We start from the raw sequence: 57,671 nt of genomic DNA on the forward strand, positions 1-57,671 counted from the left end.
GCAAGGCGCTACTTCCAACACGGTTGGCGATGCAATCGGCGCGGTCGACGGCAACCTGACTACGCTCAATAGCGGCATCTCCAGCGGCTCTGTCGGTGTTCTTCAGCGAAACGACACCACCGGCGAAACCGTGCTCACAGCACTCAATGCCACTGGCACCACGCCAGGCGATGCGCAGAAGTTGCGTAACCTGGCAAATGGTGAATTGTCGGCGACCTCGTTGGATGCAATCAACGGTTCGCAGTTGTTTGGCACCAATACTCTGCTGTCGCAAGTGGGCACCTCGATGGCCACCAACCTGGGCGGTGGTGCAATGTATGACGCAGCGACCGGTACGGTCAGCGCGCCTAGCTACAGCGTCCAGGGCAGCAATTACAGTAACGTCGGCAGTGCGTTTGGTGCTGTTGATTCGAATCTCACCACGCTCACTGGTGCAATTCGTAGCGGAACCGTGGGGCCTGCTCAGCGTGTGGGTACTTCCAATGCCCTAGTGCTGACCTCGCTCGCTGGCACGGCGGCTACACCAGGTGCTGCGCAGACCCTGAGCAATCTCGCGAATGGCACACTATCGACAACTTCGACCGATGCGGTGAATGGTTCACAGTTGTTTGCGGTGGACAACCGTGTCACCTCTATCGAAGGCAGCATCAGTTCTATTACCAGTGGAGGTGGGATCAAGTACTTCCGCACCCAATCATCGGCAATGGATTCTGTTGCATCGGGTAGCAACGCGGTAGCTATTGGCGGCGCGGCTGTGTCGTCGGGGGAGGGTGCGGTCGCCATCGGCGACAACGCCAGCGCCAGCGCAGCCAATAGTGTCGCGCTCGGTAATGGCTCCAGTGACAATGGTCGCAGTGCTGAAAACTACACCGGCAAATACTCCGGTGTAACCAATGCAACAACCGGTACGGTTTCCGTCGGCAACGCAGCGACAGGTGTTACACGGGTCGTGGCTAACGTAGCTGATGGCGAACAAGGCAATGATGTAGTCAACGTGCGTCAACTCGATGGCGCGGTAAGGCAGGCTAACGCCTATACCGACACGACAGTGAGCGTGCTGGAGAAGGGCCAGCAGACCCAGTCCGAGACGATCAGCAGGCTTCAAAATGGCCAGGGAGGCATGTTCCAGGTCAACAACGCTGAAGGCAGCGCCACTCCTCAGAGTACAGGCAATAATGCCATAGCTGCGGGCGCGGGCGCGTTGGCGTCGGGCAGTAACAGCGTGGCGATGGGTACCGGTGCTGAAACCACGGCTGCAGACACGGTAGCCCTTGGCAGCAACGCTAAAGCCAGTGAGGCCAACACGGTGGCGCTGGGTGCGAACTCCATTGCAGATCGACAGAATACGGTCTCGGTCGGGGCCGTGGGTAATGAGCGTCAAATCACCAATGTTGCGGCGGGCACATCGGGAACGGATGCTGTCAACTTCTCTCAATTGAACGATACCGTCAGTGCTGCGAGCAATGCCGCGAACGCTTATACCGACTCTCGATACACCTCGCTCAAACGCGACCTGCAAAAGCAAGATGACACGCTCAGTGCCGGTATTGCGGGTGCAATGGCCATGGCGAGTTTGCCGCAGCCTTACTCGGCGGGCGCTAGCATGACTGCTTTGGGTGTTAGCAATTATCGTGGTCAGTCGGCTTTGGCGTTCGGGGCTTCGCGTGTCTCCGATAATGGTCGCTGGGTCACTAAACTCCAAGGGAGCACTAACACGCAAGGTGACTTTGGTGTGGGTGCTGGTGTTGGTTATCAGTGGTAGCAGGTAAGTAAACGAGACCCGGCGCACGCCGGGTTTTTTGCTACACCTAATTCAGAATATGTGTGAGCTAATGATAGATATGAGATTGGCAGCCTGCTTCGTGTTGCTGCCGTTATTGAACGGCTGCGATGCTCCGTCAATCAGCGCGCAGGATTCAACGCCTGACAGCGCTCAACAGCGTTGGCTGGATGTACCGGCTCTTCCGATCATGCAGAAAGCGGTACTGGCAATAAAGCCTACGATCGAGCCACAGCGTGATGCATGGGCGATGCAAAACATATGCGGGTTGGCCCGAGGTGATCGTTCTGAGCATCAAGTTAATCAAGCCTTGACCCATGCCGGTGTCGATCTCTCCAAAACGCCGGAAAAGGACTCATTGTTGGATGTACTGGTCAGGGGGAATACGGCGCAGCGCAGTACGATTTGCGCGGTTTACCTGGTCAAAACTTTGTTGTCTCCACCACTTGCCAGTGACTTTATGAGTATGCCGGGAACTGCGGCTAAAAACGCATCAACAGGCAAACCGGAGCAGCCAACTGTTGATAAGCAGCAGTTGAATCAAACGTTGGCGGCAAAGCTTGCGGTTGCCAAGGCCAGCGCCGACGTCTTCGCATTGATCGCCAGCCAATTGCAGCAGGTTCCCGGGCTGACCGTGGAGCAATATCACAGCAGGACTCAATTGATGTTTTCTTCACTGGCACCCGCGTACTTAAAACGGGTGAGGGAACTTTACGCGGCTCAAGGAGTGGATTACCTGCTGACAGAATTTTCAGACGAACGTTTTGCCTTTCGTAGCAGTGATGGCAGTGCGTTCGAGTTTTCGCGTAGCGGCATGACCTTGAAGTTCAATAACATCACGTGGATCGGTGACAGCCAGCTCCTGGGTAAAGCTTACTATTGGAGGACAAATTATTTCGGTTCCACCGCATTGCGTGTCTCCCAGGTTGCCGATTCCAAGTAAGCGCCGCAGCCGGTCACTGTTGGGTTGAAGACAGCACCGCGTGTTTTGAGCGTCACGGTTTCACTGGCGTATCAAGTGTGCGCTTACCGGCTTGCGCTTCTATAAGGCTGGTCAGCTGGGGGTCAAAATACGCGACATCCAGCAAGTAGGTTTTACCCAGCAATTTCCCCTCTCCATACCAGGGGATCCGGTTTAGGCTGAAGTTCAAACCGTCATACCCATAGGCGAAGAGGTGGCCGCTACTGGTGCTGAATTTGAATTCACTGTCGGAGTACTCCAAGAGCTTGAAGGTGGTGTTTATTCCACTGGCGTAGAGTTCTTTGACCCGCTGTAGATAGGCAGGTGCGAGCGCGGTAAACAGGCTTTGTGCTCGTTGGTTGTAGTGTGCAAGGGTCAACCCCGGTGTTTTTTCCAGCTCTGTGGCCATCAGTGCAAAAAGATCAGCGTCGGCTTTGGCCACTGCGAGTTGCACGCCAAGAAAGCGATTGAGTTTTTGCAGGTCAATAACAAGCCCTTTGGTATTTTTTGACTCCGGTGTGTCAGTTTTTGCCTCCACCATGAATTCGCTGGTTTTCGGCAGTGTCATTGCGGACGTCGCTACAAAAGCGGCACATGCGGTGATGCGCAGAGACTGGTCGGTGTTTATCAGTAGCGACATAGGGTGGTCTTTATGGGCGATAGCAGTCAGGTCGATACCTTGTTCACGTAACGTCTGGCTGACCTGATCTTGTGACGCTTCACCGCGGGCCAATGCACACACTTGGCGCATCATCAGGTCGTTGCGTTGGCCATTGATGGTGGGCACCAGTGACACTACTGCGTTCTGAATAATGGTTAAGGCAGGCAGCGCTACTGCAAAAGCCTCATTTTTTTCTGCAGGTTCGTGGGGTGTTCCGTCGCAACCGATCACGAGAAGGAGTGGAACTATCCAGCCACTCGTTTTGAGTAATGACATCGTGTTCGCCTTTTGTTGATCCAGATTAGTCAGCAACTGCGCAGACGCGGTCGCGCGTTACGTGCCTTACCACTGATAACCAACCCCGACCCCAACGCCCGCATCACCTTGGGTGTTTGTCGAGGCCTGCAGCTTGGTTACCCAGCGCCCGTTATCAGAGATTCTTGAAACACCAAACGACAGTGAAGATTGCCCACGGTAATTGGCGGCACCGAGGGAGGTCATGCTCGCCCCGGGCGAGTAAGGCTGCGGCAAGCTTGCCATGGCCATGGCGCCGGCTATCCCGGCGCTCAAGGTGTCATCCTGCTGTTTCAAGTCGCGTTTGAGTTCGGAATAGCGTTGATCGGTATAGGCGTTGGTAGAGTTGGTGATATTGGCCACGCTCTTGTTGAGTTGATCAAAGTTCACGGCGTCAGTGCTCTGGGTCCCGGCGGAAACATTGGTGATCTGTCGTGTACTGCCGGCGGCGCCGACTGACATACTGTTGTCCCGATCAGCCACTGAGTTGGCACCCACCGCCGTGCTGTTTTTTCCACTGGCGCTGGCACCGTTGCCCACGGCTACCGAGTTTTCTCCAGTCGCCTTGGCGGTGGTGCCCACTGCCGCACTATTGTTGCCTGAAGCCACCGCACCGGCACCGGCCGCGAGTGCATTAGTGCCAGTGGCAGAAGGCTTGGCGGCGCCTGCGGTATTCTGTACCTGGAACATGCCGTCAGTCCCGTTCTGCACCTTGGCAACGCTGCCTTCCACCTGAGTGACGCGGTTGTCCACCGAAGCGATTGCACCGCCAAGGTTGCCAATGGAACTGGTGACGTTTTGCAGGGAGTCGTCGGTGTACTGTTTCGACTCAGCCACTGCTCCGTCGAGTTGTCGCACATTCACCCCATCGGTGGCTGCACGGCCATCGGCGACGTTACTCAGAGTGCGGGTTTCGCCGGTAGTGGCGTTGCCTACCGAAACAGTACCCACGCTGGCATTGGCAGCGTTGGAGTATTTGCCAGTGTAGGTTTCTGCGCCTCGGCCACTGTCGCTGGCGCCCTGGCCGAGTGCCACGCTGCCACCTGCAGTTGCAGAAGCTCCATTGCCCATCGCCACGGCCCCTGCGCCGGACGCTTGCGCGTTGCTCCCTGAGGCTACCGAGGCGCCGCCGGATGCTTGGGCGTTGCCGCCAATAGCCACCGAATCGGTACCGCTGGCGACGGAGTCTGGCTGGACCGTGTTGGCATGGAAATACTTCACGCCACCCCCGTTGGTGATGTTGTTGATATCACCTTCAATCGTCGACACGCGCCCACCCAAGTTCGTGATGCCAGCAGTGTTAAGCGCTACCTGATTACCGACAGAGGTCAGTTGCTCGACATTGACCGCATCGTTTGGCGCCGAACCCGCCGCGACACCGGTGAACTTGCGATTGCCCAGCGCTGTACCTATGCCCAATTCCCCTACAGATGTTTGCGAAGCGGTCAGGCCATAGGCGGCGTAGGCCGCCTGCGCGCCGACCGTAGTAATTGAACTCGAACCCAGGGCGATGCTTGTGGCGTGGTTTGCCACTGCGCCTGCGCCTAAAGCCAGGGACTGCTCGCCCTGAGCTTGTGCTTGAGAGCCTATGGCAATACCGGAAGCCAGAAGTACCTGGGTGTTGCGGCCAATGGCGATACCGCCCGCACCCGCCAGACTGACGGTGGCCTGGTTGCCAATGCCAATACCATTGTCGCCATTGACCACGGTTGCAGGCCCTACCGCAATCGCCTCTTGGCCCGCCGCCAACGAATCCTGAGGGTTGGCTGAGTTGGCATGGAAATACATCGTGCCGGTGGCGCTGATCGAACCCATGGCGCCGGTTAGCTGGCGTAGCGTCACAGCGTCTTGAGCGTCAGTGCCATCGGCAACGTTGGTGATTTGTCGGTATTCGCCGTTTTTTCCGACGGACACGGCGCCGACCAACGTGGCATCGGATGTGTCGTATCGAACGGTACCGTTGCCCGCTGCGATCAAGCCTGTAGCCGGCGCGATGGCGCGGTCCGAAATAGCACCTTGGCCCAATGCCACGCCGCCCAACACTTGAACGCTGCTTTGGTTGCCCAGTGCCACGCTGCCGTTAGTCGTCGCTGCAGCACCGGCGCCCGCGGCCAGGGACTGCCCACCACCCGCCACCGATTGCGCGCCAATGGCAACACTGTCGATGCCGGAGGCCTGGCTGTCGGCAAGTATTGAGTTCGCGTGGAAATACTTGATACCCGCGCCATTGTTCACGAGATTGTTTAGGCCAGTACCAATGTCGTTAACCGCTGTGTTGGTGGCGAACAGTTGGCTGCCGTTGACCGCGTCGGTGCTGGATGAGCTCACTCTTCCTGCGGCCACATGGGTAATCTGCCGCTCGTTGCCCAAGCTTCCTACCCCGAGTACCCCGCCTGGGCTAGCCCCTGCATAGGTATAAGCGGTTCCGTTGATTGTTTGGCCGGTAGTTGGATTGGCCGCTTCGGTGGTCGACCCGTTACCCAAAGCGATCGAGTTCGTCACGCTGGCCAATGCTCCATTACCAATGGCAATGCTGTTCGCTGCATTAGCATTGGCGGACGGGCCGATTGCAACGCTGTCGGCTCCGGTCGCGGTACTGTCGGTCTGTGCCGAGTTGCTGTGAAAATACTTGATGCCTGAACCGTTGTTCACAAGGTTATTTAGGCCGGTACCGATGCTGTTAACGGCCGTGTTGGTGGCGAACAGTTGGCTGCCATTGACCGCATCGGTGCTGGCGTTTGTGACCTGGCCGGCGGCAACGTTAGTGATTTGCCGTTCGTTGCCTGCCGTTCCAAGGCTCAGCACCCCAGTTGGCGTAGCGCCGGCGTACGCATAACCCGTGCCGTTGATCGTGCCTGATGAAGTAGGGGTCGCTGCAGCGGTGGCGGCATTGTTACCCAGTGCTACCGAGTTTGTTGTGCCTGCGGTTGCGCCGTTGCCCAAGGCTATCGCGTTCGCCGCTGTGGCGTTTGCGTTTGGGCCGACGGCGATGCTGTTGGTGCCTGTGGCGGTACTGTCGGTAAGGGTCGAGTTACTGTGGAAGTACTTGATACCTGCGCCATTGTTTACGAGATTGTTGAGGCCAGTGCCGATACCGTTGACGGCCGTATTCGTAGCAAACAACTGGCTGCCGTTCACGGCATCGGTACTGGTCCCTGTCACTCGACCCGCTGCCACATTGGTGATCTGACGTTCATTGCCTGCCGATCCGAGGCTGACAACGCCAAATGGTGATGCACCGGCGTAGGTGTAAGCAGCGCCGTTTATCGTGCCGTTCGCTGTCGCCACAGCGGCTGCCGTGGATGCACCGTTGCCCAAGGCGACAGAGTTAGTGACGGTGGCTGAAGCGTCACGACCCAAAGCCAGCGCATTTGAGGCGCTGGCGTTGGAATTCAAGCCCACGGCAATCGCCCCAATAGTGCCGGCGGCAACCGCCGAATTCTGACCTATGGCTACCGAGCTGTTGCCACTCGCTACGGCATTGACACCAAACGCGGAAGCACTGGCGCCCGAAGCATTCGCAGTTGAACCCACTGCGGTCGCGGTCAGGCTACTGGCTATCGCATTGCGCCCCAGTGCAGTAGAGCCAGTAGCGCTAGCGATGGCGCCGTTACCCAGAGCGATTGAGTTAGTAGCGCTGGCATTCGCGGTCGGGCCTATGGCTACACTGTCAGTACCGGTAGCCGTGCTATCCGCCAAAATCGAATTACTGTGAAAGTACTTGATACCCGCGCCGTTGGTGACGACGTTATTGAGTGTGGTGCCGAGGCCATTGACCGCAGTGTTCGTCGCGAACAACTGGCTACCATTGACGGCGTCCGTGCTGGCCGCCGTGACCCGGCCGGCGGCTACATTGTTGATTTGCCGTTCATTGCCTGCCGACCCCAAGCTGAGGACGCCAGTCGGTGTCGCGCCAGCGTAGGTGTAGGCAGTGCCGTTTATCGTGCCGTTCGCTGTCGCCACAGCGGCTGCCGTGGATGCACCGTTGCCCAAGGCGACAGAGTTAGTGACGGTGGCCGAAGCGTCACGGCCCAAAGCCAGCGAATTGTCGGCGCTGGCACTGGAGTTCAAACCCACTGCAATGGCACCAAGGGTACCGGCGGCAACCGCCGAATTCTGACCTATCGCTACCGAGCTGTTGCCACTCGCCACGGCATTGACACCAAACGCGGAAGCACTGGCGCCCGAAGCAACCGCAGTTGAACCCACTGCGGTCGCGGTGAGGTTACTGGCTATCGCATCGTTCCCCAGTGCTATAGCGTTGATAGCGCTAGCGGTGGCGCCGCTACCCAGAGCGATTGAGTTAGCAGCGTTGGCATTTGCGGTCGGGCCTATGGCTACACTGTCAGTACCGGTAGCCGTGCTATCCGCCAAAATCGAATTACTGTGAAAGTATTTGATACCCGCGCCGTTGGTGACGACATTATTGAGTGTGGTGCCGAGGCCATTGACCGCAGTGTTCGTCGCGAACAACTGGCTACCATTGACGGCATCCGTGCTGGCTGCGGTGACCCGGCCGGCGGCTACATTGTTGATTTGTCGTTCATTGCCTGCTGAGCCCAAGCTGAGGACGCCAATTGGCGCTGCGCCGGCGTAGCCATAGGCTGCGCCATTAATGGTGTCCCCCGTTGTCGCCACAGCGGTAGCGGTGATGGCATTGCTGCCCAAGGCGACGGAGCTGGCGACCGTCGCCGAAGCGTTATGACCTAACGCTAATGCATTGATGGCGGTGGTATTGGCCCCCAGTCCCAAAGCAACTGAATCTATAGCCCCAGCACTGGTACTTGCATTTTGTCCAAGGGCCATAGAACTGTTCCCTGCCGCCGCAGCATTGACTCCGAATGCTGACGCGCTGATGCCCGATGCTGTTGCGGACGAACCAACCGCCGTCGCTGTGAGCCCGGTGGCATTCGCATTGTGGCCGACGGCAACGGCGTTATCACCGCTCGCCGCAGCTCCTGCGCCAAACGCGGATGCACCTAACCCTGTCGCCGTAGCACCATCGCCAACGGCAGTGCCACTGATGACTGTGCTGGATCCAGAAACGCCCGCTATCGCATTTCGCCCGACTGCCACGCTGCCGGTGTTATAACCCCGACTGGCTGTCCCTACCGAAACTGCGCTCGTGCCGATTGCTTGTGCAGCATCCGCTGCAGTTGTTCCTCCACCCAATGCGACAGCACTTAACCCTGAGGCTAGAGCGTGGGAGCCCAGCGCTGCCGCGTTAGTGGCACTGCTATTGGCGCCCCAGCCCAGTGCCACGGTATTGGCTCCAGTGGCGTTGGCTATTCGCCCCATTGCGATTGAGTTTCCACCGGTTGCGACGGATGCATCACCAATTGCAACGCTGATGCCGGTGGCCGTTGCGCCGCTACCACCACCGATCGCGATGGAAAATGTATCGGCCGTCGCCGCAGCTGTAGAGCCGGCCCCAGTAGCAGAGCCGTTGCCTACCTGATCATGCTGAACAGCTGTACCTCCCAATGAAAGATCAGCGACGACAATCAAGCCAATCCCCCCAATTAACGCCACGCAACGGTGCATTTTCTTAGCTTGACCAGCTCTCGTCCGTTTACAGGCAAACTCCGAGGTAACAACCCAGCTTTGCGAGGCGCCATTCCAAATGACAGAAAAAATTCTATTCATATTATTTTTGGCGTACGCCAACCTCCGGTGATCGTTTTCCGGGATGGAAAACAATGATTTCAGATGCCGTATCTAGCGAGGGTAAACGAGGTCAGTCTGGAGGCTTGCAACGTGGGGAAAGTGATAGGGATAACGTACGGTTGAGGTAGGCGAAAAAGAGGACAATAGACATTTTATTTCGCACCTTTATAATTGTATTTGTCGGGCGATCAGTCAGTGGCAAGATTTGCGATAGGTCCAAAAATGGGTTGCCATTGCTACGATATTCTATCGAAAGCATAGCTTTAAGGGCCATAAAACACCTTGAGTCTATTCAATCGAATAGGCAATATCTAATTAGGTGTAATTATAAAGTAGGATTGGCAAGTGAAGATTTTGTGGTTTTTTCTGTGTTGCTGCTGCGATTGCGCATTTCCGTCGGTCACGCTGTTTTCGGGCAGGTAAGCTGTGACGCAAGGGTGTGAACACGCGAATTGGTATCGGCTGGCATCAGCGCTGAATCTTATCAGTGAGCTGGTTTTGGGACAATTCCTATATATTGTGCTTTCGGTTTCCAATATATTAAGCCATGTAAATCGAGCAATACTTATCTTTGATGCAATTCAATTGCTCCTTTGGCAAAGATAATTTTTACGCCCCTAATGGGGCGTTTTTTTTGCGTTTCTATTCACATACTTTTTTCTAGTCTGCCGTGATAAATCTATAAAGACGCCCCACTGTCTTTAAAGATTCCGTTAGATCATTTATTGAGTGCTGTGAACGCATATTCAGCGTGCGTGTGTTCGGACAGGATGTTGTGAAGTACAGACAATGATGTGTGGAACCAAACTGGCCATAAATTCTTCGAGGGCACGGTATTCCGGCAGTCCTGTTCTATAGCAAGTAGTGCCACTGACGCGCAGTGTCAGATCATGATCATGGGGGCCGCAGCTATAGACAAATAAATTGACGATCGAAAATTTTTCAATGAGTGGAGATTGATAGTTATGCAAGTCGAGTAAGTGTTCAGAGGCGATCAAAGCGTCGAATTTTCTCTGACCCGCCCAGCTCAGTGCCGCGCCCTCCTTAGCTGTTGTGGCGCAGGCGATACAGTAGTACCCCATCACATTAAGCATTTTTTCGATGAGAAGTGATTGTGCGTGACTGTCATCGAGGATCAGCACGCGAGTGTGTTTGTTGATCATAGCCTGTCTACCTTCCAGCGTTCGCTGAATACTCCCACCAGTCATTGGGTGGGGGCTTAGGCTATCCAATAAGGCTTCGTCCTCAATTAGGACTGTTCTGAAAATGCATTGGCTTACGCAATGTGCTCGGCCGTCAGGGTTCAAATCGTGATGTTTGTGCACATCGATATTGATCTCATTATCTGGCTGACAATCCATTAGTCATGCGCCTGAACCGGCTCTGCCGCCGCTCAGGCTTAGCATTCCTGTACCTCGGCAATTACCCGAGCATCAAAAGTAGTACCCAATATTGATATTCGTTCGGTAGTACCACTGATTACTTCCGACCGAGTTGGTATTGGTAAACCCCGTACCATTTTCCGCCCCGCCATAAGGGTTGGCGTTTTTCGCCCAGGTCAAGTCGACCCATGCCATGACCGGCATCGCCAGAAATTGTGCGCCGACGGTATACATCTGCGAGTCGTCCCAGCCGCGCTTGTCTTTCATCACGCGACTGTAATCGTTGTAGAGTTTGATTTTCTTCAGTTGACCCAGTCTTGGCGTAAGGACGTCATAGCTGACATTCAGCGCGGCAATGCTGGCCTTGGCTGCCATCAGGTAGGCGGGGGTCAATCCATTACCGCCCATCAGCAATGAGGCGTCGCTGACACCCGTCGGGTTTTTCGGATTGTATTCGTAGCGAATGCCTTGGGTGCTTACCGTCCACTGGCCGGCGTTGATGATCGCGTGGATGCCGGTGGCCCAATAGTCGCCGTCGTCTTTGGTGGTGGCGTTGTACAGTTGTGCGGTGGCCACAGAGGCGCCGACTTCGGCTTTCCAGCCGTCGTTGACGAAGGTTCGGGCGACGCGGGCGTTGAGCTGGTTGTGTTTTTCGTTGTCTTGGCGCGATTGAGTGAAGGGGATGGCATTGTCTTTAAGGTCGGCGTAGCGTCCGACCTCCGGCGAATAGCGGATGCCGGACGGCACCATGCGCGGGAAGTAACCCAGTTGCACGTCCCAGTCCTTATCCTTGTAGCTGTACTTCAACCCCGTGCCGGCGCTGACGCCATAGCCCATGAAGAAGGGCAGGTGAAAACTCCAGCCAAATTGCGGGTAGGGTTCAAGACCGAATGGTTTTAACGGCACCCCCAGTTGCAGGTTTGAGCTGCTGTTCAGGCGATAACCAACAAAGCCGCGATCAATGGAGCGTTTGCCGTCATCCTGGAACCAGTAGCCGGCATCACTGAACAGGTTTTTGTAGGTCGCCTGCACATCGATTCGAAACGTGTCGAATAAAAAACGGCCATTGTTTTCTGTACTGTCCCACTGTTCGTCGCGGTAGTTAGTGCGCAAGGCGCCACCTATGTCCAGGCTGCTGTCGCCATCATCGCTTTGCCAGGCGATATGCGGAAATGGCTTTTTGGTATTTGAGGAGGTCTCAGGTGCCGCAGGTTGACGCTCATTCGCCAGGCTGACGCAACTGCTCATTATCAACCCCAGGCATACCATGTAATTTTTCATGTTGGCTCCCCACACAATAGTTAGCGCGACAAGGTAATCGGCAACACTTCTGCGCTTCCCTTCTAAAGTGGCAATGGATGATGCACTGAAGTATTGCTGCCTTGGCGTACCGTTTGTTTTAGCTGTTCCGTGCTTGAAGCGACGATTGATCCCTGAACTTAGTGGGAGGAGAGCAGAAACTATGCCAACTGCAAAGTGAGAGGCATTGAAAAATAAAGTCAGAAAAAACAATTGTTTATATAGGAAACGTATTTATTTGTATTACCCGTGAAACGCAAGGTTAAGCGGGTAACGAAAGTGCACGTTATACGTGCGTCTTAACTTCGCGTGCAAAAAAAAAGGCCGACAAAACGCTCGACCTGTTTAGCAGATGAATCTGAAAAAGGGCTATAAATCCAATACTAGGCGCCGACTCTTGCAACCGGATACGCATACCATCATGGATTTATTGGCTGCACGTTCGGCTTTTGTCAGCACACCGTCGCGGTGATCAATGTCACCTTCCAACACTCGGGTTTCGCACGAACCACACACGCCTTCGCGACAGCTGTACTCGATAGCGCAACCTTGTTCTAGCAAGACGTCGAGCAAAATCATGCCCGGCTCAATAGACAGGGTTTTGCCGGACTTTTTCAGCTCAACGCTATAACTGCTCTGGGCTTCTTCGGACGGCGGCAGTTGCGCAGCGGTGAACCGCTCGATATGTGCGTGAGGATAGCCGAGGCCTTCACAGGTGCTTTCGAACGCATCGAGCATCGGCGTCGGGCCACAGCAATAGAAGTGTGTGTCGTCAGGCTGGCCTGCCAAGTAGGCACTCAGGTCCGGCGACACGCCTTTTTCGTCGTTGAAGTGATAAATCACATGGCTGCCAAGGCCGCTCAATTCGTCCACCATGGCCGCTTCCTGCCGCGAACGCGCGCAGTAGATCAGCTCGGCGGATTTTCCCAGTGCCAGCAGTTGCCGGAACATGCAGTAGATCGGCGTGATGCCTATACCACCCGCTACCAGCACGCTATGCCTGGCACTCAGGTCGAGCTTGAAGTTGTTGCGCGGTGCCGAGATCGGCAATTGCATGCCGACCCGCAACTGCCCGTGCACATATTCCGAACCGCCGCGGCTATTGCGATCACGGAGGATACCGACCATATAGCGGCTTTGGTCGCTCGGCGAATTAAGCAGTGAATAGCTGCGCACCAACCCGTTGGGCAGGTGCAAATCAATATGAGCGCCGGCTTCGAACGGGGCGAACACCGTATCGCCATGCGGCCGCAACTCGACACTGATGATACCTTCAGCTTCGTAACGCAAAGTGTGTACGAGCGCGGTGAGAGGAGGGGAGTGGGACATCGGTTACCTCTTTTCAACAGTTCGCAAATCGAAATTTAGACGCACGCACGCCCCACTCACCACCCGCAATTTGTGGAACGCCAAAGCGTTTAGTTCAACCAGCGTTGACGTTGGAAATAGCGCGCGATCGATGAACATCATGGCAACTGCTTCGCTTCGATCAGCTCCAATTGGGTCTTGGCAGCATTTTTCAGGTAGCGGCGCAGGCGTACCACCCCAAGGTCATGCTGATAGAGGTTTTCCCGCTGGTTGGCGTCCGGTTCCATGAATTCCAGCAGCACTCGATCCTGTTCCAGCACGGCCCAGTGCCGGGCTTCCAGTCGGTTCTTGTAGAGGAATCGCCAAGTATCACGCTGCCAGCCAGTCAGCGGCCGGCAACGCCAGTGGAACACGGCCGACAATGATCGACTGCTCGGGGTATAGCTGCCGATGATGGTGAAGTTGCCGCCGGGACCACCGGTTTTCGGATAGGGAATTTCCAGGCGCAACCAGTGGCAGCTGTCATCCATGAATTCGGTCCAGTCGAAGTTCACGCCACGCTGGCCTTCCTTCTCGAAAAAGAAACCTTTATCAGTGTCACGGGTGACGAACTTGGCGGTGGCTTCGCCTTCGCTCATGGAGTGCGACATTTTGTGCAGATAGGTGCCGTGCATCGGGTCCATGACATTGTCGATGACGTAGCGATAGTCACCTTTCCACTCGGTGTAGCACACGAAGCTGCTCCACAGCGGGGAGGTCAACTGTTCGGGCAACACTAACTCCGGCGGGGTCTCGACATGCGCTTCGGCGGCGTTGTAGAGGAATATTGCGCCGGCGGCTTCACGGGTATGGAACATACGGGTAGGGCGGCTGCCTTCTAGCTTGCACCCGGGGCTGCCCGGGACTTTGGTGACAGTGCCATCGCTACGCACTTCGACGCCGTGATAAGGGCACTGCAGTCGATCGCCCAATACCGGCCCCTGGGACAGCGGTGCGCCACGATGGGGGCAATGATCCTCGAGGGCATGCACGCTGCCGTCATTGTCGCGCCACAGGGCAATCTTGTACCCCAGTCGACGGATCGACACGGGTTTTTCACCCAATTGATCGGAAGGCAAGACCGGGAACCAGAGGTTCTTCAAGCCATTTGCCAGGTGGTTCTCTACAGGGTCAACGGTGTTGTTCATGTTCATTTCTTATTTACCTTCGGCGGGTCATTCGCCCAGTCGAACCATCAGGGTTTTATAGGCATCTGGTGTCCACTCTCCGGTGGTCAGCGGGCAGGGTGGCCCGGCCAGGTTCAGGTGTGCGAGCAGGTCTGGCAGTTCTGTCACACCATTGCCAAAAGCACGTTCGATGGAGTCGCCAAGCAGCTCTTCAAATTGAGTGTTGGGCCGTTTACGCGCCTGATGGGGTTGCAGATAGGGTTCGGTGTCGCTCATCTCATTGACCTCCATTGCTTACCCGTTCGCGGATCACTTCGCGTAAGGGGGTAAATTCATACGTAGGGAGCACTTCAGTGCTGAACATACCCCAGGCCGAGCGTTCAAGCTCAGCGTTGAGGGCAAGTAGCAAAAGCAGGGAATCGTTTATTTTTTACGCTACGTTTGCTATCGGCACGGTCCAGGCGTTATGCACGGCGGCACCGACGCCCAAACCGTCCAGGGAACGCACAGCGTTGAGTGTCAGGTTGATGTCGGCGCCCACTCGCAAAAATGCTTTGGACTGTTCGAATACTGTGACGTTATGCCCGGCACGGTGCAAAGCGATAGCGGCGGTCAAACCACCGATACCGGCACCCGCGATGGCGATATTTAGCGAAGACATGGACGACTCCTGCTCAGGGTTTCGGTTTGTCGGTGAGGAACTTGCCTTGCGGCGCCTCGACGTTTTGCTGGCGACGGGTATTGCCATCAATGCCACCGGCAATCGCCCATTCGGCAAATACAGTCGGGCCGGGTTCGAAGGTGCGTGGCTCCCATTCGCCAGTCAGTTGGTCCTCATCGGCGTAGTACTCGACCAGTGCGCCGGCCGGGTTTTTGAAGTACCAGAAGAATGCCGAAGACACCGGGTGCCGGCCCGGGCCGATTTCCGTGGCCCAGCCGTTTCGGGATACATGCATGCCGCCGCCGAATACCTCGTGTACATCGCGCACGGTGAAGGCGACGTGGTTCAGGCCGGCGCGAGGGGCGGGCAGTTGCAGCATGAACAGGTCGTGATGACCACCTTCTTCAGCGGTGCGCAAGAAGGCACCGCGATCCGGGTAGCGGTCCGAGGCCTGGAAGCCGAAGCGCTCGTGATAGAAGGCTTCGCAGGCATTGACGTCCTTGACGAAAAACACCACGTGGCCCACTTCGATCGGCGTGGCCCGTTCGTAGACCGGTGCGGCCTTGTTGATCCGACCTTTGGTCTGCCAGGTATTGTGGCCGCTGCATTCAATGTCCAGCTCACGTTTGCGTGTCACTTGCAGGCGAATTGCGAGTCCGTTTGGGTCGGTGCAACCGATGCGACCGCCGGCGGACATGTAGCCTGGATCGTTGGCGATGCGCACGCCGTAAAGCTTGAGGTCCGCTTCGCTTTCGACGCCCCACACCACTTCGCGCACGGTCGAACCAGCCTCGATGGCTGGCGGCAAGCCCGTCTTGTTGATGTCGGCAAGCACCACGCGGCAGCCGTTGAGGGTTTCGAAGATCACTTCGTCAGCCTGCTCGCTGACTTTGGTCAGGCCCCAGTCTCGGAAGAACCGTGTGCTGGTCTCGAGGTCCTCGACACCATAGGTCACTTCATCAATGCCTAAAACGCTCATATCCCTACCTCTTGTTGCACACCGGCCCAAGCCAGTGGCTGTTCGTTCATGCCCCAATAAAGGCTCTTCTGTTCCATGTACTGCAGGATGCCGAGGCGACCTTTTTCGCGGCCCAGGCCGCTGTCGCGCCAGCCCCCAAACGGTGTGGAAATCGAGAACTGTTTGTAGGTATTGATCCACACCGTGCCGGCCTGGATTTTTCGACCCAGCGCCCAGGCGCGTTTATAGTCACGGGTCCAGATGCCGGCAGCGAGGGCATACAGGCTGTCGTTGGCTTGTTCGAGGAGTTGCGCTTCGTTATCAAACGGCATGGCTACCAGCACAGGGCCAAAGATTTCTTCCTGGCACACCTGTTGATGGTTGTTCAACCCTTCGAGGATGGTCGGCGGGTAGTAGTAGCCCCGATCGTAGAGGCCTCCACTCAGGCGTTGCCCGCCGAGCAATAAACGTCCGCCTTCAGCCAAGCCCAGTGCGACATAGCGTTCCACCGATTCACGGTGCCCGGCGCTGATCAACGGCCCCATCTGTGTGCGCTCGTCAGCCGGGTCACCGACGCGCAATTCGGCCGCTGCCGCCACCAGGCGCGCCATGAATGGCGCGTACAGCGCGCGTGCGACAAACAATCGCGAGCCAGCGATGCAGGCTTCGCCCGAAGAACTGAATATGCCGTAGAGCACACCCGCAACCGCGTGATCGAGATCGGCATCTTCGAGAATGATGGTGGGTGATTTACCCCCCAGTTCCAGTGACACTGGCATCATTTTGTCGGCGGCGATGTGGGCAATGTGTTTGCCGGTTTTGGTGCCGCCGGTGAACGAAACACGTTTGACCAACGGATGGCGGGTCAACGCATCGCCGAGCAGCGAGCCCTTGCCCGGGAGCACGCTGAGCAGACCTTTCGGCAGCCCGGCGTCTTCGCAGATACGGGCCAATTGCAGCGCCATCAACGGGGTGATTTCCGCTGGCTTGATCACCACCGCATTGCCCGCCGCCAGCGCAGGCGCGACCTTCTGTGCTTCGCTGGCAATCGGTGAGTTCCACGGGGTAATCGCTGCAATCACCCCCATCGGCTCGTAAACGCTCATGGTGATAAAGTCGCCACGGGACGGCGTGAGGGTTTCTTCGAGAGTTTCACAGGCTGCGGCGAAGAACTGAAAGGTGCCGGCGGCGCTGGCCACCAAGGCGCGGGTTTCGTTGATTGGCTTACCATTGTCCTGGCGCTGCAATTGCGCGAGTTCTTCGCTGCGCTCACGGATCAGCTCGGCGATGCGGTACAGCACGGCGGCCCGTTCGTGAGGTTTACGCTGCGCCCATCCACTGTGCAAAAACGCCTGGTGTGCGCCGTGTACGGCGTCTTCCACGTCGTCGACGCTGGCAGCGTTGAGCCAGGCAACCGCTTCCCCGGTGGCGGGGTAGCATGTGGCGTAGCGTTCGCCGCGGCCCAGTCGCCATTCGCCTGCAATGCAGATCGGTAATGTGTGTTCGAGAGTCATCGCTGTCCCCTAAATCGAAATCGCGTGGGCGTGGTTGCCCAAGGCACGGACCACGCTGTAGACAGTCAGCGCCGAGGTCTTCGGGTTGGCCGGCAGGGGTTTGCCGCGCAGGCTCAGTTCGAAACCGCCGAAGGCGCCGCGAGCTTCGAAGTGATGCACGTTTTCTTCGCACGAGGGATCGGCGATCAGCGTCACGTGGGTACGATCCAGCCCGAGTCCGGCCAGTGCCAATGTCGCCGCCACGTTGGCATTTTTCGGGTATAGATGAGCAGCTTCACGGGCACTGCCTTGAAAAATTACGGTGGTTTCAGTGAGGGTATCCAGGTCGAAAACCTGTTCTGCCACCGTATTTTTCCAGGCGCGTGGCGGTTTACGGCCGGTGTAGTTGACCGCGTCCAGCCCGCCGACCTTGGCGGCCGACAAGGCGTCGATGCCACCGATGGCGCCAGGCAGCAATTGGATTTGGGTCTGACCACGTTCAGCGGCAGCTTCCAAGCGTTCTACCAGGCCGACTTCGGACAATGCTCCCACCGAGACGATAAGGCAGGCAATGCCGCGCTCCAAGGCGGGTAGCACGTGTTCTTCGATGGCGCGGTGACCGGCGCACTCGACCATCAGGTCAGGGTGCGCGTCAGCGGGGAGCGCCGTCAGCACTTGCGGTGGTTGTTTGAAACTGGCGAGCCGTTGGCGTACCAGCTCCTCGGAACCGGCCGTGGCAATGACGTATTCGACGCACAACTGCGGGTCTTTCTCCAGCAGTTCAAGGACGCCGACGCCAATGGCCCCGCAGCCGATCATAGTGATATGCAGCATGCTGAATTCCTCAGGCCGTGGCTTTTTGCGCTTTGGTTTCACTGTTGGGCGGACCGGCGAACTGGGTGGCGAAGTTACCGACTTTGAGCATGTCGACTTCCAGCAGAAACGGTCCGGGTTGCGCGAGTGCGCCCTCGACAACCTTGCCGAAGTCCCTCAGGTCGGTGACTAGGCCGTGGCGCAGGTTCATTGACTCGGCGAGCTTGGAGTAGTCAGGTGTGTGCAAGTCGACGTAGCAGTGGCGGCTGCCGTACACCGCGTCCTGGATGTTGCGGATCACGCCGTAACGCTGGTCGTTCATCAACAGAATCACCACGTTGGCGTTTTCCTGCACCAGCGTTGCCAGTTCACCGAGGTTGAGAATGAAACCGCCGTCACCGGCCAGGGCAAACACCTTGCGCTCAGGCGCTGTTTGCGCCGCCGCGATGGCCGCGCCAATGCCCATCGACAAACCCTGGCCAATGCCACCGCCCAAGGCATGCACGCCGGAGCGCGGATGGCACAGCGTTAACAAGCGATTGCCCCAGATGCTGTTGGACAGCGTGACGTCGCGTACCCAGGAGAAGTTGCGCCCGGTCAGGGCTTGCAATTGTTCGACCATGGCGGAATAGGGGCCGAGGTCAGCGATCAGTTGCGTGCGGGATTTTTCGCGCACCTCCTTCAGCTCGCCAAGGAACGTCGGGGCGATGTGCAGGCGGCCTTCCAGGCGATCCGCCAGGCCTTCCAGCGCGAGCGCCGCGTCACCGCAGATAAACAGCTCACTGTTATAGCTGCGACCTTCAATGGCCGGATTGGCATCGATACGTAACGTGTTACGCGGCAATTGCAGCGAATACTTGAAGGTTTCGTTGCTGCGCAGGCGCGAACCGGCGATCAGCAGGGCATCGCAGCTTTGCAGGAATTTTTCGACCTGCTTGTTTTGCGAGAACGCACCCAGGCAGCGTTCGTCATCCTCGTTGACTACCCCACGCCCTTGTGTCGAAGTAATTACCCCGATACCCATGTCCAGCAGGCGTTTGACCTGCGGGCCTGCGTGCCGCGCACCGCCGCCGAGCCACAACAGCGGGCGGGTCGCTGTGGCAAGCCGCTCGGCGACTAGGTCCAGTGCTTCGGGCGCGGGAACGGCCACTTGAATGGGCAGGGGGGAAAGGTCGGTCGGCATCGTGATGAAGGTCGACTGAATATCGATCGGGATTTCCACACTCACCGGTCCCGTCGGTGCGGTCAGCGCAGTCTGTACAGCGAGCTTCAGGGTGCTGAGTGCGGTGTCCACACTGCGCACGCGGAACGCAGCTTTCGACACGGCTTTGAGCATAGTCAGTTGATCGCGGGCTTCGTGGATGTAAGCGAATTCCTGGTCCAGATAGGGTGTCTCAATCTGCCCGGTGATATGCAGCAGAGGCGTGCCGGCGGTCAGCGCCTCGACCATTGCCCCGGCGGCGTTGCCCGCCGCAGTGCCAGTGGACGTCAGGCAAACCCCGAGACCACCCGTGGTACGCGCGTAGGCGTCTGCCATGTTGGTGGCGCCGGCTTCACCGCGAGCCATGACAAAACGGATATTGCCGCGCACAGTGAATGCATCGAGGATCGGCATGTTGTGAATCGAGATGACACCGAATGCGGCTTTGACGTCGCATTGCTCGAGAAACGCGGTGATGACTGCGCCAACGGTGACAGTGTTTTCATTACGCATGGCGGGACAGACCTCCAGAAACGTCGATATGGCTGCCTGTGGTGTAAGCCGACAGGGGTGAGGCCAAAAAAAGGATCGCGCGGGCTGCTTCAATCGGCAGACCCAGGCGCCCCAGGGGGATTTGTTTGCGATGTGCCAGTTGGGCCGCCCATTGGGTCCAGTCCAGATCCCGCTCTTCGCGGGCCTCGAACCGTCGACGCCATTGACCAGACTCAATCAGGCCGATGAGGATGCCGTTGACCCGAATGCCTTCGCCGGCGAATTCGGTGGCCATTGAGCGCACCAGGTTCATCACGCCCGCGCGGGCGGCTGAGGTGGCGACCATGTGCGGTTCCGGCTGGGTGGCCAACAGTGAATTGACGCAGACGATGGCTGCGTCGGCCTGATTCTCCAGTTGTTGCTTGAAGGCGCGAACCGGGTTGATCACCGAGAAGAACTTCAGGTTCAGTTCTTCTGTCCAGGCGCTGTCAGTGGTGCCAGCAAAGGTCGATACCCGGCCCTGCCCGGCGTTGTTGACCAGAACGCTGGCCGGTCCCAAAGCGGTGCAACTGGCGCTGGCAAAAGCATTGACTGAATCAGCATCGAGCACGTTGCACACCTGGGCCAGCAACCGCGCCTCGGGAAACCTAAGACGCAACTGGGTTTCAGCGCTGCGCAGGCGATCTTCGTCGCGACCGCAGAAGGCCACGGCTGCGCCTGATTCGAGCAGCAGTTCGACGCAAGCCAGGCCAATGCCCGACGAGCCACCGGTCACAATCGCGGTACGGTCTTGCAGTTGATAAAGGCTCATTTCAATCTCTCATCAGGGCCGTGACCCGGTTGTGACCGTCGTGGCCAGCCGCGCTGTTGTAGTCGAGCAGGCGCGACAGTTCGTCGGCGCTTCGGCGTACTTGCAGCAGCAATTCATTGAAATTCACGTGGGCGATCTGGGTAGTCGGAATGGTTACCCCCAACGCCGCGACGATCTGTCCGGACTGATCGCGCACTGGGGCGGCAACCGTTGAAATGGCGGACTCGAAGAACCCCTCACCGCTGATGAAACCGCGCTGACGGTCGGCCTGCACCATGTCAAACAGCTCTAATACGGATTTCGGCGTGCAGGGCGAGAATTGTTCCAGATGATCCTCGGGATACAGCTCGCGCAGTTCCGCCAATGACAGGTCCTGGAGCAGAATGCGCCCCAGAACCGTGGCATGGGCGGGCAGACGCGTACCGACGTTCACTGCGTTGGAAAACACTGACGGTGGCGAGACTTTGGCCACGTAAACAATTGAGCGCCCGTCGCGCACCACCAGGTTGCTGGGATAGTTGAGGCGGTCGCACAAGCGAGCCAGCAGCGGCTGACCAAGTTCGGTCAGCTCCAGCGAGGCGAGATACTCGAAGCCCAGGCGCAGGACCGACATGCCCAGGCGGTACTCATTGCCGCTGCGCGTCACGAAACCCATGGTTTCCAAAGTCGTCAGCAGGCGAAAAATGGTCGAGCGCGGCAATGCCAGACGCCGTGCCAGCTCCGGGGCGGTCAGTGTGCGATTGCGTCGGCTGAATTCGCAGAGCAGTAGCAAGCCGCGCTCCAGGCCTGGCACGATGTATTTGTCCTGAGCGTCCTTCGGCAGATCCGAATCGTTCATAGCGATGCACCTGTCAGGGATTTTTTTAGGGCTAAGGCCAGTTGGCTGGCCACCACCATGGGTTGTTCGATGGGGCTGGCGTGCCCTGCATCGGCGATAAGGCTGAATGTGGCACCCAGCGCGCTGGCAATGTCCTGGCAGCTTTGCGGGGCAGTTATGCCGTCGGCTTCGCCGCAATGCACTTCGCATGGCATCGACAGCGGCGAATGCCTGAGCAGGTCTTCACCGCAAAGCAGTTCAATGGCTTGGCGGTAACCCTCGGGGTTGATCCGCGCCATGTTCCACTGCACCCAGGCGTGCGCTTTTACGCTTGCGCGTGGTGAGAGCATGTAGCGACTGCGTTGCTCGGCCATCTGCGTAATACCCAGTTGCTCCAGGGCATGCAGGCGTTTGTTACGCACTTCCTTGCGTAGCAGGGCGCGCGCGGGGTGGCCGTAACCTTGGGCAGGGCTAATCAATACAAGCCGGCTGATGCGCTGTCGCTGCACACCGCTGGCGAAGGCGGTGGCGGTGATGGCCCCGAGGGAGTGACCGACCAACACGCAGTGCTGAATGTCCAGTGCGTCGAGCATTTGCAGCAGGCGCTCGGCGTAGTCCGATGCATCTGGCGCCAGCGACCGCAGTGGTGAAGACTCACCGTAGCCCGGCGCATCCCAAGCGATGACGCGAGCGCTCTGGCCCAGTTCTCGCGCCACCTCCAACCACGACGCCGAGCCCGACCCGATCCCATGCAGAAGCACAATGGCCGGGCCAGTTCCGCATTCGCGAATGGTCACGCGTCCGCCGGCAACCTCCAGCAAGCGCTGTGGGAAGTGCAGGGCCAGCTGTGCCTGGAGTTCTGTAGTGGGCGATGGGGCCGGATGATCGATGGCGTGCGGCATGGGCTTATCCGCGCTTGATCGAGGCCAGAGGGTGCTCTGGCGGGTAGGTGGGGATGAGTGGTTTCTTCGCGCCGAGCATCACGCACATCAATGCGTCCTCATCGCCGATATTGATCTCCTCGCGATACACACCCGGCGGCACGGAGATAATGTCCCGGTCGGTCAGGATAGTTTCGAAGCGCTCACCGTCCTTTTCGATTACCACTTTGAGTTTGCCGCGTAGTACAAAAAATACTTCTTCAACATCAGTGTGCAGGTGCGGCGGGCCTTCATGCCCCGCCGGAATGACCATAGTGGAGAAGGTGAAGTTTTCCGATGGGATAGTGTTCATGTCGGTGCTGACACCCGTGCCGCCAGTGCCTATGTAGCGCATCTGTGCACGGCGGAACTTTGGATCGTAGTCGGCCTGGAACTTTAACGCGTTCCAGTCGTACTTGCGGGTTTCGTAGCGCGCGATACGGGTGTTCATCCAGCTTTCCAGGCTGCTGTCGGCGGGCTGTTCCCAGCTTTTGGCGGTGTCTTGCGCTGAGGTGTGAGCGTTCAAGTTTGCAGATAGATCAGTCATGGCAGTCTCCAGGTTCAAGGCATGACAAACCCGCCGTTGACCGGCAGGGTTTGTCCAGTGATGAAGCGGGCGAGGTCGGACAGCGCGAAGAGCACGGCACCACTGACGTCTTCGGGAAGTTGTGGGCGTTGGATCGCCCGTTGGTCGTTGTATAGACGGTGGCGTGCTTCGGGCACGTAGGCGGTGGCTTCTACCAGCACCAGGCCGGGCGCGATGGCGTTGACCGTGATGTTGTCTGTACCCAGTTCGCGGGCCAGGCTGCGAGTCATGGCGATGATGGCGCCCTTGCTTGCGACATACGCCAGCAGGTTCGGCGCGCCCCAAAGAGGCGTGTCTGAGGCCAGATTGACGATGGCGCCGTGACCGCTGGCGCGCAGCGCCGGCAAGCATGCTTTGGTCATCAGCCAAGTGCCGCGCACGTTGACGTGCATCACCTGATCCCAGGTGTCGAGACTGAGTTCTTCGCAGGTCTTGCCGCCGGAATTGGTAATCGAGGCGTTGTTTACCAATCCATCGAGCCCACCGAGCAGGCGGCACGTTTGCGCAATACAGGCGTCGATCGAATCCGGCTGCGCCAAGTCAACGGTTACGGCATGCACGGTCAGGCCTTCGGCGACCAGGTCTGCGGCTGATTGCTGCACGCGTTCAGCGAGGACGTCAGCGATGACCACCTGGGCCCCCGCACGACCAATGGCCTGGGCAAATGCATAACCCAACCCGCGCGCACCCCCGGTGACAAGTACACGACGGCCTTCAAGCAAGCGATTGAGCGTCGTCATTATTGGGTGCTCAGCATGGCTTTGGGCATGTAGTGCAGGACGCGTTTTTCGCTCCACACCACTGCGCCGTAGGCGAGTACGCCGATCAGTGTCAGCATGACGATGGCGACAAATACCCCGGCGGTATTACCCTGGCCTTCGGCATCAACCAGCATGAAGCCCAGGCCCTGATTGCCGCCGACGAGTTCACCGACCGTGACGCCGATCACTGCCAGGGTCGAAGCGATACGTAAGCCGGAGAACAGCGCGGCCATGGCCGAAGGGAACTCCACCAGGCGGAAGATCTGCCAACGGCTGGCGTTCATGGTGCGCACGAGGTTGATCATGTCCGGGTCCACCATGCGGATCGCCGACAACACGTTGATCATCACGGGGAAGAACACAATCAGGATCGCGATGAGAATCTTGGGATAAATGGTGTAGCCCAACCACATCACGAACAGCGGAGCGAACGCGACTTTCGGGGCAATTTGCAGCGCCAGAATGTAGGGTGATAGCACAGCTTCCGCAGATGGCGACAGGCCCAGGGAAACGCCAATCGCCACGCCGAGCAAGGCGCCTAGGGCAAAGCCGACAATGATTTCGAAGGCGGTGATCAGGGTGTGCTGCAACAGGCCGCCGGTTTGCCACATCACCACACTTTCCTGGACTACCCGACTCAGTTTAGGCATGACGAATTCAGGCATGCCAAGCAATCCAGGCCCCCACTGCCAGGCCACCAGGAAGACGATCAGCAGCGCAATGCTGCCGAGCACGGAGGTGTTAAGGTTTCTCATCGTATCGGTACCTTGTCGTCACTGGCGGTTATTGCACGGGTGTTTGGGGGGCGATGAACTGGTTGGTGTAGAGGTCGTCGAGCTTGGGCTGCTTGGCAACGATTCCTTCGCTGACGTAGAACTGTCGCACTGCTTCCAGTCGCGACGGGTCGATGCGGCCGGGTACGGCTTGATTGGCATAGACATGTTCGACGTAGAGCTTGAGGACCCTCTCCAGCGAAGCCTCCTTGCCTGCGTAGGCGGGGACTGCCTTGGCGAAAGTTTCTGCTGCAGCCTTTGGATCGTTAATGATGTCTTGCATGCCTTGCAGGGTGGCCTGAACCACGCCGCGGACAATCTCCGGGTGATTCTTGATAGCGTCGTCGGACGCGATGATTGCTTGGGCCATGCTCTCGAAAATCTGCGCCTGTGGGATCAGATGGACGTTCACCCCGGCTTCTTCGGCATTGATCACCCAGTCCGGTACGCTGGCCATCGCCTCAGATTTGCCTGCCGAAAACAACTGCCAGACACCTGAAGGGCCAGCTGCTTGTATGTTCACATCCGTCTTGTTCAACCCGGCCTTACGCAGCGAGGCGAGCAGGGCGTAGTAAGTGGTGTCCGAATAGGACATTACCGTCAGGGTCTTGCCCTTTAGGTCGCTGATGGAATTGATATTTGCTTTAGCGTTGGTAGCAATCATGGTCACGCCACCGGCGCCCAGCACGGCGACCGCACGTACCGGAATGCCGTTGGCCCGTACTACAATTGGGGTGTCGCCGAGCGCACCGCCGAGCATCGCGTTACCCGCGCCGATCTGCTTGGCTACGTCGACGCCACCCTTGGCGGCGATGAACTTCATGTTCAGATTCTGGGCGGCGTAGTAGCCCTTCTGTTGCGCGATGATCCACGGTGCGAAGGCCGGCGAGTTCGGTGGCGCCGGCAATAGGTACGTCACGTCGGTCGACTGCGCTTGTGCGGTGAATGCCATGCCCAGGCCGAGCACAATGGCGCTGACTTGGCTGTAGCGTTGATACAGAGACTTGAGCATGTGTACTCCTTAATCGGTTGATGGCCCCGGGTTTTATCAATGCAGTTCGGTGTCTGCGCCGACTTGCAGCAGTTCCATCAGACGACCGACCAACGGGCCGATTTCTGGCAGTTTGCGACGCTCCAGCGGGTTGTCTCGGAACGGCAGATCGATGGTGATCTCTTCAATGATGGTGCCCGGGCGGGCGCTCATGACTAGCAGCCGGTCAGACATCGCGATGGCTTCGATCAGGTCATGGGTAATGAACAGGGCGGTTTTCTTTTCATCGAACAGCATCCGCGCCATGTCTTGCTGCAGGATCATCTTTGTCTGCGCGTCCAGGGCCGAGAACGGTTCATCGAGAAACAGTACTTGTGGGTCGATGGCCAGTGTGCGCGCCAGCGCCGCGCGCTGACGCATGCCACCGGAAAGTTGGAACGGGTAGTGGTCGGCAAACCCCTGGAGGTGGCAGCGATCAAGCAAATTTTTGGCGATGGCCTGACGCTTGGCGGCTGGCACGCCTTGGATTTCCAGGCCTAATTCGACGTTACGCCGAATGCTGCGCCACGGCATCAGCAAGTCTTTTTGCAACATAAACGCGACCTGGCGAACCGGGCCAGTGACGGCTTCACCGCCGACGAACACTTCGCCTTCGGACGGAAGATAGAGGCCGGAACCCATGTTTAGAATGGTGCTTTTGCCGCACCCGGAAGGCCCGATGATCGACACGACTTCACCGCGACGAATTTTGAAGTTGACCTCGCGGATGGCGAACGGCGCTTCAGTTTTCCCTTTGGCTGGGAAACATTTACCAACATTACGGAATTCAATTTCCGTGACCTCCACATCTTCTTTGAGAGCGGGTTTGTTCCTATGTGGGGCGACGGCGTACATCTCATTCACAGCCATTGGTAGGGTCTCTGGTCTGTTTTATAGGTAATACGGTGTTTATTGCATGAACAATGCCAGAGAATTGATAGAGTCCTTTTCTGTATAAAACACGTTCTAAATTAATGACTTAAGGAATACACACGATTTTATTTGTGTTTCATATATGAAACGATGTTTGTCCTGTGGCACGAAATTGCACACCGGTTGTGTGCAGAGGTGCTGATTTGCTTGTGTGCGGTGCTTTTCCAGTAACGCTAAGTGTGGGAAATAACGTCGTTGTTTTAAATATGAAACAAGGCCGCCAGGCCAGCGTCAGGCGAATACCGTCAACCGGCAAATAGCGATTACGGTGACTACCTCTAGGCTGAAATGGGATTCGGGTTCAAAGGTGTGAGATGGGGTGACTAAATAGCGTATGTATTTGCACGGGGTTGTTGAAGTCGTGGACTGGAACGATTATGAGCATGCCCCCACCATGCTTTTGTGGGAGGTAGTGATGGGGATTGGAACTCGATCGTGTGCTCGTGGATGGGCAGGCAATGTAAGGATTTAGCGCGCTCACCTTTCGTCTTTTCGTGTTTGAAATCCGAAAAAAACGAGTACATCATCAAGTATTTATGCACCAGCGAAATAAAATAAAACCGTTTAAAATCAAAAAGCAGAATACCCAATGCACGTCTCGTTTCCCGCTCCAAACACAAAGAAAAAGCCACTCTAACGAGTGGCTTTTTTTTGCCTGCGATTTAGGTAATAGACGCTTCGGCGTCTTTTTTTGGACGACAGCAGGTAACCGCCGAGTTCCAGAGCCGCGTCGTTGTAGCACCGATGCCCTGCACGCATATCGCCAATTCGCCACAAATGTGTCGGCGCACGTCGAGCAGATCCCGTCGGATGAGGGGGCCGACACAGTGGGAGATGATCCGGCCGCCGCTGGGAAATCGGGGTAGGAGAGTGGCGAAGGCGGGCATGGGAATACGCAGGTCCTCCACGGCGGTGGGCTTCGTACTCTAGGAGGGCAAAATGTTTCGGCGGCGAGGTCGCGGTACCAATCACGCTCACAGTGGAGTTGTTTTTGGGGGCTGCAGGCATGCTTCGGCTGGGTAGGAAAACTCCATCGGGAAGGCCCTTTGCCATATGTCCAACCCAGCCGGTGTTTCATTGTTCGCTGACAGATAACTGCGTCACTTTTTTTATTGGCGAGGGCGTTGGGATCGGTTGGTTTCCTTGACCGCAAACATCAGACAGCGCACCGCTTCACGATCCTGTTCTGACAATAAGCGGTAGTAGCGGATCAGTCGCTCTTCCGCTCGATTGAGTTGGCGGGGGCGCAGGGATGTACCAACGGCGGTACGCAGTGAAGCAATAAACGAAGTATTTAGCATGAATCTGGCCCTTCATGAGGCGAATGGAGGCATGGGCGTCTTGCCCGGAACAACTGAATACATAACGTTTATCGAAGAGATGGGCTCGTCATTTTTCGCGACTGTTAGGTTTTTCAGAAGGGGCCGTCGGAAGTGCTTGGTAGAGGTGTAGGAGCGATCTTTAAAAGCCGACTGAATCGAGGCGCGATGGAATGGAGTGCCTGCCAAACTGGCATCAGTCGTCAGGTTGCCGGTGGGAAGGTGAAAAGTGGTAGCGCATTACCGTCGCCGTCTCAACCGGCGTGGTACTTCTTTTTGCCCAGCTCCCCCACATCGGGTTTCGGAGCCTCCACGGACAAAAAGGACGTTTTCCATGCCCATCAACCCACCTGACACCATTCCCGATAACCTGATCGCCAGAGCCGTCGGCGTGCAGTTCATTCATCACCCCACCTTGATCTCCGTCGTCGGCCAACGGCTGGAAAAGGGCATCAAAGAAGCCTATCCAACCTTGGACTTCAGCCTCGACACCACCAAGCTTGCTGCACCTAATGCACTGGGAGGGTGGGACTTACGGATTTTGCTCAATGTGGCGCTCGACCACCTGGGGAAAGGGACTTCGCTGGATTTCTCAACGCGAGGTACACGGGATCATTTCCTGACCAACAGCGCACCAACACCGCTGGCCCCCACAGGTTTAGATGCGCCTGCCGTGGATATGAGCGTGATTGAGCAAGTCATCCGCGAGCTGCCTGGTATTGTCCCGATTGCTTTTCAGCAGGCACTGATCGCGTATTGGGACCAAGGCGCAGAGGGCGGATCGACCCGTTGGCGCTGGCTCAGTGAACTGCTGCGCAGCAACCTGATCAACACAGGCATTGCCCCTTCATTCGCTCAGCCAGCCCGTGGTGTTCTCCAGCAGGTAACGGACTATCCCGATCGGTTCGATCGCGTGGCTGCGATGAAGGCCAAGGCGGTGCATGTCTATATCATCGAAACGACGCTCACCCGAGCGCAATCCTCGTTTACCCTGCTGTCTCCGGACCTGCTGGTGGTCAACGCCTCGTTGATCCTGCTGTGTCCTTTAGCGGGAGGTGTCGTGTCATTTGCTTCTCAGGATGAGTTTGATCGCTACTGGGAGGCGAAGATCGACGGCGCATTTATCGTGGACCAAATTACTTGGAAGCGTTACGAGCCCAATGGCAACGTGTTCGACGTCCAGGCGGCTGCGGTGCTTAATCAGCAGTTGCAGGACCTGGTGGCTATCCCGTTACCCTCTTATCAGGGGCTTCATAAGTTGGAGCAGCAATATGATGCCGTGAGCGATCCCACCCTTTTATTTGTTGCTCCAACGCTTGCCACAGTGCCTATGGCCGCCCAACTGCCCGACTGGTTGAAAAACGCCTCGGATGCTCAACGCCTGGGCTATCGCACCCATCTATTGGAGCTCGCAGCTGCTAAAACCCAGGCTCAAGGGCAGTCCTTTCTGGACGGAGTAAATGATATCAGGACCTTTGCAGCGAGCGCCCTGCATGCGCAGATGCTGACCGATCAACCGATAGCGCCCGGCTACAACCCTGACGAACTGGAGCTGACATTTGCAGTGGCCGCAGGCTACCCAGGCGGCGCGGGAATTGTTCAGCGCAAAACAATGTCACTGACTGATCTCGCCTTGAGCAACCTCGTTGGCAAGCCCAAGGGCCCTATGACCATAGGGCACACCGGCGGTCAATTGATCCAGGACTGGACCACCCCCGATTACCTGACTGATCTGGTCCAGCGCGTGGACATCGGCAAAACCTACCCGGAATACCTCAAGCGCCTGCTGTTGTCCGATAGCGACGCAACCACGCAACGCCAGCGGCTATTCGGCGAGCAGTTACGGGCGCAGTTGCCGTTGCGGGCGTTGGAGCTGGCGATCCAGGGGCAGCAGGGTTTCACGGTGCAGGGCTATCGGTATGTCGCTGCGCTGATGCAATTTAGTGACGCTGAGCGTGTTGTCGAGGACCGCCACATCGTCATCCGCTCGCTGGCACTGCTGCGCAAACCGGGGGCCCGGCCGGACAAGGTCGACAACATGTTTGTGATCCAAGCGCAGGACCTCCAGCCTGGCCCGGTTATTCTTTATCGCCCGCTCTATCCGCAGTTGTTGACCCAGTACGCCAACCGCGAGGCCTTGTTGGCGGCGATTGCCCAGCCGGGTGCGCTGCAGGACAGTGTGCTGATGTGGCTTAGCGAACCTGCGCGAGCGGTGTATGCCAACGGTGGCTTCAAAGAGCCGCATATCATCCGATTTGGCATGGGGTCTGAGTTCGACCGCCTGGAGACGCCCGTTCCCGCAACGTTGGCGGCCGATGAAGGCAGTGAAGAGTTGCTGCAACACCTGCGCAGTGGCCGCTTACTGCCCTCTCTGTTTGGCGAACATGCACGGGCCCTGGTGGACCTGGCGGATCGCGAGTCGGTGTCCAATGCTGAAAGCCGCTGGGCACTGCTCCTGGAAGGTGGCGGGTTGTTGCTCAACACCTTGCTCTTGCCCCTGTTGCAAGGCTCTGCGATGTCGATCGCGTGGTTGTTGATGCTGACCCAAAGCTTGAACCAGGACATTCCTGCTCTGGAGAGCAGCGATCCCGTTGCGCGAGAGCTGGCCTGGATCGACCTGTTGAGCAGTCTCAGCCTGGCATTGTTGCATGTCACCCGGGGCACGCCGCCCAGTCAACCCTTGATCGCGGCCGAACCACGCGATGCGGCGTTGGTGTTGGCCCCCTGGCGTCGTCCCGCCGGGAGTTTATCCACGGGGGCAAGGCTGGCGGTCGGCACCGTAGCCTTGCCTGACGTACTGGTTGCAGAGGGCCGAACGGTTTTCGATTTTGCCTTTTCCAACGCCTTGAATCACCTCAGTACCAGCCAGCGTGCTTATGTCGAGGGTTTCAAAGTGCCTCGTCCCGCCCAACTGCCTATGCCGATCATGACCGGGCCGCTCCAAGGTCTTTACCGCCTTGACGGTGGTTTGTATGCCTTGATTGGCCATGACCTGTACCGCGTGAGCCAAGAGTCGAGCCGTGTGTTTATCGTTGACGCGCTCAACTCATCACGCACCGGGCCATGGTTGAGGAGCAATGGCAGCGGTCGCTGGGTCTTGGACCTTGCGCCGAAGCTGCGGGGTGGTGCGCCGGGCGATCAGATCAAGGCACAACAAGAGAAAAATCGTCAAGCGAAGAGGAAAATGAAAACCGAACAGAGCCGGCTTGACCTGGAAACCGCACGTGTGGCGGATGTGATGACTACGCGTTTCGACCACGTAAAAGCTCAGCGGGAGCCGTATCTGGCTGCCAGAAAGAAACTCAGAAACTGGTGGACACTGCTCAATCAAAATACCGATGAGCGAAAAGTCACCTTCCTGAAAAAACAGCACGAAGACCAACAAGCCGCCTGCCCGGCATTGCTGCAGTCATTCAACAGTGCGTTGGAAGCGTTTGTGTCGCAGGCGGCTCTCTTGATTGATGCACGACGCGCGCTGATCAAAGCGATCAAGCCCGCCGAGGCGGCGCTGGAAACCAGCGACTTCGAGAGCGCCCGTTCCAGTGAATATGGCGCCATCAGCGCCACGCAATTGCTTATCCATAATCTGCATTTGGCGCTGGCCATGGACAGCAGTTTTTCACCACGGGGTGAATCCATTGGTGAGATCGCCCAGCGTATCGATCCGAACACTCCGACCCGAACATCCGAGGCCTATCAGGACCTGATTTCACGCTTGATGGAGATGAACGAGCGCGAGCAGCAACTACTCCAAGACACCTGCGCGCTGGAGGCCACGCTGAATGAGCAGGCCCAGGATTCCACCCGAGGCTTGGGGGAGAGTCGGGCGTTTATCAAGTCGCTGCCCACCCAGGAGATGGCCGACCCGTTCAACGTAACGCTGAACAATCTTAACTTGCTCAGAACCTTGAGCATCGACAGGCTCGCGCTGTCGGACGCTCCTTCGGTCCAGCATTTTTACCAGTTGCTCAACGAGCAGAACCTGCGATTGGCGACGTCTTCTCACATTGCGCTAAGGACCTATGCGCACTTTTCGGTCAGCGAGCGCAAGGCGGTGCTGGCAACCTTGATCAACCAGTATGGGGTGCTTGCGACTGCATCCGACTCATTGCATGGGCTGGATCCGGCGTTGAGTCGTCCTGGTTATCAAGCGCGTTTCGTGGAGCGGCTGGATGAGGCCCGCATCAGCGCCGAATCCGACTTGGCGGCATTGGTTCGAGAGGAGGAGGGTGTAGCCGTACTAACACCTGCGCCGTCCTTTCGAGAAGCCAAGCGGTCTACCCATCGCGCCTTTAAAACCCAGCGGCGTGGCACGTTGATCGGTGACGTCCGGGTCGTGCAAAGAGAGGGGCAGGTGGCCGTCATGGATATTCTCGATCCGTTCAATCAGCAGCCGGTCGCCAGTTTTGTCGAGCACCCTGCTGAAGGTGTCTGGAAGGATTTGGTGGTTGCCCACTCTGAACGACCAACACCGGCGCCGCCTCGTCGCTCCTTGGCAAACCTGAAGATTGCTGCCAATCAACTGATCGAGCAGAAAAAAGGCATTCGCAGCTCCATCCATTTCCAGATGAAAAAACTGCAAGATCCCACACGTCTTGAACATGTCAACCCAATGGATTGGGACATCATGTTGACGCAGCAGGCGAATAAACTCAGGGGCATCATTGGCGAAATTGAGGCCGCCCATGCTGACAAACCCGGTGTGTCGGCGTTGTTGCGCGAGTACCGTACCGAGGTGGCCAGCATGCTTGAAGAAGGGCGGGGCTACTGCAGCACGGGCTACAAGGCGCAACGCCCCACTCAGGAAAACGTCGATTATCTGTGGACTCACCGAAAGGTCGATATCAACCTGGTTCACCGGCGTCAGCTCACTGCCAGTGGTGACTACGTCGCTGAATTTTCAGTTCGGGAAAAGAACCAGCCGAACGTGCTCTGGTATGCCCATTTTCACTATGCCGATACCGACGTAGTGGACAGCGCCTACAGCGTTGCTCACCTCAAGTTGGCCCACCAGCGGTTCCTGCTGCAGAAGGATCTGGTGCGAGAGGCCGGCTCTAACGACAGTGCCGTGCTGAAGGTGATCTATGCCGATGTAACGCCACCCTTGGACCAAAAGCTGTTTCTCGGGTTACTTGCAGGCGATCAGTCATGAATACGTGGCCTTGCGGGGCAGGCAGCACATATATTCACGCTCGACCGCACACGTTAAGCCTGTTTGTGTGGCTGAATCGCCCCGCAATGGGAAACGCTGGGGCGCATCGGCACTGATGTAAAAAAAGGTCCTGGCGAGAAAAAACGGGAGCAACATCGCCAGGACCTGAAAGCATTCAGATCACTGGGCGCCGATCCATTTCGTCACGGTCGGCGCCTGCCATCGTTCAAGCGCGTCGATCAGCGTCACCGGGTCGGTATCGAACACCAGCACCTCGCTGTGTTCGGTCTTCATGAAACCCTCACTCACCGCATGATTGAGCAGGCTGCGCAGCGGTTCAAAAAAGCCCGCGATGTTCAAGCACGCGACGCCTTTGTGGTGTTCGCCCAGCTGCGTCAGCGTGGCCACCTCGAACAACTCTTCAAAGGTTCCCAAGCCACCGGGCAGGGCAATGAACGCGTCCGCGCATTCGCTCATGCGGGTCTTGCGACTGCGCATGTCGGGTGTCACTTCATGCCGGGTCAGGCCCGGGTACAGGTGCCCGAGGTCGCACAACAGTTGGGTGATGATGCCTACCACTTCACCCCCCTCGGCGAGCACGGTGTCGGCCAGTACACCCATCAATCCTTTGCTTGTGCCGCCATACACTAAACACACACCGCGCCTGGCGATCTCCCGGCCCAATGCCTGGGCGCCTTCGATATAGGCTGGGTTGAAGCCGTGGTTGGAGCCGCAGAACACGGCAATGCTGCGCAGGGGAGAAGCGCTAATCATGGAATTGATCCTGGGGTTGGATTTCAGGCAGGCAAACAGGATCTGCATGATGTAGTCGCTTGGCCCCCTGCCAAAGAGCCAAGAATTGCCAGCGTGTATGGGCCATGAGCTGGGTCAGAGTAGCGCCAGGATTTTTTGCCCAAGCCGTTCGGCACTGGCTTGCGAGTCGATGTTGGCGAAGCCGAGCATCAGCCCGCAATGGGTTTGGGCACCGATGCAGCACTCGCTCAAGGCTTCGGCGTAGATCCCTGCCTGCCGCAGGCGCGCGACTAGCGCTCGGTCTGATTGTGGCACGGTCAATCGCAGGAGCAGGTGCATGCCGCCGGGTTGGGCATCGATGTGAATGTGTTCGCCCAAGGCATTGCTCAGGCCTTTGACGACTGCTGACCGGCGTTCGCCGTAGAGTTTGCGCATGCGCTGGATATGACGGGCGAAGTGGCCCTCGGTGACAAAGGTCGCAACGATGGCCTGGGTCAGCTCCGGGACGCCGCCGAGGAACGTCTGGGCAACCTGCTCGAAGCGTTCGACCTGCGCCGGTGGCACCACCAGATACGCAATGCGGATGCCGGGAAACAATACTTTGCTGAAGGTGCCGGCGTAAAGGACGCGACCCTCGCGGTCCAGGCTCTTGAGCGCGGGAAGCGGGCGGCTGACGTAACGGTACTCGCCGTCGTAATCGTCCTCGATGATCCACGCTTGCTCCCGACTCGCCCACTCCAGCAGTTGCAAGCGTCGCGGCAACGACAGCGACATGCACAACGGGCTCTGATGGGCCGGTGTGACCACCACGGCACGTGCGCCGGATGAGTCGTTGATGGCTTGCGTGACTTGCATGCCGTCCTGGTCCACCGCAACGGGTTGCACGCCGATCTGCAAATAGTCGAGCACCTGGCGGGTAGGGGAGTAACCGGGGTTTTCGACGAGGACGCGGTCGCCCGGCTGCAGCAGGGCGTGCACGATCAGCGTCAGGCTGTTGCGATAGCCCGAAGTGATGAACACCTGCGAGGGCTGGCAACTGATGCCGCGCGCCAAGTGCAGGTAGCCGGCAATCGCGCTGCGCAAGGACTCCAGGCCCTGTGCCGCTGGATTGGCCATCTGCGCAATCCCCGTTGCGCGCACGCAACGGGCGCCGATCTGCGCCCAGATTTTGCGCGGAAATTCGTCCAGCGCCGGCAAGGCCATCTGGAAGGGCAGCACCGGCGATTTTTGCCGGAGCGCGGCGCCCGAGACTGGGCTCAAGCTGGCTGCCTCTCGGCTGCGGGTCGCCTGCACATTGAGCCCTTGCGCTACTACCGTACCGGCCTGGCCACGCGACTGAAGGTAACCTTCGGCGGTCAGTAACGCGTAGGCGGTATCGACGGTTCCCCGTGCCAGCCCCAGCTCTTTAGCGAGTGATCGAGCCGCGGGAATGCGTTCGCCCGGTGCGAGTACCCCGTCGGTGATCGCACTGCGAAACCGCCAGTAGATCTGCCGGTAGATCGGCTCCCTGGAGCTGGGGTTGATGGGCGAAAAGCGATTGACGGGTTTTCTCATGCGCGGGCTCTGAAGGCGACAACGTCGCAGGCTTAAACAACCACCCTACAAGTCTCATGACCTGCTTCAAAGGGCCATGAATCGCTTCGGCGACTGGGCCATGACGGTATAAACATGGCCTATGGCATTAATCAAAACATGGCTCTTCAAGCATAGGCCAAGCGGCCCCACGATGCAGTCCTCCAAACAGCAAACCCCGAGGATTCATCATGACTCACCGCATCAACTACTCCAGCGCTTCCCCTGAGGGTTACAAGGCTTTCGGCAATGTGTACGGCTATTTGCTCAAGAGCGGCTTGCCCACCGAGTTGGTCGACCTGGTTTACCTGCGGGTCTCGCTCATCAATGGCTGTGCGTTTTGCATCGACATGCATTCTCGCGACCTGCTCAACCTGGGTGTCGCAACGGAAAAACTGGTGCTGGTGCCGGTGTGGCACGACGCCGGGAATGTCTTCACCCCGCGTGAACGCATTGCACTGGCCTGGGCGGAAAGTGTCACGCGGGTTGCCGAAACCGGCGTTCCCGATGCCGTCTATGCGGCCGCTGCCGCTGAGTTCAGCGAAAAGGAATTGGCAGACCTCACCTACGCCATCAGCTTGATGAACGCCTTCAACCGACTCGGCGTGGCATTCCGCTCGAAACCGGCAGCCGCCGAAAAAGCTTGATCCCATACGCTTTCGCCGGGTTTCGAGGCCCGGCGAATCCTTTTAAAGGAGCAATGACACATGGCTTGGACACTGCTGGGCGTTGCTGGCATTTTGGAAATCGCATTCGCCTTCTATATGAAGGGCTCCGAAGGCTTCACGCGGCTGGTCCCCGGCGTCTTGACGGTGATCACCGGCCTGTCGAGCGTTTTGCTACTTTCATTCTCGCTGCGCACATTGCCGGTGGGTACGGCTTACGCCGTGTGGACCGGTATCGGTGCGGCAGGCACGGCAATTGTCGGCATGGCCTTGCTGGGCGACTCGACGTCGCTGCCGCGGATACTCTGTATCGCGGTGATCCTGGCAGGCGTGATTGGGCTCAAACTGGTCTCGGTGAATTGAGCCGGCCACTAGCCTGGCTGTCCGCTAAAATTTCTACTTTGCAGCCAGGTATTTATGACCTCAACCAGTTCCGTCTTGCACTCCACCGGCAACCAATGCCCACCGGATAAGCTGGTTACGCTGAGGTCTGCGCATGCCGCACGCATGGGATCGCCCAACTGATTGCCCTTAATGGTGTTCATCGGGTCGTAATCGCCGTTCACAAACAGTACCGGCAACGACAGGCGGCCGTCATTGGGCGCGCGGTGGGCGTAATCGATGTTGGCAGCGTCGTTCAGGTACCACGCGCAGGGCGCGCGAAAACCATGCGCCTCGAAACTGCGTACCAGTGCCGCGAAGTCTGCCTGCGGCCATAGCGCCGGGTCGGGTTGGGTGGGTGGCGCCTGATGCGCCTCGCCAAACCGCCCGCCTTTGCGGGTGACTTCGGCGTTTGATGCCACCTTGCTGATATTCGCCGGATCACCGCGTCGATAAATCGACGCCAGCGATGCGGCTTTATCCGCATCAAGATCAGCGACAGCGCTCGCAAAGTGCGTGTTGTAGTAGCGGTAGTAGTCCCATTGACCGTCTGGGTACTGGTTTGCCGGATAGAGCGTGCGGTCCACCAGCGGCACGAGCGTGGGCAGTGCGTTGGTGCTCGGGAAGTAGGGCACTGACACCAGCACGACGCCGCGGCTGCGCTGCGGTTGATGGGCGGCCAGTTCACCCGCCACCACGCTGCCCCAATCGTGGCCCACCCAAATGGCGGGTGCTCCGCCGAGATGGTCATGCAGCTCGGCCATGTCGGCCACGATGTTTTCAAGGGTGTAGGCGTTGGTGTCGGAGGGCGCAGAGGAGCCCCCATAGCCGCGCATGTCGGGTGCGACGCAGTGCCAGCCTTGGGCGGCGAACGCCTCGATTTGCGCGCGCCAGATCAGGCTGAGCTCTGGCCAGCCGTGCAGGAAAATCATCAACGGCCCATCGGCCGGGCCCGACTCCAGATAGTGCGTGGTATGGCGGGGCGTGTGGTAAATACGCGAAGTCAACGTGAATGTGGACAAAGGAAATCCTCCTGATTAACGCACGAACTTTACATAGACAAGCTCAGGGTCATGCTCATCAAGGTTCTCGATTCGCCCGCTGGGTATGAACCCGGCCCTGGCAAGCATGGCTTGGGACGCCCGGTTGGAGGCATTGGTTGAGGCAAACAACTTGGGCGTTTTGCATAACGCTTCTGCGCCCGCCAATAATTGCAGCGCCAGGCCCTGGCGTTGATGCAACGGTGACACGACCACCAGCGCAACAAAGTCGTAGCTGAAAAACTCATCAGTCAACACCAGGTAGCCTGCGCATTCACCGGCAGTGACGATGACCAGGCATCGTTGGCTGATCACCGCGTCATGGATAAACACGCGCCGATGAGCGTGGGCTGTGGCGTAGGCGTCCAACTCGACCAGGGCGCGTACGTCTTCAGGCGTGGCCTGGCGGATAAGCCGGTTTTCAGGGGCCGGCGGGTGTCGGTCTTGGGCCATTGGAACCACCGTTGGAGCGAATGAGTAAGGTGTTAGTGTTGAAGGCGTTTGCAGTGTTCAAAAAAAGTACAACGGGCAAGTGCATCAGCAGCATACAGGTAGCGCTGGCCTTGAGCGCCTCCTTGGCCAGCGCTTTGCCGTTAGCGTATCAAGCGCCAGGCCTGACGCGGAATGCCAGGAAGACCGGGCCGGCCGGGAAGGTACTGACTTCCAGCTCATCGAGTGGATTGAGCGTGTTCGTTCGCACCCCTGCGTTGCTGTAGAGCGTGTGGCTGCCCGATGCCGCAATGTTGATCTTGCCGGCACCCGCCTGGATCAGCGTGGCCTTGAACCCTTCAGTCACATTGTCACCCACGGTGAGTGTGACGTCAGTGTTGCTGATCACCAGGATCGACTTGCCTGAATCGGCCATGGTCAAGGGCCTGCTGGCCGTGATTGAGGCACTGGTGTGCACGTGGCCCCCGGCGTGGTAAGTGACCATCCTGGGGTCGGCGAAGACGCGCGCGAAGGTGCCGACATAGTTGACACTGGCGCGCATGTCGTCGAACTGTTCCAGCACATAGGTGCCGATGCTGCCGGAGACGTCTGTGCTGGGGTCCAGCGCCCATTTGCGCCCTACCATCAGCCCGATCTGGGTGTTGGCACGTACACCGGCGCGTAACTCTTCCAGAAACAGTGTGCTGATCTGGCCGCCACCCTTGCCCTGGGCATAGGTAAAGCGGGCAATGGAGTGGCTGTCGCCGGTAGGGCTGCCCTGGGAGGTATCGACCTGGTAGTCGATGTAGTCTGCCGAGACGATGGTGCTGGTGGTGTTGGCGTTAGGCGCCCAGGTGAAATCCAGGACTCTGCCGGTTTTGATCTGCTCCTGCGCGACGGTGGTCTGGGTGGTTGTGGTAGAGCCTGACTGCTGCAAGTCGTCGTTCATGCTACTCATCCTTAAGTAAAGTGCGTGCTTGGGTGTGGGTCGACATGGCCCGAAGCGTATGACCGCCGTCATAGCGCTATTTTTCTACAGTGCAAAAGTGGCTTCACTTATTTAGCTGTATATAAATACAGTAGTACGAGTTTTTCCTTCGCGCTATTTTGTCGACGAGTGGCAGGCTGGCTGGGTTGATCGCGGGCCTTTATCGACCTGAAGCGGGCGATGAAGGAGGCTCCTTCGAGTTTGCCTTATGCTCGGCTGCATCTCGCTCAGCACGCCGTTTCTGTGCTTGCTCCTGTTTGAACTGCTGCTGCCAGCGCGCCAGCGCCTCCGCACCGTCCGAGGCCTGGGCGGGCACTGCAACACACAGGATCAGCCCTGACAGAGCTGCGATAAAAAGTGTCTTCATGTTCGTTCACCTTGGTTGTTTTAAATTAACTACGCGCCGCTAACCGCACGGGCGTATTGCGCCAGCAGATCGGCTGCATCCTGGTAGCAACCCGCCAGTTCGCGTGCGCCCAGGCGCATCAATGCGTGCGCTGTGCGTCGGGCCTGAAGGGCATTGAGCGCAGGGTGTGCGGCAAACCGGGACAAGCGCCGGGCACCACGTTGTGCGCAGCGCGCGATGGGGGTGCCGGGAGGCAGCTGCCGGGCCTGGTCTTGCAGGCGTTGCAGGCTGCGGCTCAGTTGCAGTGACAGGTAGCCAGCCGTGTGAAGCAGTGGGGCATCAGGGCCGGTGAGCGCCTGCAACGACACGATCCGGTGTTGTTGCCTGGCCTGCCACTTCAGCAGGTCCATGCGTGCGCCATCGCGCAATAACTGTCGGGTGCTGGTGTGAACCGCGCGCTTTATCGCGCGCACGTGGCGCTCGGTGTTTCTTGGCAGCAGCTGGAATGCCAACAGGCAAATCGCGAGTGCCACCAGCCAGGCGAGGGCCTGATTGGCAAAGTCGATGAAGTCGTATTGAGCAGTCCCGGCGGTACTGACCAGCGTGTTAAAAGTGACCAGGTAGGCAATGCCCTGGAACGCGTGTCGCGGCCGGGTGGTGGCCTGAATACCGATGATCCAGAAGGCGCTCAGTACGACGATGAGCAGCGCAACGCCACTGATATGAGGCAGCAGCAGGAACTTGCACACCGTCGCCGCCAACACGCCGTACAGCGTGCCCTTGAAGAACGCCGCAACGCCACGAGTGGGCGCCGCAGTGGCCGCCAGCAAGGTGCAATAGGGGCCTAAAACCGCCAGCAACGACGGGCCTTGGTCCCAGGCCGTGAGGTACCAGACGGCGGCGGTGGCCAGCGTTGCGACCAGGGCGCGAATGCCATTGCGCAGTGCATCGCCATAGTGACGGTGAAAACCGACCGCACGGGCGGGCGCCTGTGGGGTGCGCTCAAGGCAGGCAAAGCACTCCAGGGCGCTGGACAGGTCCGCCAGTGGCTCACTCAGCCGCGCGGGGAGTTCAGGTTCATCCACAAGGCGGTCTTGCAGGGTTCTGACCTGCGCAGCGGTGCTGAAAAAGTCACGGCGGGCGTCGGCCAGTTCGTGCAGCGCTTGGCCCGCACGCCTATACGCAGGTGCAGCAGGCTGGTCGGTCGGGGCTGTGTGCTGGACGGCGGTGTGCAGGACCGCGGCGTGCAAATACGCCAGCCCGGCCTGAAGGGTCGGCAGTCGGGTGCGGATCAGCTGTGACTCACCTCGACCGATCCCGAGCAGGTCATCCACCTTGGCGATATCGCTGGCGAGTTGGCATTGCTCAACCGTGGACGTCTCACGTTCGCCACTATAGCGAGCCGCCAGCAACCGCAGCGTGCGCGAGCAGACATCCCCAAGCACCTGCTTGAGTTGCTGCTCGACCGTCTTGCGCCCGAACAGCGTGGCCACCAGGCTCAAGCTCAACACGCCGAGTGCCACCGCCGATCCCCTTGTAACGATATGATCAAAAGCTTGCGCAGGGGCAACGAGCGCCGGGCCAAGCGCCAGGCAAACGGTGTAGCCGGCGACCACGGCTGCGGTGGCGTGGTAGTGCCGCAGCAAGGTCATGGCGGCGACACACAGCCCCAGCCACAGCCCGATTGCGAGGATGAACAGCAACATTTTCTGCGCAAACAAACCCGTCAGGACCACGGCCGCGATCAGCCCCAGCGCGGTGCCCAACGCTCGATAGAGGCCTTTACCAACCGCCGCGCCCTGTAGCGGATGAATCAGCAGCAACACGGTCGACGTCGCCGAGAAGGGTGAGTCCAGGTGCAGTTGCAAACCCAGCCATAGTGCCAGGGAAGCGGCCGCCAGACTGCGAAACACGTAACCCGACGAGCCGGGTGTCCACACCCCGGGCAGTACGGCCAACACGCGCGCCACCGGCCCCGTCATCACAGGTACTCCTGCAGCCAGCGAGTCAGTCGCCAGTGCGGCTCAGCACCGGCCTCAGTGACTTCGACGCTGGCGGTCATGCCTGCCGCCAGCTCCACACCCGCTGGCACGCTGTCCAGTTCAATGCGTACCGGCACGCGTTGCGCCAGGCGTATCCAGCTGAACGTCGGCGCTACTTGGGGCAAGCCGCTGTCGCTGCGCAACTCGTTACCGTCGGCAATCCCGCGGCCGATACTGGCGACATGCCCTGTAAGCAGCGGGGCAAACCCCATCAGCTTGATCGAGGCCGGCGCACCCACCCGAACGCCCGGCAGCTTGGTCTCTTCGAAATACCCGGTGACCCAGAAACTGTGGCTGTCGACCACATAGATATTGGTGCTGCCCGCCACCGCGTAATCACCCGGCTGCAAGCGAAGCTGAGTCACATAGCCGTCGACAGGGGAACGAAGGGTGGTGCGCGCCAGGTCAAGCTGCGCCTGGGCCAGCTGGCTCTGAGCGGCGTCCACCTGCGCTTTGGCCACGGCCAGGTCCTGGGCGGCATTGTCGGTCTGCTCCCGTGCAATGGCGTCGCCGAGTTGCTGGCGCCGCCTGAACTGCGCGCTGCGCTGCTCAAGCACGCTACGCGCCTGGGCCAGTTCGGCCGTGCGTTGTTGCTGGGCCAGCAGGTAGGCGCGCTGATCGATCTGATACAGCAACGTACCCTTGGCCACCCACTGGTTGTCGCCCACCCGCAACTGTTCGACCTGGCCGGACACCTCGGGTGCAATGCGTATGACCTGCGCGCTGACGCGCCCGTCGCGTGTCCAGGGTGCCAGTACGTAGGCACGCCACAACTGGGTGCAGAAAAACACCGCAAGCAGCCCGAGCCCAAGGGTCACCAGGCGCTTGAGGATTTTATCGAGTGTCATGGCAGGCCCCTCACAGCTTCAATACCAGTATTGAAAGGACCACCACGGACACAAAGAACCGCGTCAGGCTGGGGTGCCAGGTCCAGTCCAGCCAACCGCGCAGGAGGCGTTCGAGCACCGCGTAAATCAGCGCGGCAGCGCCCATGTAGAGCAGAAAAGGCGGCAGGTAGAGGTTGGCAATCGTGATTTCGCTAAGCATTGCGTGAGTCTCGCCATCGGCCTTCACGCTGAAGGCCCTGCTGACGATGGTAGGGAATGCCCAGGCGTGCCGATATTGAGTATGCTGCCAACTTATAATCAAATTCAGACATACGAGTACCCGGTAATGGACGACACCACGCTCTACACGGTTGACCAGTTTGAGTTTGATGCGCTGCATCAGCCTGCGGTCGCGATGATGCTGGGCACCCAGCGCCATAACGCCGAATACGCTGTACACCGCCACCGTAAAGGCCAACTGGTGGTGGCCTATCACGGCGGCATTGTGTGCACCGTGGAAGATGGCGTGTGGATGGTGCCGACAGGGTTTGGCGTGTGGATTCCGGCCGAGGTTGCACACAGCAACCGCATCACCGCCAACGGCAAAGTCGGGTTTCTATTCATAGAACCGGGGGCCGCCGCGCTGGCGCAAAAATGCTGCACCCTGGTGCTGTCGCCGTTGATCCTGGAGTTGATCAAGCACTTGGGCGCCCTGGAGCAGGATTATCCGGCGCACAGTGCAACCGCGCGCTTGGCGAGCGTGCTGCTCGAACTATTGGAGCAAGCGCCTTCAGAGCAGCTGTACCTGCCGCTGCCGGCCTCGACGCAACTGCGTGCTATCGCGCGCAGCTTGGCGCAGGCCCCGGAAAACCGCCGCACCATGGCCGATTGGGCGCATCAGGTGGCGATGAGTGAGCGGTCGCTGGCGCGTTTGGTCAAGCACGAAACCGGGCTGACATTTGGCCAGTGGCGCAAGCAATGGCAAATCATCGTGGCCTTGCAGAGCCTCGCCGAAGGCGAGTCGGTACAGCGCACCGCCGAGGCGCTGGGGTATGAGTCGGTCAGCTCCTTTATCAGTATGTTTCGCAAGACCCTGGGTTCATCGCCGGCACGTTATATCCGCAGTACACAGCCCGCCAATCGTGCGCTTAATACTGATCCACCAGGCGCTGCAACTGCGGGTCTCGAATCGTAAACACTTCGAACAGCCCCAGCGCACGTAATGCCGGCAGCAACGCCAGCAGGTCTTGCTCGGCGATGGTTCGCTGGTGTGCATCGGTGTTTGGATCACACCAGGCCTGGGCATTCACCAGAAAGGCACCCACGCTGCCTTTGCGGATAACAACGCCGTGGCGTTCGGTCTGATTCTGGTCATCGGGTAACAGTTCTTCGGCGCGCATGCTGTGTATTCCTGGGAGGAGAGGCTGCGACTATAGACGCGCCAATCTGGCCTAAGTACGCTATCAAAGACAATCAATAGTCTGTTAAGGCCGCTTATGCCCACTCCGTTAATTCCGTCTTCGGTATTAGCCGCTGTCGATGGCCCTCTGGTGGTCGCCGTGGTCCGAGTGGACGCTGAACGGCGTATCACCGAGCGCCATTGCCATGGGCGTGGGCAGTTGCTGGGCACTAGCCAGGGCTTGTTGTCGGTGGACGCCGGCGCCAGCCAGTGGGTGGTGCCTGCCACCCATGCAGTGTGGATCCCGCCGAATGTCTCCCATGGCGCGTGCTCCCATGGCCCCTTCGCAGGCTGGAGTGTGTATGTGTCGCCGCAGGGCTGTGTCGAGTTGCCGGATACGCCTTGCATCCTCGCCACCTCCGGCCTTTTGCGTGAGGCGGTGATGCGCGCTGCCGCCTGGCAGAGCGCTGAGCTGGACGCTGCGCAGCGGCGCTTGGCTGGAGTGATTGTGGATGAGATCCGCACACTGCCCCGTGTGACCTTGGGCTTGCCGATGCCTCAGGATGCGCGCCTGCGCAAGATCGCCCAAGCGCTGTCCGATTGCCCTGATGACGAGCGCCACCTGCAGGAATGGGCGGCCTGGGCGGGCATCGCCCCGCGCACACTGACGCGGCGGTTTGTGCTGGAAACAGGGTTCAGCTTCACCGCGTGGCGTCAGCGCGTGCGTTTGTTGCGCGCGCTGGAGAGGCTGGCCACGGGCGCGCCCGTCACGCGTGTCGCGTTGGAGTTGGGCTATGACAACGTCAGTGCCTTCATCGCACTGTTTCGCCGCACATTTGGGGTGACGCCTGGGCGTTACTTCACGGCGCAGCCGAGTTTGTAAGTAAAAAATCAATACCTGTGTTAGTTAATCAGTGTTTTTATTAACAGTTATTCAGCTGTTGTTCAGAACTTACTAAGCTGAGTAAACAGGCGCTACTACCTTTACAACTCTTTACCTTTGCGGTCTGGATGCTCGAAAAAACAACATGCTAGCCTGCGCGTTTTAAACAGGCACCCGGTCGCATGAAAAGGCTAAAGGAACTGGCTGTAAACAAACCCTGTTCAGCTATATTTATAGTGGCGTTTATTGTATTGGCTGCCCTGCAATACAAACCGGCTGTGCTCAACTACACCACACGTTTTGTCGACTTTGCCGAGTATATGCTCGCCCATGGCGTGACGCTGTTTCCGATTGCCGATGACCTGCAGCCGTACCCCGATTATACGGTGCTCAATACACTGCTTGTGTACCTGGTTTCCTTGCCATTTGGGCGTGTATCCATTCTGTCGATGGGGCTGCCATTTTGCGTGGCGGCCGCCTTGATGCTGGTGTTTATTTACAAGCTGGGTGCCTTGCATGACAGAAAATGGGGCGCTTTTGCGGTGGTATTTGCGCTGTTTACCTGGTCATTCCTCGACGGCGTGAATTCCTTGGCGCTGGACATCTACCCGGCGCTGTTTACCGTGATGTGTTTTTACCTGGCCTATGCGGGCCAGTTCCACCCGCAGCGCTTTCACCTGCTGCCGGTGCTCCTGGGCCTGGCGCTGGGCTTTGCCTTTCGTGGCCCTATTGGTCTGATCGGCCCGGCGGGCGTGGTCGCCGCTTATTATCTGTTAAGTCGACAGTGGCGCCTGTTGCAGGTGTTCTGCCTGCTCGCGGGCCTGGTGCTGGCTGCAGGCATTGCCGTGCTGGGCTGCGCGGCCTACCTGCAAGGTGGGCAGGCTTTTGTGCAAGAGGTGCTGGTGATGCAAGGCTTGGGGCGCTTTGGCACTGATCACGCACCGCGGTATTACTTCTACTTCTCCGCAGGCTTGCTCACCTATGGCGTCACTGCCTTTATCGCATTAAACGTGATCATCAAGCAGGGCAAACACTTCTTTGCGCGCGCGCCGGCGCCGGCCACGCAGATGCTGCTGTACCTGACGGGTTGGTTATTGGTGGTGATTGTGTTGTTCACGATTCCAAGTTCCAAGAAGGCGCGTTACATCCTTTCTATTACGCCGGCTATTTCATTATTGGCTGCCTATATCTTTGTGGATCGCAGCCAGCGCTTTGCAAGTACCCGCGACAAGTTGCTGAGGTTCTGCCTGAACTTACCTGTGGTCGGCCTGGGCATGTTGTTACTTGCCTTTATCTATGGCCTGTATGCGGCGACGCCGCTGCGGCCTAACTATCTTGGCGCGTGCGCGGGGTTGACCGGCCTTATTGCCATTCGCCCTTGGGTAACGTCGCGGTTCCAGGCACATCCACAGCGGGAGTTCTTGCTGTTGTGTTTTGGTGCTGCAGCCTTCCTGGTCCTGGATATGTTCTTCTTTAATTCGATTACTTACCACCTGGAGTTGGCCGATGAGCCGACACCCAAGTTTCTGCCCTATTGGTTTTGGTGAGGCAGGGTTTTGGTAGGGCAGGGATTTGGTAGGGCATGTGGCTATCGCAGTTTTAACTTTCGTTTGGCAACCCACAAGGCACTGATGCTCAGGGCGGCGGCCAGGATCAGATAGAAACTGGGCGCCAGTTGCGAACCCGTCAGCGCGATCAGCCCCGTGGCGATCACCGGTGCGAACCCGCCGAAGATCGTCACCGAGAGGTTGTAGCTCAGCGACATGCCCGTGACGCGGGTTTGCACAGGGAACACATCGGCCATGAGCGAGGCCAGCGGTGCGAAGTACACGGCCTTGATCAATGCCATCATCGACACAACCAGCAACAGCGAGGTGGCACTGGGGACTGTATTGAGCCACATGAACGCCGGAACGATCATCAACATATAGAGAATCGAGGCCCACAGCATGATCTTGATGCGGCTGACAAAGCCGGTAATGAAGCCGACAACCGGCGTGACCAGGGTCAGGATCAAGCCCCCCGTCAGGGTCGCCAAAAAGCCCGATGACTGGGGAATGTTCAAGGTGGTGGCGGCATAGGACGGCATGTACTTGATCATGAAGTTGGAGGCTGTCGACACGATCAACACGCCCATTGCCACCAGCAACAAGGTCTTCTGTGAATACAATACGTCCCTTAATGGCTGCGAGCCCGGCTCGCTTTCCTTGAAGTCGGGGGACTCATCCACCGTGCGGCGGATGTAAAGCCCCACCGGACCCAGGATCAAACCAAACAAAAACGGCACGCGCCAACCCCAGTCGAGCATCTGTTGATCGTTCAGGCAGGTGGTCAGGAAGTAGCCGAACAACGAGGCAATCACTACACCAAAACCCTGGCTGGCAAATTGCAGGCTGGCGACGAAGTTGCGGGTCTTTTGCGGCGCGTGTTCCATCATGAACGCGGTTGAACTGCCAAACTCGCCGCCGGCGGAGAAACCTTGCAGCAGGCGGGCAAACAAAATGCCGATGGGCGCGATGATGCCGATGCTTGCATAGCCTGGCATTATCGCGATCATGGCCGTGCCGATCAGCATCAGCAATATGGACAGGCTCAAGGCTTTCTTGCGCCCTTGGCGGTCGGCGTACGAACCCAGCACCGCCGCGCCCAGCGGGCGAATCAGGAACGAGATGCCGAAGGTCGCGAAGGCCAGGAACAAGGAGACGGCCGGGTCTGCGGCGGGGAAGAATACCTTGCTGATGGTCAACGCAAAGTAGGCGTAGACCGACAGGTCAAACCATTCAAGGGTGTTGCCGATCAAGGCGGCGCCGACCGGTTTCCAGATGGATTTGGCCGGGTCGGTTGCCGGTGTCACAAGGGTAGGTGATAACGCTGTCATGTTCGACGCTCCTGGTTTTGTAAGTGTGTGAGCGGCAGAGGCAAAGGGTCGAGCCCGTTGTTTTTATTAGGTGCGCGAGTGCGCGATATCGCCCAGTTCCCAGAACAGGGCCGTCATGATCTGCAGGCCTTCGAGTGCCACCGAGCCCAGCAGGTGTTCATCGGGCGCATGCTGCGAACAGCCGGGGTAGGAGTGCGGAACCCACACGGTGGGCAGCCCCAGCACATCGGCGAAAATGTCGTTTGGCAGCGTACCGGCAAGGTTGGGCAGCACCGCGACCTGCCTGGGCGTGGTGTCGCTGATGACTTTTTTCGCGAAACGCACCCAGGCATTTTCCGGGTCCAGGCGCGTGCTGGGCGTGCAACGGTCAATCACGATGTTCACGCTGTGAAAACCCTGCGCGTCCAGGTGCTCGCGCAATAGGCGCTCCAGGTTCTGCCAATCGGTGCCGACCACAAAACGCAGTTGGCAATACGCGATGGCTGACGGTGGAATGGCATTCACCGGTTTGGTAGGGTTGCCCGCGGTAAACGCCAGAATCTCCAGAGTGTTCCAGGCAAACAGGCGTTCGCCCAGGGTCAGGCCTGGCTCACCCCAATCCACATCCAGTGGGCGGCCGAGCGCGTGTTGATCGATGCCCAGGTCATGGATGGCTTCACGCACCGAGTCGGGGATCGAGGCCGGTACCAGCCCTCGGCAACGAATGCGCCCATGCTGATCCACCAGGCTGGCCAATGCATTAGCCAGCACTATGGCGGGGTTGCACATCACGCCGCCCCAGTTGCCAGAATGCAGGCCTTTGTCGCGGGCCTGCACTTGCAAGGAGAACAGCGCCGAACCGCGAGAACCGAGAAATAGCGTCGGGCGGCTGTCGTTCAGGCGTGGACCGTCCGAGGCGATAAACACATCGGCGTGCAGCAGCGCCTGGTGAGCTGTGCAGACCTCACGCAAGCCGGGCGAACCGCATTCTTCACCGGTTTCAAACAGCACCTTGACGTTAAACCCCAGGCGCCCCTGGCGAGCATTGATCACCGCTTCCAGCGCCGCCAGGTTGATGCTGTGCTGGCCCTTGTTGTCGGCGGTGCCGCGCCCATACCAGCGATCACCTTCTACCGTCAGCACCCAAGGGTCGAGGCCTTCACGCCATTGCTCGGCGTAACCCAGGACCACATCGCCATGCCCATAGGTGAGCACGGTCGGCAGGTCTGTGCTTTCGTGGCGCTCCGCGAACAGCAATGGGCCTGCGCCTGTCGGGTTGTGCAGCGGCTGGCACGCAAAGCCCATGCGCTCCAGAGCCGGTTGCATTTCATCGTGCAGGTAGCGCGCCAATTCGTGGCCCTGGCTGGGTGCCTGGCTTTCACTGCGAATCGCCACCCGGCGGCGCAGGTCGGCTTCAAAATGGCCGGCAGAGAAGTGCTGGCGAACACTGGCAAGTGCCTGTTGCTTGGACATGAGCGTTCCGATACGGCTGAAAGATTCAGGCCAATATAGAAGTCACCTACCAGACTGTATATTGCTGTTTTTTGAAGAGTGGCTTCTAATTAATAGATGCTTTTTTAAGGAAGACGCCCGTGGATTACCGTTACTTTCTGGCCGTATTCGATTCCGGCTCCCTGGCCGCCGCCGGTGAGCGTTTGCACATCGCGCCCAGCGCGGTCAGCCGCCAGATCGCGTTGCTGGAAGAGAGTGTCGGCGTGGCGTTGTTCGAGCGCCGGCCACGGGGCATGGAACCGACGGCGGCGGGAAACGCGCTGGCCCACCATGTCCGACGTGCGTCGTTGGAAGAGCAAGCGTTGCTGTCGGAGCTGCGCGGCGGCGATTACCCCGGCGCGCGGGTGATTCGCCTGGTGTCCACGGAGGGCCTTTCGCGTTATTTCCTGCCCCATGTGCTGATCCAGCACTACCAGCAAACCCCAGACTTCCAGTACGTGCTGGAGGTGATGTCGCCGCTTGAATGCGCAGAAAAAATCAAACGTGGCGATGCCGACGTAGGGCTGACGTTCAGCACCGCGCCCACTGATGGCGTCGAGATCCTCTATTCAGGCCGCTCGGCCATTCGCGCGCTGATGCGTGCCGACCATCCGCTGTCGTCGCTCAAGACATTGCCGATGCGTGCGCTGCTGCCGTTCCCCTTGGCGCTGACCCCCAAAGGCACGACCCTGCGGCAGCTGTTCGACCTAGTGTGCGAAATGGAAGGGCTGCACTTCAACCATGTGATGACCTGCAACTACTCCGGCGCGATCCATGAGTTTGTGCGCCATTCCGACACCATCGCGTTTGGTGGTGCCATCAGCCAGCAAGTGAATGAGCGCAGTGACCTGGTTTCGGTGCCGCTGTCGAACCCGCGATTTGCCGACCGCACCATCCAGGTGCTGACCATGCCTAAACGCGCGCTGCCCACTGCGCTGCAAGGCTTTATCGCGACCTTGATTGGCTGCCTGGAAAAGGTCAACTGAACACTAACGTGCCAGGCTCGCGCCCGATTGCCTGGCACGCTTGAAGGCGCCTGCGGCGGCGATATCGAGTAACCGCCGAAAGTTCGGGCATTGCGCGTGGTCGGGAGCAGGGCAGGCTGCGGCGTGACGCAAGCCGCGACTCATGGCCTGCAGTTGCTTGACCGTCGCATCGATCTCATCGGCCTTGGCCAACAGCACCGCTCTGTCCACAGTGGCCTGGCCATTGGGGCAGAGCATGGCCTGTATTTCATCGAGTGACAGGCCGCCCGCCTGCCCAAGGGCGATCAGCGCCAATTGCTCAATCACCGCCGCGCCAAACTGACGGCGAGCGCCGGGCGGGCTGATGGAACTGATCAGCCCTTTCTTCGCATAAAAACGTAAGGTATGCGCCGGCACGCCCGTGCGTTTGACCACCTCAGTGATATCCATTACCAGACCCTTGACTTGAAGTTGACTTCAACTTCTATGATGCCTGCGCAGGTCAAATGGGTCCATGAATAAGAGGTCGGTATGGCATCGCTGCACGTGGCTGCACAGGTAATTTTATTGGGGGCCGGGGCAACGGTCGTGATGGATATGTGGATGCTGTTGATGAAGGCGCTCAAGGTGCCCACACTGAATTTCGCCTTCGTGGGGCGCTGGGTCGGGCATGCGTGCCACGGGCAGTTTGCGCATCGCAGCATTGCACTGGCGGCGCCCGTGCAGGGCGAGGTTGCCCTGGGCTGGATCGCGCACTACGTCACCGGGATGGTGTTTGCGCTGCTGCTGGTAGGAATAGAAGGAGTCGCCTGGATGCAGGCGCCCACATTCATGCCGGCATTGGTGTTGGGTATCGCCACCGTGGCTGTTCCGCTGTTTTTGATTCAGCCTGCCATGGGCGCGGGGTTCGCCTCCTCCAAGACACCCACGCCGGGCAAGAACTGCCTGCGTAGTGTGATCAGTCACGCGGTGTTCGGCGTGGGGCTTTATCTGGCTGGCGTGGTGATGGCTTGGGCGTAGGGCAGCAACACACCCTCTTGATGCAATGCGCAATAAATGTGGGAGCGGGCTTGCTCGCGAATGCGGTGGGCCAGTCAAAACATCTGTGACATACACGGCCTCTTTGCGAGCAAGCCCGCTCCCACTTTTGACCGAGTGGTACTTGAGTTGCTTTCAATATTTCATTGAAAGTGTATGCGCCCCTGGCGGATGGCTAACGCGGTGGGTGCTTCATTAGGCTGGATAGCTCCTCACACACCTGCGACGGATATCCAGATGGTCCTCAAAACGATGAGTTTTACCCTGCTTGCACTCTTGATTGCAGGGTGTGCGAGCCATTCCCCTGACGGAGCGACCCCTATGCCAAAACCCTTGGTTTCCATCGCCGTGCTCAAAGCCAAGCCCGGCAAACAGCAGGCCCTCAAACACGGCTTGTTGGCCCTGGTTGCGCCAACGCGCACCGAGCCCGGTAACCTCGACTATGTGCTGTTTGAGCTGCGCGACGCGCCCGGCACCTTCTACATGCGTGAAGCGTTCAAGGACCAGGCGGCCCTCGATGCGCATTTTGCCACGCCGTACTTCAAGCAATTTGCAGCCACGGCCGATGACTTGCTCAGTGAGCCGCTGCAACTGATCTTCCTTGAGCAGGTGTCGAACTGAGCCATTCGTCATCTTGCACAGTTATCTACCTAACTGTGGTGCGACGCTGGACCTGTGGCGAGCAGGCTTGCCCTGCGTTGGGCTGCGCAGCAGCCCCATCCGGTTACGACTGACTCACCGAGTCGCCTGAATTGGGGCGGCTTCGCCACCCAACGCAGGGCAAGCCTGCTCGCCACAGTGAGAGTGTTCGTCCTTTCGCGCTGCAGGTCAGTGCGTGTCCTTGGCGGCAAACACTTGTTTGGCGTGGGCAAAACACTTCTCGGCGATGGCCGAGCGCGGTTCGGTCTTGCGCATCACCAACCCCAGTGGCGCGAGCACGCTGGCGTCCGGCAGGTTGATGAAGGCGAGGTTCTCGATCGGGTTTTCCATGCCGCTGTCCAGCGGCATGATCGCGCAGCAAAACCCTTCGTGGATCGCCTGAAACAGCTGATAGGTCGAATCACTTTCGAGAATGGGCTGCGGGTCGAGGCCACGGCTGCGGAAGCTCAGGTCAATGGATTTTCGATAGTGCATGCCATTGCTGATCATCCCCAGGGGCAATTGCGCGGCGTCTTCCCAACTCATTTCGGTGCCTTCGAACTGGAAGTGGCGCGTGTCGTACAACAGGCCGACGCGGGTTTCGCCCAGTTCGAAAACCTCCAGGTAATTGGGGTTTACGTGGTCCAGGTAACACACGCCCAAATCGAGTTGGTTGGTGCCCAGGCCTTCGATGATCTTGTCCGAGCTCATCGACGACAGGCTGAACTTGAGCTCTGGAAACGTCTGGGACAGGCTTTGGATGTAACTGATCGAGTTGAACCCGCTGAGCGGCACCAGCCCCAGGCGCAAGCTGCCCACCAACTGGCCGCGACACGCCGCCGCTTCGGCAAACAAACCGTCATGCGCCGCGAGCAGGGTTCTGGCCCAGGCCAGCACGCGTTCGCCGGCTTGGGTGAAACCTTCGAAACGCTGGCCACGGGTCACCAGCTCCAGGCCCAGCTCATCCTCCAGATTGCGCAGGCGCATCGACAGGGTCGGCTGGGTGATGTGGCAGCGCGCAGCCGCCTGGCCGAAGTGCCGGGTCTGCTCCAGCGCGATCAGGAATTTGAGTTGCTTGATGTCCATTTAAAGCCCCAGCCTGGGAATAAGTGAGCGGTCATGATAAGTGCCCGTGCCTGCACCCTCTCATTGTAAGGCCTGCGCGTCCAATCACCTGCATTGACGTGATCCTGATGTAACGCGAGCTGAATGGGGGCGCGGGCTTGCTCGCGAATGCGCTGGGTCAGTGACAGATGAATTGACTGACCCACCGCCTTCGCGAGCAAGCCCGCTCCCACACGTGACCGCGTGTGGGTTCAAACCCGGTACATGAAATAAATGTCATGGCGTATTTAGTTGGTGAACAACCGCCCTTGACGTAGCTTGCGCCGCACGTTCGCCTGGCCAGGATCCGCCCTCGAGATCAGCCGCTGTTCGACCACAATAACCACGAGGAACGAGAGCGTGCTAGACAGGATTACCGGGCCGCTGTTGCCCGTTGCCGTGGTGATTGCCCTGGGGTTTATCGCCGGCAAACGCGGCAAGTTGACCCACGCCGACAGCCTGCTGATCAGCCGTCTGGTGCTGGGCTGGATCATGCCGTCGCTGCTGTTTGTGGGCATGGCCAGTACCCCGCGTGCGCAGCTGCTGGACTTCAACTTTATCCTGGCCACGGTGATCGGCATCATCGGCATGTTCGGGCTGGCGCTGGGCATTGGCTGGTGGTGCCTGCGAGATCTTAAGGCGGCCACGCTCAAGGGCTTGGTCAACGGCTTTCCGGACGCCGCGTTCATGGGCATTCCGATCCTCGCGGCCATGTATGGCGCAGGCAGCCTGTATGCGGTGCTGGTGCTGAACCTGGTCGCAACCTTGATCATGATCCCGCTGGCGATCATGTTGCTGACCCTCGCGGACGGCAAAGGCAGTGGTGGCCAGGCGTTCGTCTCGAGCCTTTGGGCGGCGGTACGTCGCCCGTTGGTGTGGGCGCCGGCCTTGGGCATGCTGCTCTCGCTACTGGAGGTCAAGTTGCCGGCCGTTGCCGCCGACTCATTCAACCTGCTGGGCAAGGCGACGCCCGGCGTGTCGCTGTTCTGCCTGGGGCTGATCATGTCGGCAGACCGGCTGAAAATGTCCGGTGAGGTGTGGACCAACCTGGGGCTCAAACTGTTTATTCAGCCGGCGCTGATGTTTGCCGCCATGATCCTGTTGGGCCGCCACGGCGTGTACGCCCAGCAAATGATCCTGCTCAGTGCACTGCCTTCGGCGACGATCCCGGCGATGTTCGCCAACCAGGCCGGTGTGTATCAGCGTGAAGCCACGACCTCCATTTTGCTCAGCACGCTGCTCTCGATCGTGACCTTTTCAGCGGCGATTTACCTGATCGACGGCGGGCTTGCGGCGGGGTGACGGGGTTTTTTACGTCCCTTGAAACCTGTACACAATTTGAAATGTTTAAGTGGTTTAATGTTTATGTCGGCTTGCGATGGATCGCAGCCGCCGACAGACCTTTTGTCATTGATTCACCCAAGTTGCTATACCCAAGGAGCTACACCATGCAAGGAAGTATAAAGTCCAAACACTTAGCGTTTCTGTTGATCCCACTGGTTGCCGCCTGTACCACGCCGGATACAACCCGTGAGTCGGCCATCACACCGCAAGCCCAGCCCCAACAGGCCTGGCAGTTCGACAACTGCTCGGTCGGCTGCCCCAGCGGCGGCAGCCCACTGACGCTGAACCGTCAGGCGTACACCCTGAACAACAATGGCTCGACCAAGTTTGCCAACTGGGTGTCGTACAAAATCACCAAGACCACCCCCACCAGCGGCCGCGCGCGCGACTGGCAGACCGACCCGGACATCCCGGCCGGCGAAACCCTCGACCCGGTGGATTACAACGGCGCCAATGTCGCGCTCAAAGTCGACCGCGGCCATCAGGCCAACCTGGCTTCGATGGCAGGCGTAGCGGATTGGCAAAGCCTCAATTACCTGTCGAACATCACGCCGCAGAAGTCCGACCTCAACCAGGGGCCGTGGGCGCACCTGGAAGACCAGGAGCGCAACCTGAGCAAGCAGGCGGGAGTCGACGCGGTGTATGTCGCCACCGGGCCGCTGTACGAGCATTTTGTCGGCACGCTGCCGGGCACGAACAAGGTGCACACCATTCCCAGTGGCTACTGGAAAATCATCTTCGTCGGCAGCTCGCCTGAAGGCGGAATGTATGCCTCGTTCGTCATGAACCAGGAAACGCCCAAGGGCGCCAATTTCTGCGATTACCAGGTGCCCGTGAGTCAAATCGAAGAGCGCTCGGGCCTGACATTCTGGAGTGGTTTGCCGCAAGCGGTGCAGGCTGCGTTGAAGGCCAGGCAAGGGCAATTGCCGGGCCGCATGGGTTGCAGGCAAGCGTTGTAATCAGTTAAAGATCAGTACCACCCCTGTGGCGAGGGAGCGTGCTCCCGCTGGACTGCGCAGCAGTCCCATTTTTTTAGGGCCGCTGCGCTGCCCAGCGGGAGCACGCTCCCTCGCCACAGGTTACCGGTGCAGCTATTCGCCTTTGCTGTCCGGGTGCTTCTCGCGCCAGTGCAGAATCTGCTGTTGAATGTTCCAGTGGATGATCTGCTCGAACAGTTTCTCGGCAAACGCCACATCAAACCCCGCCGCAGCCGCCCATTCGCGCCGGTCCTGCAGCATCGCCACCACCCTCTCGGGTGCCGGGATTGCTTGTTCGTTGGCTTTAAACTGAATGGCTGCCTTCACATAGCCCAGCCGTTGTTCCAGTGCCTTGAGAATCTGCTGGTCATAAAAATCGATGCCGGCCCTGATGTCGTTCAGGCTTTCACAGGCGTCGGGTGCTTTAAGTGGCGACATGGTGCTTGTCCCTAAGAGTGATGGTGGTTGTGTGGTTTCAGGCAACATCAAGGCGCGGGCGTGCGGCTGCTTTATCATTGCAGCCTGAGGGTGAATCATACATGTCGAAATTTTGATACTACCCGTCGGGTTGGCGAGAGCGCAAAAACCTGAGTGACGATTATTGTTTTCGTACAAAAAACGGAAACACTTATCATGCTGCCGCGCACCGAGCCCTTCGCCAGACGACCCTTGGCCAGACGAGTAGACAGTCATGTCCACTTCTACACCGCGCATGATCTCCAGCGCGTGGCTGGCCTGCTGCCCTATGGCCTGCCTGAACCGCATCCGATCAAGGTCTACCTGGATAAACTGATTGATGCCGGTATCACCCCGTCAATCATTAACAACGTGCACCTGAGCATCCTGCCGGATTCGCAAAACGTATTTGCTTCGTTTGATCAACTGCACACGCTGCAGGCAGCAAACCCTCAACGTTATGGCGGTATCCAGCTGGTAGGAACGATCCTGGCTCAGCCTGCCTACGCCACCCAGGAGCGCCTCGGGCACCCGCAGGTCATCGGCGCTCGTATCGTTTTGCACGATGTCCGGCCTGAAGCCGTTGCAGAGGGCAGCTTTTGCGACGATCAATGGCTGGCGTTTTACGCACGGCTACTCCCGCACCAGCACCTGCATATCTATGCCAAAGAGGCGCAGACCAACCTGTGTGTATTGCGCCAGGTCCCTGACCCTGTGCCTGTGCTTATCGACCATCTCGGCAGTTGTCATCACGAACGGGGCGCTACAGAACCGGCCTACAGGGCGCTGCTCGCTGAAGCGGCAAGACGCGGCAACGTGGGGTTCAAAGGCCCGGGGTATCGCACCTCGATCAACCCTGAGGAGACCGCTCAGTTCGTGACCCGGATCATTCGCGCGGTGGGTGCCGGCAACCTGTTGCTTGAAGCCAGTGATGCGCCTCATGTGGGTGTCGGCAGCAACAGCGTGGCCTATGCCGAACTGTTTGATCTACCTGGCACGTCTGCTTTTGTCGAGGCCGTTGCACGGCATGTTTCCAAAGCCACCGCCATTCCTGCCAGCCAACTGCTTCGTGGCGCGAGCGGCCGATGGCTGCGTTGACCTGCGCCCACATTCATACCGAGAGAGATCCAGCGATGACAACCATCATGACTAAAGCGATCAGCTTTGCTGTGAAGTACGGCGACGCGACCCTGAGCCTCAAAGGAACACTGTTTGAACCCGAGCACCTTGATGCTGCAACGCGTCAATTGCCCCCGATAGTCTTCAACTCAGGTTTCACCGGCGGCGTCAGCATGTACGGTCAGCTGTTCGGCCACGCCCTGGCAGCCCGGGGCTATCGCGTCATGACCTACGACGTGGCGGGGTTTTTTACCAATAAGTATGTGCGTAATACCCTGCGGTCAGCAGATGGCGAAGTCACCCAGATCATGCTTGAAGACCAGAAGGACGAAGTCCTCGGCGCGGTTGCATGGGCGCGTGACACCTTTGGTCAAATGCCGATAGTGGCCTCCTGGGCGATGGGGGCGGTCGCGAGCCTCGGTGCGGTGGTTGAGCTTGCCACTGCGGGTGGAGAGCAGGTGCGGTTCTGGGTGCCGATGAGCTACAGCAGCCTGCGTACACTGCAGACGCTGCGTACCGACCCGGAGGCGACCGACGCCGCAATTCGGCAATTGGCGGATGATGCGCCGATTCCGCCGTTCGATACCGGTACCGAATCGACCCGCCTGGGTTATTACCCACTTGACCCGCAGACCCAGGCCTATGTTGATCAGCAACTGAGTGGCTACACCCAAGCCGGTGGCGTGGACCGTTGGCCCGGCTGCACTCACGTGACGGCAAAGTCCTATAAAGCCTATGTGGCGTATGACCCGGAGCGGTTCATTGTTGGCGCAAAAGGCTTCCCGCCGGCGCTGATTGTGCACGGTGCGCAAAATACCCTGCACATGCCGTCAGAGTCCGTGCGCCTGCATCGGCACTATCCCGGCGATGCGGGGCCAAGCGCGCTGATTATCCCGCACATGCAACACGGCCAACAGAATCAAGTCGACAACCCGCTGTTCAAATCGATGATCCAAAGCATCGACGAGGCTATCCGCACGCGGGCCTTGTAATGAAAGCTTGCAATGATTGCAGGCTCGCCGGGATTCAATCTGACTGAATACAACGCCAGGTCCTTGTAGGGTGTGTTCAACACCCAGCCATCGGGCTGGCGTTGGAATCACCTTGATAAGGATCCG

General features: G+C 58.6%; 50 protein-coding genes and 2 pseudogenes (1 of these 52 only partly in view). 16 read left to right on the plus strand and 36 right to left on the minus strand.

Translation table 11 applies throughout. The annotated features are described in order from the left end of the window. On the plus strand, window positions 1-1,762 hold a 1,762-nt coding region (locus tag K0H48_RS17665), incomplete at its 5' end, for a YadA family autotransporter adhesin (protein WP_219268462.1). A 79-nt stretch (window positions 1,763-1,841) separates the two neighbouring features. Next, window positions 1,842-2,723: a hypothetical protein gene (locus tag K0H48_RS17670; RefSeq protein ID WP_219268463.1), complete on the plus strand. Its 882-nt coding sequence runs from the start codon at window positions 1,842-1,844 to the stop codon at window positions 2,721-2,723. 52 nt (window positions 2,724-2,775) lie between these two features. Here K0H48_RS17670 and K0H48_RS17675 read toward each other — a convergent pair whose 3' ends face one another. The 21 genes and pseudogenes from K0H48_RS17675 to K0H48_RS17770 form a co-directional block, all read right to left on the minus strand. Further along, entirely contained in the window at window positions 2,776-3,678 is a 903-nt protein-coding gene (locus tag K0H48_RS17675; RefSeq protein WP_219268464.1) for a hypothetical protein, read from the minus strand. A 66-nt stretch (window positions 3,679-3,744) separates the two neighbouring features. Continuing rightward, on the minus strand, window positions 3,745-9,204 hold the full coding sequence (locus tag K0H48_RS30965) for a YadA-like family protein (RefSeq protein ID WP_307877373.1): 5,460 nt from the start codon (window positions 9,202-9,204) through the stop codon (window positions 3,745-3,747). 48 nt (window positions 9,205-9,252) lie between these two features. Beyond that, a pseudogene (locus tag K0H48_RS31080) lies at window positions 9,253-9,342 on the minus strand (ESPR-type extended signal peptide-containing protein); the annotation flags it as partial. Window positions 9,343-10,109: 767 nt separating this feature from the next. Further along, a complete protein-coding gene (locus tag K0H48_RS17685; RefSeq protein ID WP_219268466.1) occupies window positions 10,110-10,526 on the minus strand; it encodes a hypothetical protein in 417 nt (138 codons plus the stop codon). 270 nt (window positions 10,527-10,796) lie between these two features. Then, the gene (locus K0H48_RS17690; RefSeq protein WP_219268581.1) at window positions 10,797-12,026 is read right to left on the minus strand and encodes a hypothetical protein; all 1,230 of its coding nucleotides are present in this window, start codon (window positions 12,024-12,026) and stop codon (window positions 10,797-10,799) included. Window positions 12,027-12,413: 387 nt separating this feature from the next. After that, entirely contained in the window at window positions 12,414-13,373 is a 960-nt protein-coding gene (locus K0H48_RS17695; protein ID WP_219268467.1) for a PDR/VanB family oxidoreductase, read from the minus strand. Between the two features lie 137 nt (window positions 13,374-13,510). Beyond that, window positions 13,511-14,545, minus strand: a complete 1,035-nt coding sequence (locus tag K0H48_RS17700) for an aromatic ring-hydroxylating dioxygenase subunit alpha (RefSeq protein ID WP_219268468.1) — start codon at window positions 14,543-14,545, stop codon at window positions 13,511-13,513. A gap of 21 nt (window positions 14,546-14,566) precedes the next feature. Further along, the gene (locus K0H48_RS17705; RefSeq protein WP_219268469.1) at window positions 14,567-14,794 is read right to left on the minus strand and encodes a recombinase-like helix-turn-helix domain-containing protein; all 228 of its coding nucleotides are present in this window, start codon (window positions 14,792-14,794) and stop codon (window positions 14,567-14,569) included. A 193-nt stretch (window positions 14,795-14,987) separates the two neighbouring features. Then, a pseudogene (locus K0H48_RS17710) lies at window positions 14,988-15,179 on the minus strand (NAD(P)-binding protein); the annotation flags it as partial. A gap of 13 nt (window positions 15,180-15,192) precedes the next feature. Further along, entirely contained in the window at window positions 15,193-16,158 is a 966-nt protein-coding gene (locus K0H48_RS17715; protein ID WP_219268470.1) for a VOC family protein, read from the minus strand. Further along, window positions 16,155-17,651 carry an aldehyde dehydrogenase gene (locus K0H48_RS17720; protein WP_219268471.1) on the minus strand — a complete coding sequence of 499 codons (1,497 nt, stop codon included), beginning with the start codon at window positions 17,649-17,651 and terminating at the stop codon, window positions 16,155-16,157. Before K0H48_RS17720 ends, K0H48_RS17715 begins: the two co-directional genes overlap by 4 nt. A 9-nt stretch (window positions 17,652-17,660) precedes the next feature. Continuing rightward, window positions 17,661-18,464 carry an aspartate dehydrogenase gene (locus K0H48_RS17725; protein WP_219268472.1) on the minus strand — a complete coding sequence of 268 codons (804 nt, stop codon included), beginning with the start codon at window positions 18,462-18,464 and terminating at the stop codon, window positions 17,661-17,663. Between the two features lie 10 nt (window positions 18,465-18,474). Further along, window positions 18,475-20,157: a thiamine pyrophosphate-binding protein gene (locus K0H48_RS17730; RefSeq protein WP_219268473.1), complete on the minus strand. Its 1,683-nt coding sequence runs from the start codon at window positions 20,155-20,157 to the stop codon at window positions 18,475-18,477. Further along, complete coding sequence (locus K0H48_RS17735; RefSeq protein WP_219268474.1) at window positions 20,150-20,947, minus strand: SDR family oxidoreductase; 798 nt, start codon at window positions 20,945-20,947, stop codon at window positions 20,150-20,152. The genes K0H48_RS17730 and K0H48_RS17735 overlap by 8 nt, the downstream gene beginning before the upstream one ends. Before the next feature lies 1 nt (window position 20,948). Then, a complete protein-coding gene (locus K0H48_RS17740) occupies window positions 20,949-21,785 on the minus strand; it encodes an IclR family transcriptional regulator (protein ID WP_219268475.1) in 837 nt (278 codons plus the stop codon). Next, entirely contained in the window at window positions 21,782-22,666 is an 885-nt protein-coding gene (locus tag K0H48_RS17745; protein ID WP_219268476.1) for an alpha/beta fold hydrolase, read from the minus strand. Before K0H48_RS17745 ends, K0H48_RS17740 begins: the two co-directional genes overlap by 4 nt. Before the next feature lie 4 nt (window positions 22,667-22,670). Further along, window positions 22,671-23,231 (minus strand): cupin domain-containing protein, encoded by a 561-nt coding sequence (locus K0H48_RS17750; protein WP_219268477.1) that lies wholly within the window; start codon window positions 23,229-23,231, stop codon window positions 22,671-22,673. Window positions 23,232-23,245: 14 nt separating this feature from the next. After that, on the minus strand, window positions 23,246-24,010 hold the full coding sequence (locus K0H48_RS17755) for an SDR family oxidoreductase (RefSeq protein WP_219268478.1): 765 nt from the start codon (window positions 24,008-24,010) through the stop codon (window positions 23,246-23,248). Further along, window positions 24,010-24,786 carry an ABC transporter permease gene (locus K0H48_RS17760; RefSeq protein WP_219268479.1) on the minus strand — a complete coding sequence of 259 codons (777 nt, stop codon included), beginning with the start codon at window positions 24,784-24,786 and terminating at the stop codon, window positions 24,010-24,012. Before K0H48_RS17760 ends, K0H48_RS17755 begins: the two co-directional genes overlap by 1 nt. A gap of 28 nt (window positions 24,787-24,814) precedes the next feature. Continuing rightward, window positions 24,815-25,816 carry an ABC transporter substrate-binding protein gene (locus K0H48_RS17765; RefSeq protein WP_219268480.1) on the minus strand — a complete coding sequence of 334 codons (1,002 nt, stop codon included), beginning with the start codon at window positions 25,814-25,816 and terminating at the stop codon, window positions 24,815-24,817. Between the two features lie 36 nt (window positions 25,817-25,852). Further along, entirely contained in the window at window positions 25,853-26,689 is an 837-nt protein-coding gene (locus K0H48_RS17770; protein ID WP_257627025.1) for an ABC transporter ATP-binding protein, read from the minus strand. Window positions 26,690-28,420: 1,731 nt separating this feature from the next. Here K0H48_RS17770 and K0H48_RS17775 point away from each other — a divergent pair. Continuing rightward, window positions 28,421-33,238: a DUF6543 domain-containing protein gene (locus K0H48_RS17775; protein ID WP_219268482.1), complete on the plus strand. Its 4,818-nt coding sequence runs from the start codon at window positions 28,421-28,423 to the stop codon at window positions 33,236-33,238. 180 nt (window positions 33,239-33,418) lie between these two features. Here K0H48_RS17775 and K0H48_RS17780 read toward each other — a convergent pair whose 3' ends face one another. Further along, on the minus strand, window positions 33,419-34,012 hold the full coding sequence (locus K0H48_RS17780; RefSeq protein ID WP_219268483.1) for a TIGR00730 family Rossman fold protein: 594 nt from the start codon (window positions 34,010-34,012) through the stop codon (window positions 33,419-33,421). Window positions 34,013-34,126: 114 nt separating this feature from the next. Continuing rightward, window positions 34,127-35,545: a PLP-dependent aminotransferase family protein gene (locus K0H48_RS17785; protein WP_219268484.1), complete on the minus strand. Its 1,419-nt coding sequence runs from the start codon at window positions 35,543-35,545 to the stop codon at window positions 34,127-34,129. A gap of 209 nt (window positions 35,546-35,754) precedes the next feature. Between K0H48_RS17785 and K0H48_RS17790 the strand changes: the two genes are divergently transcribed. After that, on the plus strand, window positions 35,755-36,210 hold the full coding sequence (locus K0H48_RS17790) for a carboxymuconolactone decarboxylase family protein (RefSeq protein ID WP_219268485.1): 456 nt from the start codon (window positions 35,755-35,757) through the stop codon (window positions 36,208-36,210). A gap of 60 nt (window positions 36,211-36,270) precedes the next feature. Next, on the plus strand, window positions 36,271-36,591 hold the full coding sequence (locus tag K0H48_RS17795; RefSeq protein WP_219268486.1) for a multidrug efflux SMR transporter: 321 nt from the start codon (window positions 36,271-36,273) through the stop codon (window positions 36,589-36,591). An 8-nt stretch (window positions 36,592-36,599) separates the two neighbouring features. Here the strand turns inward: K0H48_RS17795 and K0H48_RS17800 are convergent, their stop codons facing one another. The 7 genes from K0H48_RS17800 to K0H48_RS17830 all read right to left on the minus strand — a co-directional run bounded on the left by K0H48_RS17800 (window position 36,600) and on the right by K0H48_RS17830 (window position 42,501). After that, the gene (locus K0H48_RS17800) at window positions 36,600-37,631 is read right to left on the minus strand and encodes an alpha/beta hydrolase (RefSeq protein WP_219268487.1); all 1,032 of its coding nucleotides are present in this window, start codon (window positions 37,629-37,631) and stop codon (window positions 36,600-36,602) included. A 15-nt stretch (window positions 37,632-37,646) separates the two neighbouring features. Next, window positions 37,647-38,102 carry a GNAT family N-acetyltransferase gene (locus K0H48_RS17805; RefSeq protein ID WP_219268488.1) on the minus strand — a complete coding sequence of 152 codons (456 nt, stop codon included), beginning with the start codon at window positions 38,100-38,102 and terminating at the stop codon, window positions 37,647-37,649. A 148-nt stretch (window positions 38,103-38,250) separates the two neighbouring features. Beyond that, entirely contained in the window at window positions 38,251-39,027 is a 777-nt protein-coding gene (locus K0H48_RS17810; protein WP_257627013.1) for a hypothetical protein, read from the minus strand. Window positions 39,028-39,226: 199 nt separating this feature from the next. Further along, window positions 39,227-39,433: a hypothetical protein gene (locus K0H48_RS17815; protein WP_219268490.1), complete on the minus strand. Its 207-nt coding sequence runs from the start codon at window positions 39,431-39,433 to the stop codon at window positions 39,227-39,229. A 29-nt stretch (window positions 39,434-39,462) separates the two neighbouring features. Further along, window positions 39,463-41,394 carry an FUSC family protein gene (locus K0H48_RS17820; RefSeq protein WP_219268491.1) on the minus strand — a complete coding sequence of 644 codons (1,932 nt, stop codon included), beginning with the start codon at window positions 41,392-41,394 and terminating at the stop codon, window positions 39,463-39,465. Then, complete coding sequence (locus tag K0H48_RS17825; protein WP_219268492.1) at window positions 41,394-42,302, minus strand: HlyD family secretion protein; 909 nt, start codon at window positions 42,300-42,302, stop codon at window positions 41,394-41,396. The genes K0H48_RS17820 and K0H48_RS17825 overlap by 1 nt, the downstream gene beginning before the upstream one ends. Window positions 42,303-42,312: 10 nt before the next feature. Further along, window positions 42,313-42,501, minus strand: a complete 189-nt coding sequence (locus tag K0H48_RS17830; protein WP_219268493.1) for a DUF1656 domain-containing protein — start codon at window positions 42,499-42,501, stop codon at window positions 42,313-42,315. Window positions 42,502-42,627: 126 nt separating this feature from the next. On the opposite strand from K0H48_RS17830, the gene K0H48_RS17835 reads away from it, so the two are divergent. Next, the gene (locus K0H48_RS17835) at window positions 42,628-43,476 is read left to right on the plus strand and encodes a helix-turn-helix domain-containing protein (protein WP_138815569.1); all 849 of its coding nucleotides are present in this window, start codon (window positions 42,628-42,630) and stop codon (window positions 43,474-43,476) included. Here K0H48_RS17835 and K0H48_RS17840 read toward each other — a convergent pair. Continuing rightward, on the minus strand, window positions 43,430-43,681 hold the full coding sequence (locus K0H48_RS17840; protein ID WP_219268494.1) for a hypothetical protein: 252 nt from the start codon (window positions 43,679-43,681) through the stop codon (window positions 43,430-43,432). The two genes, K0H48_RS17835 and K0H48_RS17840, sit on opposite strands and share 47 nt — an antisense overlap. Before the next feature lie 96 nt (window positions 43,682-43,777). Here K0H48_RS17840 and K0H48_RS17845 point away from each other — a divergent pair, with 96 nt between their 5' ends. Together K0H48_RS17845 and K0H48_RS17850 are read left to right on the plus strand one after the other, a co-directional pair. Continuing rightward, complete coding sequence (locus tag K0H48_RS17845; protein ID WP_257627014.1) at window positions 43,778-44,563, plus strand: helix-turn-helix transcriptional regulator; 786 nt, start codon at window positions 43,778-43,780, stop codon at window positions 44,561-44,563. A 182-nt stretch (window positions 44,564-44,745) separates the two neighbouring features. Beyond that, window positions 44,746-46,110 carry a glycosyltransferase family 39 protein gene (locus tag K0H48_RS17850; RefSeq protein ID WP_219268495.1) on the plus strand — a complete coding sequence of 455 codons (1,365 nt, stop codon included), beginning with the start codon at window positions 44,746-44,748 and terminating at the stop codon, window positions 46,108-46,110. 41 nt (window positions 46,111-46,151) lie between these two features. On the opposite strand, the gene K0H48_RS17855 is transcribed toward K0H48_RS17850, so the two are convergent. Further along, entirely contained in the window at window positions 46,152-47,441 is a 1,290-nt protein-coding gene (locus tag K0H48_RS17855; RefSeq protein WP_219268496.1) for an MFS transporter, read from the minus strand. Between the two features lie 66 nt (window positions 47,442-47,507). Beyond that, a complete protein-coding gene (locus tag K0H48_RS17860) occupies window positions 47,508-48,893 on the minus strand; it encodes a M20 family metallopeptidase (RefSeq protein WP_219268497.1) in 1,386 nt (461 codons plus the stop codon). A 119-nt stretch (window positions 48,894-49,012) separates the two neighbouring features. Between K0H48_RS17860 and K0H48_RS17865 the strand changes: the two genes are divergently transcribed. Further along, window positions 49,013-49,897 (plus strand): LysR family transcriptional regulator, encoded by an 885-nt coding sequence (locus K0H48_RS17865; protein ID WP_219268498.1) that lies wholly within the window; start codon window positions 49,013-49,015, stop codon window positions 49,895-49,897. A gap of 3 nt (window positions 49,898-49,900) precedes the next feature. On the opposite strand, the gene K0H48_RS17870 is transcribed toward K0H48_RS17865, so the two are convergent. Then, window positions 49,901-50,326 carry a helix-turn-helix domain-containing protein gene (locus K0H48_RS17870; RefSeq protein ID WP_219268499.1) on the minus strand — a complete coding sequence of 142 codons (426 nt, stop codon included), beginning with the start codon at window positions 50,324-50,326 and terminating at the stop codon, window positions 49,901-49,903. 81 nt (window positions 50,327-50,407) lie between these two features. Between K0H48_RS17870 and K0H48_RS17875 the strand changes: the two genes are divergently transcribed. Together K0H48_RS17875 and K0H48_RS17880 are read left to right on the plus strand one after the other, a co-directional pair. Further along, window positions 50,408-50,896, plus strand: a complete 489-nt coding sequence (locus K0H48_RS17875; RefSeq protein ID WP_219268500.1) for a DUF2938 domain-containing protein — start codon at window positions 50,408-50,410, stop codon at window positions 50,894-50,896. A 339-nt stretch (window positions 50,897-51,235) separates the two neighbouring features. Next, complete coding sequence (locus K0H48_RS17880; protein ID WP_058421281.1) at window positions 51,236-51,535, plus strand: putative quinol monooxygenase; 300 nt, start codon at window positions 51,236-51,238, stop codon at window positions 51,533-51,535. Window positions 51,536-51,742: 207 nt separating this feature from the next. Here the strand turns inward: K0H48_RS17880 and K0H48_RS17885 are convergent, their stop codons facing one another. Continuing rightward, window positions 51,743-52,639 (minus strand): LysR family transcriptional regulator, encoded by an 897-nt coding sequence (locus K0H48_RS17885; protein WP_219268501.1) that lies wholly within the window; start codon window positions 52,637-52,639, stop codon window positions 51,743-51,745. Window positions 52,640-53,017: 378 nt separating this feature from the next. On the opposite strand from K0H48_RS17885, the gene K0H48_RS17890 reads away from it, so the two are divergent. Both K0H48_RS17890 and K0H48_RS17895 read left to right on the plus strand, forming a co-directional pair. Beyond that, window positions 53,018-53,959: an AEC family transporter gene (locus tag K0H48_RS17890; protein ID WP_219268502.1), complete on the plus strand. Its 942-nt coding sequence runs from the start codon at window positions 53,018-53,020 to the stop codon at window positions 53,957-53,959. A gap of 146 nt (window positions 53,960-54,105) precedes the next feature. Continuing rightward, window positions 54,106-54,960 carry a DNA/RNA non-specific endonuclease gene (locus tag K0H48_RS17895; protein WP_219268503.1) on the plus strand — a complete coding sequence of 285 codons (855 nt, stop codon included), beginning with the start codon at window positions 54,106-54,108 and terminating at the stop codon, window positions 54,958-54,960. Between the two features lie 132 nt (window positions 54,961-55,092). Here K0H48_RS17895 and K0H48_RS17900 read toward each other — a convergent pair whose 3' ends face one another. Further along, window positions 55,093-55,416 (minus strand): isochorismate lyase, encoded by a 324-nt coding sequence (locus tag K0H48_RS17900; RefSeq protein ID WP_219268504.1) that lies wholly within the window; start codon window positions 55,414-55,416, stop codon window positions 55,093-55,095. 195 nt (window positions 55,417-55,611) lie between these two features. Here K0H48_RS17900 and K0H48_RS17905 point away from each other — a divergent pair, with 195 nt between their 5' ends. From K0H48_RS17905 to K0H48_RS17915, 3 genes are all read left to right on the plus strand, one after another. Next, complete coding sequence (locus K0H48_RS17905) at window positions 55,612-56,532, plus strand: amidohydrolase family protein (RefSeq protein ID WP_219268505.1); 921 nt, start codon at window positions 55,612-55,614, stop codon at window positions 56,530-56,532. 47 nt (window positions 56,533-56,579) lie between these two features. Beyond that, window positions 56,580-57,545, plus strand: a complete 966-nt coding sequence (locus tag K0H48_RS17910) for a S9 family peptidase (RefSeq protein ID WP_257627016.1) — start codon at window positions 56,580-56,582, stop codon at window positions 57,543-57,545. A gap of 72 nt (window positions 57,546-57,617) precedes the next feature. Continuing rightward, on the plus strand, window positions 57,618-57,671 hold the 5' portion of the coding sequence (locus K0H48_RS17915; protein ID WP_368862161.1) for a GlxA family transcriptional regulator. 999 nt of this gene lie beyond the right edge of the window; the window shows 54 of its 1,053 coding nt (coding positions 1-54); its start codon is at window positions 57,618-57,620; its stop codon lies beyond the right edge, outside the window.

The organism is Pseudomonas sp. Xaverov 259 (assembly GCF_019352915.1).
Lineage (GTDB): Bacteria > Pseudomonadota > Gammaproteobacteria > Pseudomonadales > Pseudomonadaceae > Aquipseudomonas.

Excerpts from the sequence above, each read along its gene's own strand:
- K0H48_RS17670 (WP_219268463.1), top strand. The coding sequence starts at position 1,842 with ATGAGATTGGCAGCCTGCTTCGTGTTGCTGCCGTTATTGAACGGCTGC.
- K0H48_RS17675 (WP_219268464.1), bottom strand. The coding sequence starts at position 3,678 with ATGTCATTACTCAAAACGAGTGGCTGGATAGTTCCACTCCTTCTCGTG.
- K0H48_RS17685 (WP_219268466.1), bottom strand. The coding sequence starts at position 10,526 with ATGATCAACAAACACACTCGCGTGCTGATCCTCGATGACAGTCACGCA.
- K0H48_RS17690 (WP_219268581.1), bottom strand. The coding sequence starts at position 12,026 with ATGAAAAATTACATGGTATGCCTGGGGTTGATAATGAGCAGTTGCGTC.
- K0H48_RS17695 (WP_219268467.1), bottom strand. The coding sequence starts at position 13,373 with ATGTCCCACTCCCCTCCTCTCACCGCGCTCGTACACACTTTGCGTTAC.
- K0H48_RS17700 (WP_219268468.1), bottom strand. The coding sequence starts at position 14,545 with ATGAACATGAACAACACCGTTGACCCTGTAGAGAACCACCTGGCAAAT.
- K0H48_RS17705 (WP_219268469.1), bottom strand. The coding sequence starts at position 14,794 with ATGAGCGACACCGAACCCTATCTGCAACCCCATCAGGCGCGTAAACGG.
- K0H48_RS17715 (WP_219268470.1), bottom strand. The coding sequence starts at position 16,158 with ATGAGCGTTTTAGGCATTGATGAAGTGACCTATGGTGTCGAGGACCTC.
- K0H48_RS17720 (WP_219268471.1), bottom strand. The coding sequence starts at position 17,651 with ATGACTCTCGAACACACATTACCGATCTGCATTGCAGGCGAATGGCGA.
- K0H48_RS17725 (WP_219268472.1), bottom strand. The coding sequence starts at position 18,464 with ATGCTGCATATCACTATGATCGGCTGCGGGGCCATTGGCGTCGGCGTC.
- K0H48_RS17730 (WP_219268473.1), bottom strand. The coding sequence starts at position 20,157 with ATGCGTAATGAAAACACTGTCACCGTTGGCGCAGTCATCACCGCGTTT.
- K0H48_RS17735 (WP_219268474.1), bottom strand. The coding sequence starts at position 20,947 with ATGAGCCTTTATCAACTGCAAGACCGTACCGCGATTGTGACCGGTGGC.
- K0H48_RS17740 (WP_219268475.1), bottom strand. The coding sequence starts at position 21,785 with ATGAACGATTCGGATCTGCCGAAGGACGCTCAGGACAAATACATCGTG.
- K0H48_RS17745 (WP_219268476.1), bottom strand. The coding sequence starts at position 22,666 with ATGCCGCACGCCATCGATCATCCGGCCCCATCGCCCACTACAGAACTC.
- K0H48_RS17750 (WP_219268477.1), bottom strand. The coding sequence starts at position 23,231 with ATGACTGATCTATCTGCAAACTTGAACGCTCACACCTCAGCGCAAGAC.
- K0H48_RS17755 (WP_219268478.1), bottom strand. The coding sequence starts at position 24,010 with ATGACGACGCTCAATCGCTTGCTTGAAGGCCGTCGTGTACTTGTCACC.
- K0H48_RS17760 (WP_219268479.1), bottom strand. The coding sequence starts at position 24,786 with ATGAGAAACCTTAACACCTCCGTGCTCGGCAGCATTGCGCTGCTGATC.
- K0H48_RS17765 (WP_219268480.1), bottom strand. The coding sequence starts at position 25,816 with ATGCTCAAGTCTCTGTATCAACGCTACAGCCAAGTCAGCGCCATTGTG.
- K0H48_RS17770 (WP_257627025.1), bottom strand. The coding sequence starts at position 26,689 with ATGTACGCCGTCGCCCCACATAGGAACAAACCCGCTCTCAAAGAAGAT.
- K0H48_RS17775 (WP_219268482.1), top strand. The coding sequence starts at position 28,421 with ATGCCCATCAACCCACCTGACACCATTCCCGATAACCTGATCGCCAGA.
- K0H48_RS17780 (WP_219268483.1), bottom strand. The coding sequence starts at position 34,012 with ATGATTAGCGCTTCTCCCCTGCGCAGCATTGCCGTGTTCTGCGGCTCC.
- K0H48_RS17785 (WP_219268484.1), bottom strand. The coding sequence starts at position 35,545 with ATGAGAAAACCCGTCAATCGCTTTTCGCCCATCAACCCCAGCTCCAGG.
- K0H48_RS17790 (WP_219268485.1), top strand. The coding sequence starts at position 35,755 with ATGACTCACCGCATCAACTACTCCAGCGCTTCCCCTGAGGGTTACAAG.
- K0H48_RS17795 (WP_219268486.1), top strand. The coding sequence starts at position 36,271 with ATGGCTTGGACACTGCTGGGCGTTGCTGGCATTTTGGAAATCGCATTC.
- K0H48_RS17805 (WP_219268488.1), bottom strand. The coding sequence starts at position 38,102 with ATGGCCCAAGACCGACACCCGCCGGCCCCTGAAAACCGGCTTATCCGC.
- K0H48_RS17810 (WP_257627013.1), bottom strand. The coding sequence starts at position 39,027 with ATGAACGACGACTTGCAGCAGTCAGGCTCTACCACAACCACCCAGACC.
- K0H48_RS17815 (WP_219268490.1), bottom strand. The coding sequence starts at position 39,433 with ATGAAGACACTTTTTATCGCAGCTCTGTCAGGGCTGATCCTGTGTGTT.
- K0H48_RS17820 (WP_219268491.1), bottom strand. The coding sequence starts at position 41,394 with ATGACGGGGCCGGTGGCGCGCGTGTTGGCCGTACTGCCCGGGGTGTGG.
- K0H48_RS17825 (WP_219268492.1), bottom strand. The coding sequence starts at position 42,302 with ATGACACTCGATAAAATCCTCAAGCGCCTGGTGACCCTTGGGCTCGGG.
- K0H48_RS17830 (WP_219268493.1), bottom strand. The coding sequence starts at position 42,501 with ATGCTTAGCGAAATCACGATTGCCAACCTCTACCTGCCGCCTTTTCTG.
- K0H48_RS17835 (WP_138815569.1), top strand. The coding sequence starts at position 42,628 with ATGGACGACACCACGCTCTACACGGTTGACCAGTTTGAGTTTGATGCG.
- K0H48_RS17840 (WP_219268494.1), bottom strand. The coding sequence starts at position 43,681 with ATGCGCGCCGAAGAACTGTTACCCGATGACCAGAATCAGACCGAACGC.
- K0H48_RS17845 (WP_257627014.1), top strand. The coding sequence starts at position 43,778 with ATGCCCACTCCGTTAATTCCGTCTTCGGTATTAGCCGCTGTCGATGGC.
- K0H48_RS17850 (WP_219268495.1), top strand. The coding sequence starts at position 44,746 with ATGAAAAGGCTAAAGGAACTGGCTGTAAACAAACCCTGTTCAGCTATA.
- K0H48_RS17855 (WP_219268496.1), bottom strand. The coding sequence starts at position 47,441 with ATGACAGCGTTATCACCTACCCTTGTGACACCGGCAACCGACCCGGCC.
- K0H48_RS17860 (WP_219268497.1), bottom strand. The coding sequence starts at position 48,893 with ATGTCCAAGCAACAGGCACTTGCCAGTGTTCGCCAGCACTTCTCTGCC.
- K0H48_RS17870 (WP_219268499.1), bottom strand. The coding sequence starts at position 50,326 with ATGGATATCACTGAGGTGGTCAAACGCACGGGCGTGCCGGCGCATACC.
- K0H48_RS17875 (WP_219268500.1), top strand. The coding sequence starts at position 50,408 with ATGGCATCGCTGCACGTGGCTGCACAGGTAATTTTATTGGGGGCCGGG.
- K0H48_RS17880 (WP_058421281.1), top strand. The coding sequence starts at position 51,236 with ATGCCAAAACCCTTGGTTTCCATCGCCGTGCTCAAAGCCAAGCCCGGC.
- K0H48_RS17885 (WP_219268501.1), bottom strand. The coding sequence starts at position 52,639 with ATGGACATCAAGCAACTCAAATTCCTGATCGCGCTGGAGCAGACCCGG.
- K0H48_RS17895 (WP_219268503.1), top strand. The coding sequence starts at position 54,106 with ATGCAAGGAAGTATAAAGTCCAAACACTTAGCGTTTCTGTTGATCCCA.
- K0H48_RS17900 (WP_219268504.1), bottom strand. The coding sequence starts at position 55,416 with ATGTCGCCACTTAAAGCACCCGACGCCTGTGAAAGCCTGAACGACATC.
- K0H48_RS17905 (WP_219268505.1), top strand. The coding sequence starts at position 55,612 with ATGCTGCCGCGCACCGAGCCCTTCGCCAGACGACCCTTGGCCAGACGA.
- K0H48_RS17910 (WP_257627016.1), top strand. The coding sequence starts at position 56,580 with ATGACTAAAGCGATCAGCTTTGCTGTGAAGTACGGCGACGCGACCCTG.